The sequence below is a fragment of the Streptomyces sp. NPDC044704 genome (assembly GCF_056433525.1).
This window is the reverse complement of record NZ_JBWKGY010000007.1, coordinates 1-56768: the sequence shown is the minus strand read 5'-3', so window position 1 is coordinate 56768 and position 56768 is coordinate 1. Positions and strand designations below refer to the sequence as shown.

At 71.9% G+C, this 56768-nt stretch carries 54 protein-coding genes and 1 tRNA gene (1 of these 55 running past the window's edge); 19 read left to right on the top strand and 36 right to left on the bottom strand.

Annotated features, from left to right (window positions below):
• The 6 genes from scy to AC07B0_RS19030 form a co-directional block, all read left to right on the top strand.
• Positions 1-1590 carry the 3' end of a polarized growth protein Scy gene (scy, locus tag AC07B0_RS19055; protein ID WP_478898622.1) on the top strand. The gene continues 2946 nt to the left of window position 1, outside the view, so 1590 of the gene's 4536 nt are visible here — the last part of the coding sequence; its start codon lies off the left edge, out of view; it ends in the stop codon at positions 1588-1590.
• A gap of 195 nt (positions 1591-1785) precedes the next feature.
• Entirely contained in the window at positions 1786-2724 is a 939-nt protein-coding gene (locus AC07B0_RS19050; protein ID WP_267032604.1) for a coiled-coil domain-containing protein, read from the top strand.
• A gap of 113 nt (positions 2725-2837) precedes the next feature.
• Entirely contained in the window at positions 2838-3842 is a 1005-nt protein-coding gene (locus AC07B0_RS19045) for an ABC transporter ATP-binding protein (protein ID WP_478898621.1), read from the top strand.
• A 2-nt stretch (positions 3843-3844) separates the two neighbouring features.
• Complete coding sequence (locus AC07B0_RS19040; RefSeq protein WP_467290535.1) at positions 3845-4621, top strand: ABC transporter permease; 777 nt, start codon at positions 3845-3847, stop codon at positions 4619-4621.
• Between the two features lie 179 nt (positions 4622-4800).
• A complete protein-coding gene (locus tag AC07B0_RS19035) occupies positions 4801-5973 on the top strand; it encodes an ABC transporter ATP-binding protein (RefSeq protein ID WP_356875535.1) in 1173 nt (390 codons plus the stop codon).
• Positions 5974-6011: 38 nt separating this feature from the next.
• Positions 6012-6803 carry an ABC transporter permease gene (locus AC07B0_RS19030; RefSeq protein ID WP_478898620.1) on the top strand — a complete coding sequence of 264 codons (792 nt, stop codon included), beginning with the start codon at positions 6012-6014 and terminating at the stop codon, positions 6801-6803.
• A gap of 12 nt (positions 6804-6815) precedes the next feature.
• Here the strand turns inward: AC07B0_RS19030 and AC07B0_RS19025 are convergent, their stop codons facing one another.
• Positions 6816-7142, bottom strand: a complete 327-nt coding sequence (locus AC07B0_RS19025; RefSeq protein ID WP_467290531.1) for an ATP/GTP-binding protein — start codon at positions 7140-7142, stop codon at positions 6816-6818.
• A gap of 245 nt (positions 7143-7387) precedes the next feature.
• Between AC07B0_RS19025 and AC07B0_RS19020 the strand changes: the two genes are divergently transcribed.
• A complete protein-coding gene (locus AC07B0_RS19020; protein ID WP_356875541.1) occupies positions 7388-8431 on the top strand; it encodes an LLM class flavin-dependent oxidoreductase in 1044 nt (347 codons plus the stop codon).
• A gap of 137 nt (positions 8432-8568) precedes the next feature.
• On the opposite strand, the gene AC07B0_RS19015 is transcribed toward AC07B0_RS19020, so the two are convergent.
• Complete coding sequence (locus AC07B0_RS19015; RefSeq protein ID WP_356875543.1) at positions 8569-8961, bottom strand: SCO5389 family protein; 393 nt, start codon at positions 8959-8961, stop codon at positions 8569-8571.
• A 220-nt stretch (positions 8962-9181) separates the two neighbouring features.
• Between AC07B0_RS19015 and nucS the strand changes: the two genes are divergently transcribed.
• Positions 9182-9853 carry an endonuclease NucS gene (gene nucS, locus AC07B0_RS19010; RefSeq protein WP_356875545.1) on the top strand — a complete coding sequence of 224 codons (672 nt, stop codon included), beginning with the start codon at positions 9182-9184 and terminating at the stop codon, positions 9851-9853.
• 67 nt (positions 9854-9920) lie between these two features.
• Here the strand turns inward: nucS and AC07B0_RS19005 are convergent, their stop codons facing one another.
• The 4 genes from AC07B0_RS19005 to AC07B0_RS18990 all read right to left on the bottom strand — a co-directional run bounded on the left by AC07B0_RS19005 (position 9921) and on the right by AC07B0_RS18990 (position 15034).
• A complete protein-coding gene (locus tag AC07B0_RS19005) occupies positions 9921-12755 on the bottom strand; it encodes an ATP-binding protein (RefSeq protein WP_478898619.1) in 2835 nt (944 codons plus the stop codon).
• Between the two features lie 198 nt (positions 12756-12953).
• The gene (locus AC07B0_RS19000; protein ID WP_469376893.1) at positions 12954-13595 is read right to left on the bottom strand and encodes a LysE family translocator; all 642 of its coding nucleotides are present in this window, start codon (positions 13593-13595) and stop codon (positions 12954-12956) included.
• A gap of 109 nt (positions 13596-13704) precedes the next feature.
• Positions 13705-14028: an STAS domain-containing protein gene (locus AC07B0_RS18995; RefSeq protein WP_281209083.1), complete on the bottom strand. Its 324-nt coding sequence runs from the start codon at positions 14026-14028 to the stop codon at positions 13705-13707.
• Between the two features lie 157 nt (positions 14029-14185).
• Complete coding sequence (locus AC07B0_RS18990; RefSeq protein WP_356875550.1) at positions 14186-15034, bottom strand: 3-hydroxyacyl-CoA dehydrogenase family protein; 849 nt, start codon at positions 15032-15034, stop codon at positions 14186-14188.
• A gap of 237 nt (positions 15035-15271) precedes the next feature.
• On the opposite strand from AC07B0_RS18990, the gene AC07B0_RS18985 reads away from it, so the two are divergent.
• Complete coding sequence (locus AC07B0_RS18985; RefSeq protein ID WP_356875552.1) at positions 15272-15844, top strand: cob(I)yrinic acid a,c-diamide adenosyltransferase; 573 nt, start codon at positions 15272-15274, stop codon at positions 15842-15844.
• Here AC07B0_RS18985 and AC07B0_RS18980 read toward each other — a convergent pair.
• A complete protein-coding gene (locus AC07B0_RS18980) occupies positions 15841-16407 on the bottom strand; it encodes a hypothetical protein (RefSeq protein ID WP_478898618.1) in 567 nt (188 codons plus the stop codon). The two genes, AC07B0_RS18985 and AC07B0_RS18980, sit on opposite strands and share 4 nt — an antisense overlap.
• A 170-nt stretch (positions 16408-16577) precedes the next feature.
• Between AC07B0_RS18980 and AC07B0_RS18975 the strand changes: the two genes are divergently transcribed.
• The 3 genes from AC07B0_RS18975 to AC07B0_RS18965 all read left to right on the top strand — a co-directional run bounded on the left by AC07B0_RS18975 (position 16578) and on the right by AC07B0_RS18965 (position 20456).
• Positions 16578-17762 carry a sensor histidine kinase gene (locus tag AC07B0_RS18975; protein WP_478863290.1) on the top strand — a complete coding sequence of 395 codons (1185 nt, stop codon included), beginning with the start codon at positions 16578-16580 and terminating at the stop codon, positions 17760-17762.
• Positions 17759-18424: a response regulator transcription factor gene (locus AC07B0_RS18970; protein WP_356875558.1), complete on the top strand. Its 666-nt coding sequence runs from the start codon at positions 17759-17761 to the stop codon at positions 18422-18424. Before AC07B0_RS18975 ends, AC07B0_RS18970 begins: the two co-directional genes overlap by 4 nt.
• A 136-nt stretch (positions 18425-18560) precedes the next feature.
• Positions 18561-20456 carry a glycosyl hydrolase family 18 protein gene (locus AC07B0_RS18965; RefSeq protein WP_478898617.1) on the top strand — a complete coding sequence of 632 codons (1896 nt, stop codon included), beginning with the start codon at positions 18561-18563 and terminating at the stop codon, positions 20454-20456.
• Between the two features lie 94 nt (positions 20457-20550).
• Here AC07B0_RS18965 and AC07B0_RS18960 read toward each other — a convergent pair whose 3' ends face one another.
• From AC07B0_RS18960 to AC07B0_RS18840, 25 genes are all read right to left on the bottom strand, one after another.
• Entirely contained in the window at positions 20551-20997 is a 447-nt protein-coding gene (locus AC07B0_RS18960) for a DUF2550 domain-containing protein (RefSeq protein WP_136215121.1), read from the bottom strand.
• Between the two features lie 188 nt (positions 20998-21185).
• A complete protein-coding gene (locus AC07B0_RS18955; protein WP_281209075.1) occupies positions 21186-21557 on the bottom strand; it encodes a F0F1 ATP synthase subunit epsilon in 372 nt (123 codons plus the stop codon).
• Positions 21558-21693: 136 nt separating this feature from the next.
• A complete protein-coding gene (atpD, locus tag AC07B0_RS18950) occupies positions 21694-23136 on the bottom strand; it encodes a F0F1 ATP synthase subunit beta (protein WP_356875563.1) in 1443 nt (480 codons plus the stop codon).
• Positions 23136-24053: a F0F1 ATP synthase subunit gamma gene (locus AC07B0_RS18945; RefSeq protein ID WP_356875565.1), complete on the bottom strand. Its 918-nt coding sequence runs from the start codon at positions 24051-24053 to the stop codon at positions 23136-23138. Before AC07B0_RS18945 ends, atpD begins: the two co-directional genes overlap by 1 nt.
• 20 nt (positions 24054-24073) lie before the next feature.
• A complete protein-coding gene (gene atpA, locus AC07B0_RS18940; protein WP_356875567.1) occupies positions 24074-25669 on the bottom strand; it encodes a F0F1 ATP synthase subunit alpha in 1596 nt (531 codons plus the stop codon).
• A 129-nt stretch (positions 25670-25798) separates the two neighbouring features.
• Complete coding sequence (locus tag AC07B0_RS18935) at positions 25799-26614, bottom strand: F0F1 ATP synthase subunit delta (RefSeq protein ID WP_356875569.1); 816 nt, start codon at positions 26612-26614, stop codon at positions 25799-25801.
• A complete protein-coding gene (locus AC07B0_RS18930) occupies positions 26611-27156 on the bottom strand; it encodes a F0F1 ATP synthase subunit B (protein ID WP_356875571.1) in 546 nt (181 codons plus the stop codon). The genes AC07B0_RS18935 and AC07B0_RS18930 overlap by 4 nt, the downstream gene beginning before the upstream one ends.
• A 40-nt stretch (positions 27157-27196) precedes the next feature.
• Positions 27197-27445: an ATP synthase subunit c family protein gene (locus tag AC07B0_RS18925; protein ID WP_030008695.1), complete on the bottom strand. Its 249-nt coding sequence runs from the start codon at positions 27443-27445 to the stop codon at positions 27197-27199.
• A gap of 74 nt (positions 27446-27519) precedes the next feature.
• The gene (gene atpB, locus AC07B0_RS18920) at positions 27520-28356 is read right to left on the bottom strand and encodes a F0F1 ATP synthase subunit A (protein WP_356875738.1); all 837 of its coding nucleotides are present in this window, start codon (positions 28354-28356) and stop codon (positions 27520-27522) included.
• Between the two features lie 210 nt (positions 28357-28566).
• On the bottom strand, positions 28567-29013 hold the full coding sequence (locus AC07B0_RS18915) for a Cg1360 family ATP-synthase-associated protein (RefSeq protein ID WP_356875573.1): 447 nt from the start codon (positions 29011-29013) through the stop codon (positions 28567-28569).
• A gap of 275 nt (positions 29014-29288) precedes the next feature.
• Positions 29289-30635 carry an MraY family glycosyltransferase gene (locus AC07B0_RS18910; protein ID WP_356875740.1) on the bottom strand — a complete coding sequence of 449 codons (1347 nt, stop codon included), beginning with the start codon at positions 30633-30635 and terminating at the stop codon, positions 29289-29291.
• Between the two features lie 101 nt (positions 30636-30736).
• The gene (locus tag AC07B0_RS18905; RefSeq protein ID WP_356875575.1) at positions 30737-31969 is read right to left on the bottom strand and encodes a serine hydroxymethyltransferase; all 1233 of its coding nucleotides are present in this window, start codon (positions 31967-31969) and stop codon (positions 30737-30739) included.
• Between the two features lie 174 nt (positions 31970-32143).
• Positions 32144-32803: an arsenate reductase/protein-tyrosine-phosphatase family protein gene (locus tag AC07B0_RS18900; RefSeq protein ID WP_467290507.1), complete on the bottom strand. Its 660-nt coding sequence runs from the start codon at positions 32801-32803 to the stop codon at positions 32144-32146.
• Entirely contained in the window at positions 32800-33447 is a 648-nt protein-coding gene (locus tag AC07B0_RS18895; RefSeq protein WP_356875577.1) for an L-threonylcarbamoyladenylate synthase, read from the bottom strand. The genes AC07B0_RS18900 and AC07B0_RS18895 overlap by 4 nt, the downstream gene beginning before the upstream one ends.
• A gap of 52 nt (positions 33448-33499) precedes the next feature.
• The gene (gene prmC / locus AC07B0_RS18890) at positions 33500-34345 is read right to left on the bottom strand and encodes a peptide chain release factor N(5)-glutamine methyltransferase (RefSeq protein ID WP_356875579.1); all 846 of its coding nucleotides are present in this window, start codon (positions 34343-34345) and stop codon (positions 33500-33502) included.
• A 56-nt stretch (positions 34346-34401) separates the two neighbouring features.
• Positions 34402-35481, bottom strand: coding sequence for a peptide chain release factor 1 (gene prfA, locus AC07B0_RS18885; RefSeq protein WP_356875581.1), 1080 nt, complete (start codon positions 35479-35481; stop codon positions 34402-34404).
• 117 nt (positions 35482-35598) lie between these two features.
• Positions 35599-35817, bottom strand: a complete 219-nt coding sequence (rpmE, locus tag AC07B0_RS18880; RefSeq protein ID WP_007266580.1) for a 50S ribosomal protein L31 — start codon at positions 35815-35817, stop codon at positions 35599-35601.
• Between the two features lie 204 nt (positions 35818-36021).
• Positions 36022-37122 (bottom strand): LCP family protein, encoded by a 1101-nt coding sequence (locus AC07B0_RS18875; protein ID WP_356875583.1) that lies wholly within the window; start codon positions 37120-37122, stop codon positions 36022-36024.
• A 365-nt stretch (positions 37123-37487) separates the two neighbouring features.
• Positions 37488-39632, bottom strand: coding sequence for a transcription termination factor Rho (rho, locus tag AC07B0_RS18870; RefSeq protein ID WP_478898616.1), 2145 nt, complete (start codon positions 39630-39632; stop codon positions 37488-37490).
• A 428-nt stretch (positions 39633-40060) separates the two neighbouring features.
• Positions 40061-40999: a homoserine kinase gene (gene thrB / locus AC07B0_RS18865; RefSeq protein WP_356875587.1), complete on the bottom strand. Its 939-nt coding sequence runs from the start codon at positions 40997-40999 to the stop codon at positions 40061-40063.
• Between the two features lie 307 nt (positions 41000-41306).
• Complete coding sequence (gene thrC / locus AC07B0_RS18860; protein ID WP_469376879.1) at positions 41307-42377, bottom strand: threonine synthase; 1071 nt, start codon at positions 42375-42377, stop codon at positions 41307-41309.
• Positions 42378-42383: 6 nt separating this feature from the next.
• A complete protein-coding gene (locus AC07B0_RS18855) occupies positions 42384-43673 on the bottom strand; it encodes a homoserine dehydrogenase (protein ID WP_356875744.1) in 1290 nt (429 codons plus the stop codon).
• 160 nt (positions 43674-43833) lie between these two features.
• Complete coding sequence (lysA, locus tag AC07B0_RS18850; protein WP_469376877.1) at positions 43834-45225, bottom strand: diaminopimelate decarboxylase; 1392 nt, start codon at positions 45223-45225, stop codon at positions 43834-43836.
• 19 nt (positions 45226-45244) lie between these two features.
• Positions 45245-46180 (bottom strand): ArgS-related anticodon-binding protein NrtL, encoded by a 936-nt coding sequence (gene nrtL / locus AC07B0_RS18845; protein ID WP_478898615.1) that lies wholly within the window; start codon positions 46178-46180, stop codon positions 45245-45247.
• Positions 46181-46292: 112 nt separating this feature from the next.
• Positions 46293-46766 (bottom strand): response regulator, encoded by a 474-nt coding sequence (locus tag AC07B0_RS18840; RefSeq protein WP_356875595.1) that lies wholly within the window; start codon positions 46764-46766, stop codon positions 46293-46295.
• A 106-nt stretch (positions 46767-46872) separates the two neighbouring features.
• Here AC07B0_RS18840 and AC07B0_RS18835 point away from each other — a divergent pair.
• A tRNA-Arg gene (locus AC07B0_RS18835) sits at positions 46873-46944 on the top strand.
• Between the two features lie 210 nt (positions 46945-47154).
• On the opposite strand, the gene AC07B0_RS18830 is transcribed toward AC07B0_RS18835, so the two are convergent.
• Complete coding sequence (locus AC07B0_RS18830) at positions 47155-47424, bottom strand: hypothetical protein (protein ID WP_478898614.1); 270 nt, start codon at positions 47422-47424, stop codon at positions 47155-47157.
• Between the two features lie 427 nt (positions 47425-47851).
• Between AC07B0_RS18830 and AC07B0_RS18825 the strand changes: the two genes are divergently transcribed.
• Positions 47852-48838 carry an XdhC family protein gene (locus AC07B0_RS18825; RefSeq protein ID WP_356875630.1) on the top strand — a complete coding sequence of 329 codons (987 nt, stop codon included), beginning with the start codon at positions 47852-47854 and terminating at the stop codon, positions 48836-48838.
• A 232-nt stretch (positions 48839-49070) separates the two neighbouring features.
• A complete protein-coding gene (locus AC07B0_RS18820) occupies positions 49071-49466 on the top strand; it encodes a DUF6479 family protein (protein ID WP_356875632.1) in 396 nt (131 codons plus the stop codon).
• A gap of 133 nt (positions 49467-49599) precedes the next feature.
• Here the strand turns inward: AC07B0_RS18820 and AC07B0_RS18815 are convergent, their stop codons facing one another.
• Both AC07B0_RS18815 and ligD read right to left on the bottom strand, forming a co-directional pair.
• Positions 49600-50511, bottom strand: coding sequence for an ATP-dependent DNA ligase (locus AC07B0_RS18815; protein ID WP_356875634.1), 912 nt, complete (start codon positions 50509-50511; stop codon positions 49600-49602).
• Complete coding sequence (ligD, locus tag AC07B0_RS18810) at positions 50508-51392, bottom strand: non-homologous end-joining DNA ligase (protein WP_467290480.1); 885 nt, start codon at positions 51390-51392, stop codon at positions 50508-50510. Before ligD ends, AC07B0_RS18815 begins: the two co-directional genes overlap by 4 nt.
• A 31-nt stretch (positions 51393-51423) precedes the next feature.
• Here ligD and ku point away from each other — a divergent pair, with 31 nt between their 5' ends.
• A complete protein-coding gene (gene ku / locus AC07B0_RS18805) occupies positions 51424-52563 on the top strand; it encodes a non-homologous end joining protein Ku (protein ID WP_478898613.1) in 1140 nt (379 codons plus the stop codon).
• A gap of 246 nt (positions 52564-52809) precedes the next feature.
• Here ku and AC07B0_RS18800 read toward each other — a convergent pair whose 3' ends face one another.
• Entirely contained in the window at positions 52810-53628 is an 819-nt protein-coding gene (locus tag AC07B0_RS18800; protein WP_478898612.1) for an NERD domain-containing protein, read from the bottom strand.
• Positions 53629-53834: 206 nt separating this feature from the next.
• Between AC07B0_RS18800 and AC07B0_RS18795 the strand changes: the two genes are divergently transcribed.
• The 3 genes from AC07B0_RS18795 to AC07B0_RS18785 all read left to right on the top strand — a co-directional run bounded on the left by AC07B0_RS18795 (position 53835) and on the right by AC07B0_RS18785 (position 56570).
• On the top strand, positions 53835-54458 hold the full coding sequence (locus AC07B0_RS18795) for a hypothetical protein (protein ID WP_356875642.1): 624 nt from the start codon (positions 53835-53837) through the stop codon (positions 54456-54458).
• A 106-nt stretch (positions 54459-54564) separates the two neighbouring features.
• Entirely contained in the window at positions 54565-55299 is a 735-nt protein-coding gene (locus tag AC07B0_RS18790; RefSeq protein WP_478898611.1) for a hypothetical protein, read from the top strand.
• Between the two features lie 2 nt (positions 55300-55301).
• Positions 55302-56570: an ATP-binding protein gene (locus AC07B0_RS18785; RefSeq protein ID WP_478898610.1), complete on the top strand. Its 1269-nt coding sequence runs from the start codon at positions 55302-55304 to the stop codon at positions 56568-56570.
• Positions 56571-56768 lie beyond the last annotated feature (198 nt).

Here is a 56768-nt window from a genome sequence, read left to right as displayed (position 1 = left end):
GAGGCCGGCCGGCTGCGTACCGAGGCCGCCGAGCAGGCGGACCACCTCATCACCGGGGCGACGGCGGAGGCCGAGCGCCTCACCGAGGAGGTCCGCGCCGCCAACGAGGCCACGGTCGGCGAGGCCACCGCGAAGGCGGAGCGGCTCACCGCCCAGGCGGCCGAGACCCTGGCGGCGGCCGAGCGGGATTCGACGCGGATCCTGGTGGACGCCCGCGCCGAGGGCGACCGGCTGGTCGAGGAGACCCGCGCGGCCAACGAGGCCACCGTCGGCGAGGCCGCGGCCGAGGCCGAGCGGCTGCGCGCCGAGGCGGCGTCGGCCCTGGACGAGGCCCGCGCGGAGGGCGGCCGGATCATCGGCGAGGCCACCGCGGAGGCCGACCGCGTCACGGTCGCGGCGAACGAGACCCTGGCCGGCGCGGAGCGGGACGCCGAGCAGACGCTCGACGAGGCCCGTACCGAGGCGGGACGGCTCCGCACGGAGGCCGCCGAGCAGGCGGACCGGCTCATCACCGAGGCGGCGTCGGAGGCGGAGAAGCTCACGGAGCGGACCCGCAAGGACAACGAACGCACCGTCGGCGAGGCGCAGACCGAAGCGGAGCGGCTGCGCGCGGAGGCGGCGGAGGCGCTGTCCTCGGCGCAGGAGCACGCGACCCGTACCCGGGCGGAGGCCGAGCGGGTCAAGGCGGAGGCCGCGGCCGCGGCCGAGCGCACCCGCGCGGAGGCCCGTACGGAGTCCGAGCGGCTGCTGGACGAGGCCCGGGAGGCGGCCAACAAGCGGCGCAGCGAGGCCGCGGAGCAGGTCGACCGGCTCATCACGGAGGCCTCGGCGGAGGCGGAGAAGCTCACCTCCGACGCCGGCCGGCAGGCCCTGGCCGCCACCACGGCGGCCGAGGAGCAGGCGGACGCGATGGTCGACGCGGCGCGCAAGGAGGCGGCGCGGATCACCTCGGAGGCGACCGTCGAGGGCAACTCCACGGTGGAGAAGGCCCGTACGGACGCGAACGAGCTGCTGGTGGGGGCGCGTACGGACGCCGCCGCCATAAGGGAGCGGGCGGAGGAGCTGCGCTCCCGGGTCGAGTCCGAGGTCGAGGAACTGCACGAGCGGGCCCGCCGGGAGTCGGCGGAGCAGATGAAGTCGGCCGGCGAGCGCGTCGACAAGCTGGTGCGGGCGGCGACCGAGCAGAGCGTCGAGGCCGAGGCGAAGGCCAAGGCCATGGTGTCGGACGCGAGCAGCGAGGCCGGCAAGGTCCGGATCGCGGCGGTGCGCAAGGCGGAGGCGCTGCTCAAGGAGGCCGAGACGAAGAAGGCCGAGCTCACGCGGGAGGCCGAGAAGACCCTCGCCGAGGCGCGTGCGGAGGCGGAGCGGCTGGTCGAGGAGGGCCGCCGCGAGCTGGAGGTCCTGGTGCGCAGGCGCGAGGACATTCAGGCGGAGATCTCCCGTGTCCAGGACGTTCTTGAGGCGTTGGAATCATTCGAGGCGCCTTCGGGTGGCGGAAAGCCCCTGATCGGCGGCCAGGGCGCGGGGGGCGTGAAGGCCGGCGCAACAGCGGGTTCCACTCGTTCGGGTGGTAAGGCGTCAGAGGGCTAGTCAGAACGTATGGATGTGTGCTTCTGATGAAGGTTCAGGCGGACGAGTGACAAGCATTCTGTCGCCTTGCCACTCAAAAGGGGTGTCATTGTCCAGGGCAAACGCGGATTGACTCGATGACACGCCGCCCGGGCGCCTAGGATTCCCCTTAACACCTCACGTAGCACCTCATCGGTCTCATTCGACAGGAACCCCATGAGCGACACTTCCTCCCCCTTCGGCTTCGAGCTCGTGCGGCGTGGTTACGACCGCGGTCAGGTGGACGACCGCATTACCAAGCTGGTCTCCGACCGCGACAGCGCACTGGGACGTATCAACTCTCTGGAAAAGCGGATCGAGGAGCTGCACCTCGAGACGCAGAACGCCCAGGCCCAGGTGAGCGACGCCGAGCCGTCGTACGCCGGCCTCGGCGCCCGGGTCGAGAAGATCCTGCGGCTGGCCGAGGAGGAGGCGAAGGACCTGCGCGAGGAGGCCCGTCGCGCGGCGGAGCAGCACCGGGAGCTGGCCGAGTCGGCGGCCCAGCAGGTGCGCAACGACGCCGAGTCCTTCGCGGCGGACCGCAAGTCGAAGGCGGAGGACGAGGGCGTCCGCATCGTCGAGAAGGCCAAGGGTGACGCCTCCACCCTGCGTGCGGAGGCGCAGAAGGACGCGGCCTCCAAGCGCGAGGAGGCCGACGCGCTGTTCGAGGAGACCCGCGCCAAGGCCGCCCAGGCCGCCGCGGACTTCGAGACCAACCTGGCCAAGCGCCGCGAGCAGTCGGAGCGCGACCTGGCCTCGCGTCAGCAGAAGGCCGAAAAGCGTCTGGCGGAGATCGAGCACCGCGCGGAGCAGCTGCGCCTGGAAGCCGAGAAGCTCCGTACGGACGCCGAACGCCGGGCCCGCCAGACCGTGGAGACCGCGCAGCGCCAGGCCGAGGACATCGTCGCCGACGCCAACGCCAAGGCCGACCGGATCCGCAGCGAGTCCGAGCGCGAGCTGGCGGCGCTCACCAACCGCCGCGACTCCATCAACGCGCAGCTGACCAACGTCCGCGAGATGCTGGCGACGCTGACGGGAGCGGCCGTCGCGGCCGCGGGTTCCCCGATCGACGACGAGCCGGTGACCCGTGGTGTCCCGGCCCAGCAGAGCCGGTAGGGCGGTCCGCCGAAGGGCGCCTGGTACTCGCTGGTAGCGAAAGTATGATTCCGTGGGCCGTGCGTCACCCTTTCGAGGTGGCGCACGGCCCTTCGGCGTTCTAGCGTGTCGGCATGATCGAGCTCGAGGGCCTTACCAAACGATTCGGCGCGAAGACCGCCGTGGACCACCTCAGCTTCCAGGTCAAACCGGGGGTGGTGACCGGCTTCCTCGGCCCCAACGGGGCCGGGAAGTCCACGACCATGCGCATGATGCTCGACCTCGACAACCCGACCAGCGGGACGGTCAGGATCGACGGCAAGCACTACCGGGACCTGCCGGAGCCGCTGAAGTACATCGGAGCGCTGCTGGACGCGAAAGCCATGAACGGCGCGCGCAGCGCGTACAACAACCTTCTCTGCCTCGCCCAGTCGAACCGGATCCCGGAGAGCCGGGTGGCCGAGGTGCTGGACCTGGTCGGACTGACGGCCGTGGCCAAGAAGAAGTCGAAAGGATTTTCGCTCGGGATGGGGCAGAGGCTGGGAATCGCCTCCGCACTGCTCGGGGATCCGGAGATCCTCATGTTCGACGAACCCGTCAATGGTCTGGACCCGGAGGGAATTCTCTGGATCCGCAATCTCATGAAGGGTCTGGCCGCCGAAGGCCGGACGATCTTCGTCTCCTCTCACCTGATGAGCGAAATGGCCCTGACCGCAGACCATTTGGTGGTCATCGGGCAGGGAAAGCTGCTCGCCGACTTGTCGATGGCCGATTTCATCCAGCAGAACTCGCGGAGTTTCGTACGGCTGCGCTCTCCGCAGCAGGAACGGCTCAAGGACGTCCTGCACGAGGCCGGGATCACCGCGGTCAGCGTGCCGGCCACCGGCGCGCTGGAGATCGACGGCGTGGGGCCGGAGCGGCTCGGCGAACTGGCCGCCCAGCACCAGATCGTGCTGCACGAACTCAGCCCGCAACGGGCTTCACTGGAGGAAGCGTTCATGCGCATGACGGCGGACTCCGTCGAGTACCACGCCCACGCTCCGGGGGTGCCCGGTCCGCCGGCGCCCCAGGCCGTGGGCCCGGCGGACGCCCCCGCCTGGGGCGCCGGCTACGACGCGATGCGCAAGGACGGCGAGTGATCATGGCTTTCTCCGCAGTCCTCCGCTCCGAGTGGACCAAGATCCGTACGGTCGCCTCCACCACGTGGACCCTGGCCTCCGCGCTCGTCGTCACGGTGGGCATCAGCGCCGCGCTGTGCGCGCTGTTCAACTCCACCTTCGACGACATGCCGAAGGAACAGCAGATCACCTTCGACCCCACCCTCGCGAGCTTCGCGGGCATGACCCTCGGGCAGCTCGCGATGATCGTGTTCGGCGTCCTGGTGGTCGGCAGCGAGTACAGCTCGGGCATGATCCGCACCTCGCTGGCCGCCGTGCCGGGCCGGGCGGGCTTCCTGTTCGGCAAGCTCACCGTCGCGACGGCGCTCGCGCTGGTCGTGGGCCTGCTGACCAGCTTCCTCTCGTTCTTCCTGGGCCAGGCCATCCTGGGCGACCGCAGCATCGGCATCGGCGAGGACAACGTCCTGCGGGCGGTGATCGGCGCCGGGCTCTACATGGCGCTGATCGCGCTCTTCTCGATGGGCGTGACCACGATCCTGCGCAGCCAGATGCTGGCGCTCGGCATCCTGATGCCGTTCTTCTTCCTGGTCTCGACCATCCTCGGGGCCGTCGAGACCACCCGGAAGGTGGCCCAGTACTTCCCGGACCAGGCCGGCTCCAAGATCATGCAGGTCGTGCCGGGCGCCATGGACAGCGCCGAAACGCCGTACGGCCCGTGGGGCGGCCTCGGGATCATGCTCCTGTGGGTGCTGGCAGCGGTACTCGGCGGCTACCTGGTGCTGAAGAAGCGCGACGCGTGACGGAGGGGTGAGACGGGGCGTCCGTCGCAGGACGGACGCCCCAGGTACTACGGGTCATCCCCGGGTCGGATCTCAGGGGCAGCTCAGGGATCCGGCCCGGGTGGGAACCGACGTACGCTCGATATCCTCTTAAGGGTTATACGGACGAGAGCCTTCCGGGCCTGGCAAGGGGCAGCACGATGATCGAGGCAGTCGGCCTGACCAAGCGCTTCGGCGCGAAGACCGCCGTCGACCAGCTGTCCTTCCAGGTCAGGCCGGGTCACGTCACCGGTTTCCTGGGGCCCAACGGCTCCGGGAAGTCCACCACCATGCGCATGATCGTCGGTCTCGACCGGCCCACCTCGGGCCACGTCACGATCAACGGCATGCCCTTCCGGCAGCTGCCGAACGCCCAGCGGCACGTCGGCGCCCTCCTCGACGCCAAGGCCGTGCACGGCGGCCGCAAGGCCCGCACCCACCTGCTGTCCGTCGCCCAGCTCTCCGGGATCCCCGAGAAGCGGGTCGACGAGGTACTGGGCGTGGTCGGCCTCCAGGACGTGGCCCGGCAGCGCACCAAGGGCTTCTCCCTCGGCATGGGCCAGCGGCTCGGCATCGCGACCGCCCTCCTGGGCGACCCCCAGGTGCTGCTCTTCGACGAGCCGGTCAACGGCCTCGACCCCGAGGGCATCCTCTGGGTCCGCAACCTGATGCGGCAGCTCGCCGCGGAGGGCCGCACCGTCTTCGTCTCCTCGCACCTCATGAGCGAGATGGCGCTGACCGCCGACCACCTGATCGTGATCGGCCGGGGCCGGCTGCTGGCCGACATGAGCACCCAGGACTTCATCACGCACAACTCGGCCGGATTCGCACGGGTCCGTCCCGCCGGGGACCGGCCCGACGGCCGCGTCGTCCTCGCCGCCGCCCTCGCCAAGGCGGGCGGCCGGGTCCTCCAGGAGAACGGCGGGACCCTGCGGGTCACCGGCCTGGACCTCCCCCGCATCAGCGACCTCGCCCACGAGGCCGGGGTACGGCTGTGGGAGCTGTCCCCGCACCGGGCCTCGCTGGAGGAGGCCTACATGCGGATGACCCAGTCCTCGCTGGAGTACACCTCCACCGACGACCCCCGCGCCGAGCTGTGGGAGCCCGAACCGCTGACCGTCCCGGACTGGGAGGAGGAGGCGGCTCCCGAGGTCCCGACGGAGACCGCGGCGAGCTTCTTCGCTCCCCCGCCCCCCGCGGCGGGCGCCCGGCCCTTCCTGATGCCCGGCAGCGCCGCCGACCTCGCCCCCGCCGCACGGCGGACCGGGACGGACCCCGCCGGGAACACCGAGCAGACCGCGAGCACCGAGAGCACCTCCGAGGACCCCAGATGACCGGCCGCCCCGCACCGACCGCGACCTACACCTCGCCGATGCCCACGCCGCGGCCGCACCTGGGCCACGCGCTGGCCTCGGAGTGGACCAAGCTGACCTCCGTGCGCTCCACCCTGTGGACGCTCGGCTCGCTCGTGGCCCTGGTGGTCGGCGTCGGCCTGCTGGCCATCGTCCAGACCCGGTCCGCGGACTACATGACGATCCCGTACACGGGGCCGGCGCTCTTCGGCCTGATGGTCGGCCAGGTCGCCGTGATCGTGCTCGGCGTGCTGACGATCACCTCCGAGTACGGCACCGGACTGGTCCGCACCACCTTCACCGCCGCCCCCGAACGGCTGCGGGTGCTGACCGCGAAGTACCTCGTCTTCGGCGCCGTGTCCTTCGGCGTCACCGTCGGCTCGGTGGCCGTGGTCGGCTTCTCCGCCGCCCTCCTGCACAACGGGCAGGCCGCCGGACCCCACTACGCCGCGGAGTGGGCGGGCGCACTGGCCGGCTGTTTCTACGTCATGCTGCTGGGCGTCCTGTCGCTGGCCGTCGGGGCCCTGGTGCGGCACTCCGCGGGCGGCATCGCCGTCATGCTGGGCGTGGTCACCCTGCCGCCCGTGCTCGGCACGATACTGAGCGTCTGGCCCGCCACCGAGGCCATCGGCCGGGCCGTCACCCGCTTCAACGCACCCGTCGCGCTCGTCCAGCTCTTCGGGGTGGCGGACGACGCGACCGTGGAGGGCTCGGCGATGCCCGGCGACTGGGCGCAGCTGCTGCTGCTCGTCACGGTGACGGCGATCGCCGTGGCCGCCTCGTACGTCGTGGTGCGGCGCCGGGACGTCTGACGCCGCGTCCCGTCAGTACTTGGGGGCGTTCCGGGACCGCTGCACCTTGGAGGTGCGGCGGTCCTTCGCGTTCCAGCAGGCCTTGTGCCAGTGCCGCCGGTCGTCCACCCCGCCGTACTCGGGCCAGGCCACGAGGTGCGGGGTGCCCGAGGGGATCTCCTGGTCGCAGCCGGGGCAGCGGTAGCGCTTCCCCGCCGCGCTGGCGCCCGCGACGTGCCGGACCTTCCACTCCTCGCCCTGGTACTCCTCGGTCCGCTCCAGCCCGTACCGGTCGAGGCCGGTGTGGGGTCGTTCGTCCGGAGTCTCGCCGCCCCTGGGGCGGTTGTGGCGCGGTGACACGTATACCTCACGAAAGGGCGGGCGGCAGTGACTTTCTCCCAGACTACGCGCAGCGAGCCGGGGTACCCGCAGGGTGTCCGAGGAAGGCCGACCGGCATCGGCGGACCGACCCGACAATCTCAATAACTTTCCCGTCAGGCCGTGCCTTTGGCACGTGTCAGACGTTGTTGCCAGCAGACGTTGATGCCATCAACGAGTCGGTCCGCCTGGGGGAGGCCGCGTCAGCCGCGAGGAGGATGAAGGCGATGCGCGTAGGAGCGTTCGTACTGGGGGCCCAGTTCCCGGGTCAGGGGCAGGGGGAGGCGCTGCACCGGGCGGTGCGGACCGCCGAGGTCGCCGAGGAGGCCGGGCTGGACTCGGTCTGGCTGGCCGAGCACCATTTCGTGCCGTACGGCGTGTGCCCGTCGGCGGTGACCCTGGCGGCGCTGCTGCTGGGGCGGACCCGGCGGCTGCGGGTGGGGACGGCGGTGAGCGTGCTGCCGAGCACGCATCCGGTGGCCCTCGGGGAGCAGGCCGCCCTGCTGCACGTCACCTCGGGGGGCCGGTTCACCCTCGGGGTGGGCCGGGGCGGGCCGTGGGTGGACCTGGAGGTGTTCGGGGGCGGCCTGGAGGCGTACGAGAACGGCTTCCCGGAGGACCTCGACCTGCTGCGGCGGTGGCTGTCGGAGCCGCGCGTGGGGGCGGCCGGCGAGCGGCACGCCTTCCGCGAGGTGGCCGTCGTACCGCGTCCGGACGAGGCGCTGGACGGGGACGGGAGTGGGCCGGAAGTGATCGTCGCCTGCACCTCCCCGGCGTCGGTGCGCACGGCCGCGGAGCGCGGACTGCCGATGCTGCTGGGCATGCACTGCGGCGACGAGGACAAGGCGGCGATGGTCGCGCTGTGGCGGCGGACCGCGCTGGCGGCGGGGCACGCGCCGGAGGCGGTACGGGCCGCCGGGCACGTCTCGGCGGGGGTCGTCCAGCTCGCGGACCGGACGGCGGACGCCCGCGAGACCCTGGTGAAGGCGATGCCGGGATGGTTGCGCCAGGGCCTGGACGCGCACGTCACGGTCGACGGCCGGCAGCGCGCGATGCGGGACCCCGTCGCGTACACGGAGCTGCTCTGCGAGCTGCATCCCGTCGGCACCCCGCGGCTGGCGGCGGACCGGCTGGCCGCGACCTCGGAGCGGACCGGGATCACGCGTTTCGCCCTGCTGACGGAGGGTTCCGGCGACCTCGCCGCCACGGAGGAGAACGTACGGCGGCTCGGCGCCGAGGTACTGCCGCGGCTGGAGGCCGCCGGAGCCTGAGGCACCGGGGCACCGGTCAGAGGCACCCGTCAGAGGCACCGGTCAGGGACACCTGCCCGGGTACCGCAAGGGCCGGGTCCGGGCTGCCGCTCCGGTGTCAGTCGCACCTCCCGCGACACGGAGCGGCAGCGAAGTACCTAGCAGTCCCGCAGCTCCGGAGACTGGTTGAGCAGCTGGCCGCGGATCGAGGTGAACCGGGCGTGCCTCTCATCCGACGAGGAATCCAGCGGGAACACCGCCACACGGTGACAGTTCTGGAATGCCAGGCGCACCCCGAAGTGCCGCTGCAGCGCACCACGTATCGCGTCACTCGCCAGCGCGCGCAGCAGCTGCCCGCGCGCCTGCTCGTCCGGCGGCGGCGTCTGGTTGTCGGCGAACTCTCCGCCCTCAACCTCCAGCTGGGCCGTCAACGAGCTGATCATCTCCCATGCGTAAGGCAGGGAGGTCCGGACGCAGTCGACGAAGGCGGCTTCGTCGACCTCGCCTCGCTCGGCCTGTTCGAGTAGGGCCGGTGAGACGTCGAGCGACATGGGTTCTCCTCTCGTGACCCCGGCCGTTTGGGTTGCCGGAGTCTTACGGGCAGGGAAGGAGATCGCGACGCAGTGTGCACGTTCGACAACCTCCCGCTCACCACGGTAGGCGCCCACCGGGTACCGCACCAGGAGAATGCGCATACAACGCGCCATCGGCGAACGGGGCTTTCAGGGGCGAATCGCGTGGAGGCGCATCCGTCGAGTAGCGTTGCCGACCATGCGTCTCGTCATTGCCCGCTGCTCCGTCGACTACGCGGGCCGGCTCACCGCCCATCTGCCCTCGGCACCCCGTCTGATCCTCGTGAAGGCCGACGGCAGTGTCTCGATCCACGCGGACGACCGGGCGTACAAACCGCTCAACTGGATGTCGCCTCCGTGCACCCTCAAGGAGGGGAGCGGTGACGACGCGGGCGTCTGGACCGTCGTCAACAAGGCGGGCGAGAAGCTCATCATCACCATGGAGGAAGTCCTCCACGACTCCTCCCACGAGCTGGGCACCGACCCCGGGCTGATCAAGGACGGCGTCGAGGCGCACCTCCAGGAGCTGCTCGCCGACCGCATCGACACCCTGGGCGAGGGCTACACCCTGATCCGGCGCGAGTACATGACGGCGATCGGCCCGGTCGACATCCTGTGCCGGGACGCCTCCGGCGCGACGGTGGCCGTGGAGATCAAGCGGCGCGGGGAGATCGACGGCGTCGAACAGCTCACCCGCTACCTGGAGCTGCTGAACCGGGATCCGCACCTGGCCCCCGTCCGGGGCGTGTTCGCGGCCCAGGAGATCAAGCCGCAGGCGCGCGTGCTCGCGAACGACCGGGGCATGGACTGCGTGGTGCTCGACTACAACGCCATGCGCGGCATCGAGGACGACAAGCTCCGCCTGTTCTGACCCTTCCGACCCGTCTGCCGTTCGGCCCCCGAGCCCTGGCTCGGGGGCCGTCGGCGTTCTCGGGCGGCTACGTCGTCGTGGCCGTCGGGGAGTTGCCGGCCGCCGGGGCGCTGACGCTCGCGGGGGTCGTCGCCGGGGGCTCCGCCGTCCCGGTCGGCGGCAGCGGTTCCGTCGCGCTCTGGCTGGGTGTCGGGGTGCCCGGGTCGGGGGGCGTCGGGGTCGGGGTGGGCGTCGGCTTCGTCGGCGGCTGCGGCGGGTTCGGCTTGTTCGGGGAGGTCTCCGGGCGGCGCGGCGGGGTCGCCCGGGAGGTCGGGGCCTGGCCGGGTGCGGCGCCGCTCGGGGCGGGCTCGGGGTCGGCGGGGTCTGCGGGCGGGGGCGTCGTGCCCGGCTCGGGGGCGGGGTCGCTGCCCGTCGTGCCCGGGACCGCCGGCGGATCCGGCACCACGGGGGTCGGCGTCGAGGACACCGCGGGCTTCGCGGGCGCCTCCTCCTCCCCCGAGGTCAGGGCCAGGCCGATCACGGTGCCGAGCGCCGCCACCGTCAGCACCCCGGCCGCGGCCAGCAGCACGGTCTTGCGGCGGGACTCCGGGCCGGCGGCCGGGGCCGGCTCGGGCGCGGGGGCGGGGGCGGGCTTGGTGAGCGGCGGGAACGCGTCCTCGAAGACCGCCGACAGGGTCGTGGGGGCCGAGGGGGCGGAGCCGGGGCCGACGCTGCGGATCACGGGAGTGACCTGTGTGACGGCGTCCGTACCGGAGGGGCCGGAGGGGCGGGCAGGGCCGGAGGAGACCGGAGAGCCGGACGCCCCGGAAAGGGCCGGAAGACCGGTGGAGCCGGCGGGGCCAAAGGGGCCGGAGGTGCCGGAGGTGCCGGTGGTACCGGAGGTGCCGGACGGCCCGCGGGGCGGGGCGAGGCTCGGGAACGGCGTCAGGGCGGCGGCCGGTGCGGCGCCGGGCGCCGGTCTGGTCGCCGGCAGCGCCTTGGTTATCGCGGCGGACGGCGGGACCGGTCCGGCCGCGGGCAGCGGCCGGGTGGCCGCGCTCGGTCCGGCGGCGGGCAGGGCAGGGGGTACGGCGGAGCCCGGTCCGGCGGTGGGCAGGGCCGGGGGGACGGCGCCCGGCGCGGCCGCCGGGGGCTCCAGACGCAGCGGCGGGGAGGCCAGGGCCCCCGTCGCCTCCCGGTCGGTGACCAGGGCCAGCGCCCGGCGTCCGGCCACCGTTCCGCGCTTGTCCGCGAGCGCGCCGCGCAGCCCGATGGAGGCCTCCAGCTCGGCGCGCGCCCGGTCGAGACGTCCCTCGCACAGCGCGAGCACGCCCAGCTCGTGGTGGAAGTACGCCTGCTCGGCGACCTCCCCGGCCTTGCGGGCGGCTTCGGCGCCCGAGCGCAGCACCCGCTCCCAGGCCTCCCAGTGCAGCGACGCCGCGAAGGCCGGGGCGGCCGTCCGGGCCAGGAGTACGGCGGCCACCACGTCGGCGCCCGCCAGGGCGGCCAGCACGGCGTCGGCCTCGGCCGCGACCCGCTCCGGGGTCACCGAGGCGTGGCCGGTCCACCAGGCGTAGTGCCGGGCGGCGGTCCGGGCCTCCTCGGTGGCGGTCTCCCCGTACCCGGCCTCCTCCAGCTGCCGTGCGACCCCCTCGGCGAGCCGGTACCGGGGCCCGACCGGGGTGATCAGCCCGCAGCCGAGGAGTTCCGCGACGGCGGAGTCGGCGTGGGTGTCCCCGACCAGCGCGGGCAGGTGGGCGTGGTGCGGGAGTTCCCCGCCGAGGGCGCAGGCGATCCGCAGGGCGGCCCGGGCGGACTCGCTGACCCGGGAGGCCAGCAGTTCGGCGGGGGCGGCGGCCTCGGCCAGCGTGGGCAGCGGCACGTGGGCGGGGTCGCGGGGGCGCTCCTCGAAGACCCCCGGTTCCTCGTCGTCGTCCTCGGCGGTGGGCCGGTTCAGCTCGTCGCGCTGGCGCAGCAGCGCGGCCGCCTGGACGAAGCGCAGCGGCAGCCCTTCGGAGGCGAAGCGCAGGTCCGCGGCCCAGACGGTCTCCTCCTCCGTCAGCGCCCGTCCGGTGGCGGCCTCCAGCAGCAGGACGCAGTCGGCCTTGCCGAGCCCGCCGAGGAAGACCTCCTCCAGGTGCGAGTCGTCGGAGGGCGCCTTGGTGTCGGGGGTGGCGGCGAGCAGGTAGGCGCATTCGGGGGTGGCGCGCAGCAGCTCGTCGAGGGCGGTGCCACCGAGTTCCAGGTCGTCGAGGAGCACGATGGCGCCGATCTCCCCGACCCGGGCGAGGAGTTCCGTACGGTCGGGCCGTTCGTCGGCCGCGTCGTGGACGGCCGCGTACAGCGCGTACAGCAGTTCGCCGGGCTGGTGCTGCCCGTGGCCGCTGAGCCGGACGACGCCGTCCGGGGCGAGGCCCGCGCAGGCGTCGGCGACGGAGTCGAGGAGCGCGGTACGGCCCGAGCCGGCGGCCCCGGTGAGCCGTACGGAGCGCCCGCGGCCCAGCAGCCGGACCAGGCGCTCCCGCTCCTCGGCGCGCTCCATGAGGGGCCGGGCGGGCAGGGGCGGTCCGGGCAGTACGGGCGGCCGTGCGGCGGCGTCGCGGGCGGCGCGGGCGGCCGCGGCGCGCTTGGCGGGGCGGCCCTTCGGCGTGCCGGGGCGACGGGGCTCGATCTCGCTGCCGTCGACGGGGTTGACGGTGAGGGTGAAGGGGCCGGCGGTCAGTGTGACGACGCGTGCGGGCGCCGTGGCGGCCCGGCCGCCCGGCCCGCCCTCCGGCTGCCCTGCCGCCGGCTGTGCTGCCGGCGACTGTGCTGTCGGCGTCTGCCCTGTCGGCGACTGTGCTGCCGGCGGGCCTGCCGGCAGTGCCCGGGTCTGCCCCGTGGGCTGTTCGTCCCGATCGGACTGCCCCTGTGTACGGTCCATGACCAAGTCCCCCGATCGCGTCGCGCGCGCCGCCGCCGTCATTACGTCCGGCCTTCGCTCACGCCGCTGTCGCTACTGGTCCGGTTTCCGCCCGAACCCTAGACCGTGGCCGGTCGCGCGGGAACCGCCGGGGTGCCTTCACCACCGGACCGTTACGATTTTCCGGCCGTCGGGCGGCGGCCGGCCGCCGCCCGTGTCTCAGTCCGTCCGCCCGGTCACGGCCACGGTGACGCCGAGGCCGATCATGGTGAGTCCGCCGGTCCCGCCGACCAGGGAGAGGCGTCGCGGTGAGCCCGCGAACCAGTCCCGGGTGGTGGCCGCGACCAGCCCCCACCCGCTGTCGGAGACGATCGCGATCAGGTTGAAGACCAGGCCGAGGACCAGCATCTGCGCCGGCACGTGTCCGGCGGCGCGGTCCACGAACTGGGGCAGCACCGCGGCGAAGAACACCATCGTCTTGGGGTTGGCCACGCCGACGACGAACCCCTCCCCCAGCGTCCGCAGGCTGCCGTGCGCCGGCGGTGCGTCGCCGGTGACGGCCGCGTGCAGTGCGCCGCGCTGCCTCCAGGCCTTGACCCCGAGGTACACGAGGTAGGCGGCGCCGATCAGCTTGAGCCCCGTGAAGATCAGCACCGAGCGTTCGACCACGGCGCCGACGCCGAGGGCGACGGCCACGACGAGCACGTACGCGCCGAGCGTGTTGCCGAGGACCGTGGTCAGCGCGGCGCGCCGGCCCTGGGCCAGGGCCCGGCCGATGACGAACAGGACGCTGGGCCCGGGGATCACGATCAGCAGGAAGGACATGGCCGCGAAGGCCAGCAAGCGGTCGGTGGACACCATGCGGCCATGAAAGCGGAGCCGGCCGGAACGCGCAGCCCATTTCTCCGGCGCCGGCGGCCGGGCGCCCGCACGGAACGGGCCCCGGGGCGGGGTCACGCCCCGGGCACCGTCACACCCGGGGCAGGGACTCCGCTTCCAGCCCGCCCTCGATCGCGAGGATGCGGTGCAGCCGGGTCGCCACGAGGAGCCGCTGCATCTGGGCCGGGACCCCGCGCAGCACGAGGCGCCGCCCGGTCCGGCCGGCCCTCCGGTGCGCCCCCATGATCACGCCGAGTCCGGTCGCGTCCCAGGAGTCGAGTCCGGTCAGGTCGAGCACGAGGTCGCCGTGGCCGTCGTCGAGGGCACTGTGCAGGGCCGTACGGGCGTCCGCCGCGCTGCGCACGTCGAGGCGTCCCCCGACTGCGAGTTCGGCGTGGTCGCCCCTGATGTGCATGTGTACTCCCCGGCTGTACTGCGTACGTGTGGTCCGACTGACCCGTGGTCGGCAACTCTCACTGCAACTGACTGCCGCGCGGGCAGGGAAGTTGCCGACCGTGAGCGAACCGATACCTAATTCACCCCGGAGGGTGAAGGCATTCGAACGGTGGTGCTCAGTGCTTGTAGAAACCCTGGCCGCTCTTGCGGCCGAAGTCGCCCGCGTCCACCATGCGGCGCATCAGCTCCGGCGGCGCGAACTTCTCGTCCTGGGACTCGGTGTAGATGTTGCTGGTGGCGTGCAGCAGGATGTCGACGCCCGTGAGGTCGGCGGTCGCGAGCGGGCCCATGGCGTGTCCGAAGCCGAGCTTGCAGGCGATGTCGATGTCCTCGGCGGAGGCGACGCCCGATTCGTAGAGCTTCGCGGCCTCGACGACCAGCGCGGAGATCAGACGGGTCGTCACGAAGCCGGCGACGTCGCGGTTGACGACGATGCAGGTCTTTCCGACGGATTCGGCGAAGGCCCGGGTGGTGGCGAGGGTCTCGTCGCTCGTCTTGTAGCCGCGCACCAGCTCGCACAGCTGCATCATCGGGACGGGCGAGAAGAAGTGCGCGCCGACGACCCGCTCCGGACGCTTCGTCACGGCCGCGATCTTGGTGATCGGGATGGCGGAGGTGTTGGAGGCGAGCACCGCGTCGTCGCGGACCAGCTCGTCGAGGGCACGGAAGATGTCGTGCTTGACCTCGAGCTTCTCGAAGACGGCCTCGACGACGATGTCGGCGTCGGCGACCGCGCCGAGGTCGGTGGTCGTGGTGATCCGGCCCAGGGCGGCCTCGGCGTCCTCCGCCGTCAGCTTGCCCTTGGCGACGAACCGGTCGTACGAGGCCTTGATCCCGTCCGTTCCACGGGTCAGGGCGGCGTCGGTGACGTCACGCAGGACGACGTCCCAACCCGCCTGAGCGGAGACCTGAGCGATCCCGGAACCCATCAGTCCGGCACCGATGACGGCGAGCTTCCCAGCCACTGCACACCCCTCGTTCTCTCACTACGGCCCAGTCTCGTAGCCTCTCCGGCGGAGACTAGCGTCCGTGAGGGGCGGTGTGACCGCGAAGTAACACGCGTCACGTCTCAGATGACGGACATCACACTGGTACGGCCCAGCACCCCTGCACAGCCCCCCAGTTCAGGCGCGGTCCGCCCGGGAGCACCGCCCCTTGGCCTGCGCCGGGCCCCTGCGCCCCGGCCCGTCTACCCTGACCGCATGGTGAACCTCACGCGCATCTACACCCGTACCGGCGACAAGGGCACGACGGCCCTGGGCGACATGAGCCGTACGGCCAAGACCGACCTGCGGATCTCCGCGTACGCCGACGCGAACGAGGCCAACGCGGCCATCGGGACGGCGATCGCGCTGGGCGCGCTCCCCGAGGAGGTCGTGAAGGTCCTGGTCCGGGTGCAGAACGACCTGTTCGACGTCGGCGCGGACCTGTGCACGCCGGTCGTCGAGGAGCCGGAGTACCCGCCGCTGCGGGTGGAGCAGTTCTACGTCGACAAGCTGGAGGCGGACTGCGACCTGTTCCTGGAGCAGGTGGAGAAGCTGCGCAGCTTCATCCTCCCCGGCGGCACTCCCGGCGCGGCCCTGCTGCACCAGGCCTGCACGGTGGTCCGGCGCGCCGAGCGCTCGACGTGGGCGGCGCTGGAGGTGCACGGCGAGGTGATGAACCCCCTGACGGCCACCTACCTGAACCGTCTCTCCGACCTCCTGTTCATCCTGGCCCGCGTGGCCAACAAGGAGGTCGGGGACGTGCTCTGGGTCCCGGGCGGCGAGCGCTAGCGCTCGCTCTTCACGAGGTCGGTCCCGGCGCCCGCCGGGGCCTTCTTCGGCCAGATCGTGTAGCAGGCGGCGACCAGGCCGTGGATGAAGACGATGCGCAGGGCGGCGCCCTGGTAGCCCGTGAGCGAGCTGGTGTCGCCCGCGTCGCCGACGTACCAGACGGCGGCCTGGAGCAGGCAGAGGGCCACGGCCGCCGCGAGGACCGTACGGACCCACAGCTTCCATTCGTGGCGGGCCCGCGCCATGCCGTGGCCGGCGCCGGCCGGCTTCGGTCCGCCGGCCAGCCGGTACGCGGCGTGGCCGTCGAGCCACTTCACCGTGTAGTGGCCGTAGGCGACCGTGTAGCCGATGTACAGGGCGGCCACGCCGTGCTTCCAGTCGGGGGCGGCGCCGGTCTTCAGGTCGAGGGTGGTGACGACCAGCAGGACCAGCTCCAGCAGCGGCTCGCACAGCAGGACCGCCGCCCCCAGCCGGGGCATCTTCGCCAGGTACCGCAGGCCCAGACCGGCTGCCAGCAGGACCCAGAAGCCGACCTCACAGGCGATGATCAGCGCGACGATCACGGGGCTCTCCGTTCGTTCGTGTCCGGGATCTCCGGTGCCTTTCCAGCCTGTCGTCCGTCCGGGCCGGACGCGTCGTCTCCAGTGACGAAAGGCCGCTGCACCCTTCGATGTAGTCCGGGTTACGACCCGGTGGCGAGGCCCGCGGCCGTTCCAGCGTGTTGGATGGGACCGTGACCCCGAAGCTGCCCCGCCCCCACCGCGACGACGTCCTGATCGCGCTGGTCAGCGTGCTCGCGGGCCTGCTGCTCTGGTCCCTCGGCGTACACAGCAACAACAGCCGGCACGGCTTCCCCGAGTGGGCGGCCCTGGTCCCGCTGCTGGCCATGGGCTCGATGGAGCTGCTGCGCCGCACGAACCCCGGGGTGACCCTGACCGTCGGCACGGCCGCGCTCGTCGCGGACCAGTTCACGGTGGGGAACCTGGCCACGGTCCTCATGTACACGGACCTGATGTACGCGGCCGCCCTCTACGGGCCACCCGCCCTGGCCCGCAGGCTCCCGGTCAGCACCGGCCTGGTCACCGTCGCCCTGACCATCGGCTCCGTCGCCTGGCTGCGCACCCCGCAGGCCCTGCTGATCGGCGTGGTCGCGGGCATCGTCAGCTTCGGCCCGGCCATGACCGGCGCCACCCTGCGCAACCACCGCGACGCGGCGAACGCGGCCCGGCTGCGCGCCGAGCAGACGGCGCTGCTGGCCGAAATGGACCGGTCGCAGGCGGTGGCCGCCGAGCGCGCCCGGATGGCCCGCGAGCTGCACGACATGGTGGCCAACCACCTCTCGGCGATCGCCATCCACTCCACCGCCGCGCTGTCCATCGACTCCCCCGCGACGAGCCGCGAGGCCCTCGGGGTGATCCGCGAGAACAGCGTGCAGGGGCTGTCCGAGATGCGCCGGCTCATCGGGCTGCTGCGCGACGCGGGCGCCGGGAAGGAGGCCGTCGCGGTACCCACCCTCGACGGGCTGGAGGCGCTGCTGGCCCAGGCCCGGACGAACGGCGCCGCGAGCGGGCTGGACTTCGTCCTGCACGACGCCCGCCCGGCCGGGCAGTCGCTGCCCGCCCCGGTGGAGCTGGCGGCGTACCGGATCGTGCAGGAGTCCCTGACCAATGCCCTCAAGCACGCCGCCCCCGGCACCGTCACCCTCCGGGTGGCCTCGGCCGACGGACTGCTGTCCGTGGCGGTCGACTCCCCGTACGAGGGCCGCCACGGCCCCCGCGCCCCCGGGTCCGGGGCGGGTCTGATCGGCATGCGCGAGCGGGCCGACCTGCTCGGCGGAACGTTCACGGCGGGCCCGGCGGGGTCCGTCTGGCAGGTGCGGGCGACGCTGCCCGCCGAGGAGAGGGTCGTACCGGCATGAACCAGCGGCAGAAGATCCGGGTACTGGTCGCCGAGGACCAGAGCGCGGTGCGGGCGGGCCTCGTGCTGATCCTGCGCAGCGCGGGCGACATCGAGGTGGTGGGCGAGGCCGCCGACGGTGAGGAGGCCGTGCGCCTCGCCCGTGACATCCGTCCGGATCTGGTCCTCATGGACGTGCAGATGCCCCGCCTGGACGGGGTTTCGGCCACCCGGCAGGTGGTCGAGGAGGGGCTGGCGGACGTCCTCGTACTGACCACCTTCGATCTGGACGAGTACGTCTTCGGCGCGCTGCGGGCGGGTGCCGCCGGTTTCCTGCTGAAGGACGCCGACGCGGCGGAACTGATCGGGGCGGTCCGTACGGTGGCGCGCGGGGAGGGGCTGATCGCACCCGCGGTGACCCGGCGCCTGATCGCCGAGTTCGCGGCGCCGCGCGCACCGGAGCGCTCGGTACGGCCGGAGACGGCCGCGGCGGTGGAGTCGCTGACGCGGCGCGAGCGGGAGGTGCTCGGCGCCCTGGGCGCGGGTCTGTCGAACGCCGAGATCGCCGTACGCCTGGAGATGGCGGAGGCGACGGTGAAGACGCACGTCAGTCGGCTGCTGGGGAAGCTGGAGCTGCGCAGCCGGGTCCAAGCAGCCGTACTGGCGCAGGAGTTGGGGATCTAGACGGCTACTGGAGGTGAGGTCTGGACCTCTTGACGGTTGGTCCAGACCTTTCTAGTCTCACCGAAACACTGTGGTGAGCGTGCCATGACAATCGTCGTGAAGAGGCGTGCTCACGGGCGGCGCAGGTCCCACCCCCATGTACCGGTCGGCCCCACGACCGGTACGGACCTACGGAGGAGCACCCTTGAGCACAGCACCCCCGCAACGCACCCGTCTGTTCAGAAGGCTGGCCGCCACGGTGGCCGCCTTCGCCCTGCCCATCGCCGGCCTCGTCGGCCTGGCCGGACCCGCACAGGCGGCCACCTCCGCGACGGCGACCTACACCAAGGCCTCCGACTGGGGCTCCGGCTTCGAGGGCAAGTGGACGGTGAAGAACACCGGCACCACCACGCTGACCAGCTGGACCGTGGAGTGGGACTACCCCGCCGGCACCAGGGTCACCTCCGCCTGGGACGCGACGGTCACCAGCGCGGGCAACCACTGGACCGCCAAGAACGTCGGCTGGAACGGCACCCTCACCCCCGGCCAGAGCGTCACCTTCGGGTTCAACGGCACCGGCACCGGCGCCCCCGCCGGCTGCAAGATCAACGGCGGTTCCTGTGACGGCGGCACCCAGCCCGGCGACGCCCCGCCCTCGGCCCCCGGCACCCCCACCGCCTCCGCCGTCACCGAGACCGCGCTGACCCTTTCCTGGCCGGCGGCCACCGACGACAAGGGCGTCAAGAACTACGACGTGTACCGCAACGGCGCCAAGGTCGCCACGGTCACGGGCACCACCTACGGCGACTCCGGCCTGACCAAGGGCACCACGTACGCCTACGCGGTCACCGCCCGCGACACCGCCGACCAGACCGGACCCCCCTCCGGCGAGCTCTCCGTCACCACCCCGGGCGGCGGCGGCACGGACCCGGGCGCCGGCTCCAAGGTCAAGCTGGGCTACTTCACGAACTGGGGCGTCTACCAGCGCAACTACCACGTGAAGAACCTGGTCACCTCCGGCTCCGCCGCGAAGATCACCCACATCAACTACGCCTTCGGCAACGTCCAGGGCGGCAAGTGCACCATCGGCGACTCCTACGCGGACTACGACAAGGCGTACACCGCCGACCAGAGCGTCGACGGCAAGGCCGACACCTGGGACCAGCCGCTGCGCGGCAACTTCAACCAGCTCCGCAAGCTGAAGGCCCAGTACCCCCACATCAAGATCCTGTGGTCCTTCGGCGGCTGGACCTGGTCCGGCGGATTCGGCCAGGCCGCCGCGAACCCGGCCGCCTTCGCCCAGTCCTGCTACGACCTCGTCGAGGACCCGCGCTGGGCCGACGTCTTCGACGGCATCGACCTCGACTGGGAGTACCCGAACGCCTGCGGCCTGACCTGCGACACCAGCGGCGCCGCCTCCCTGAAGAACATGATGCAGGCCATGCGCGCCAAGTTCGGCACGAACAACCTGGTCACCGCCGCCATCTCCGCCGACGGCTCCAACGGGGGCAAGCTGGACGCCGCCGACTACGGCGGCGCGGCCCAGTACGTCGACTTCTACAACGTCATGACCTACGACTTCTTCGGCGCCTGGGCGGCGCAGGGCCCGACCGCCCCGCACTCCCCGCTCACCGCCTACCCGGGCATCCCCCAGGACGGCTTCAACTCCGAGGCCGCGATCACCAAGCTCAAGGGCAAGGGCATCGCCGGATCCAAGCTCAACCTCGGCATCGGCTTCTACGGCCGCGGCTGGACCGGCGTCACCCAGGCGACCCCCGGCGGCACCGCCACCGGCCCGGCGCCGGGCACGTACGAGCAGGGCATCGAGGACTACAAGGTCCTCAAGGCCAGCTGCCCCAGCACCGGCACCATCGCCGGCACGGCCTACGCCAAGTGCGGCAGCAACTGGTGGAGCTACGACACCCCCGCCACGGTGGCCTCGAAGATGACCTGGGCCAAGCAGCAGGGCCTCAAGGGAGCCTTCTTCTGGGAGTTCAGCGGCGACACCACGAACGGTGAACTCGCCAACGCCATCCACACCGGCCTCCAGTGACCCCCGGCTGCCGGACCCGGTGAAAGACGAAGCCGGGGAGACGGGTCCGCCCCCGTCTCCCCGGCTTCTCCGCGTGTACCGGGAGCCGCGGCCCTCAGGCCACGTTCACCCGCTGCCCCGGAGGCGCCGCCTCCAGCCAGGCCAGGAAACCAGTCAGCGCGTCCTCGCTCATCGCGAGCTCCAGGCGGGTCCCCCGGTGGGAACAGCCGAGCACGACGGCGTCGGACAGCAGGGCCAGCTCCTCCTCGCCCTCGGGGGCACGCCGGGCGAGCACCTCGATGGAGGAGCGCTCCAGGAGCCGGCGCGGCCGCGGGGAGTACGAGAACACCCTGAACCACTCGATCCGGTCACCGCTGTAGCGGGCGACCCCGTACACCCAGCCCTTGCCGGAGACGTCGGGCTCGTCCGCCACGCCCCAGCGCAGGCTGCAGTCGAAGGTCCCGCCGGACCGCTGGATCAGTCTGCGGCGCAGGCCGAACACAAACAGCCCGATCACCACCAGGGCTACGACCAGGCCGCTCACAAGCAGAGCGAGGAGCATCTTCACCGACCTCCTCGCTCATCGAAACACCGCACACGACCGTGCCCATCACCGGACAAGTCCGAGGACGGACGTACATCGCCTCAGCCGCGACCCGGTCTGGAAAATTCCAGAACGGACCGCGGCTGAGGTCTGCCGGCCCCCGGAGGTCGCCCTCCGGGGGCCGGCGGTGGAACTCCGACGGGCTGTCAGCCCGTTACGGCGCGCAGCCGGACATCGGCGCGACGTTCGGCGGCCGCGTCGGCCTCCGACTTCGCGCGCTCCAGTGCCCGCTCCGCCCGCTGGACGTCGATCTCGTCCGCGAGCTCGGCGATCTCGGCCAGCAGGGACAGCTTGTTGTCCGCGAACGAGATGAATCCGCCGTGCACCGCGGCGACGACAGTGCCGCCCTCGCTGGTACGGATGGTCACCGGGCCCGATTCCAGCACACCGAGAAGCGGCTGGTGACCGGGCATGACGCCGATGTCGCCGGACGTGGTGCGGGCGACAACAAGGGTGGCCTCGCCGGACCAGACATTGCGGTCCGCCGCGACCAGCTCGACGTGCAGCTCAGCAGCCAAGGTGGCTCCTCGGGTCACCACCCGGCGGGTCAGCCGGGTGTTGGGTCAAATTCTAATGGGCGTGGGGAGAGGGACGGGACGTACCCCGCCCCTCTCCTTCGTTCTTCGAAGACTGCGTTCCGCAGAACGCGGCCGACTAGGAGACGCCCAGCTCCTTGGCGTTGGCCTTCAGGTCCTCGATGCCACCGCACAGGAAGAACGCCTGCTCGGGGAAGTGGTCGTAGTCACCGTCGCAGATCGCGTTGAACGCGGTGATCGACTCGTCGAGCGGAACGTCCGAACCGTCCACACCGGTGAACTGCTTCGCCACGTGGGTGTTCTGCGACAGGAAGCGCTCGACGCGACGGGCACGGTGGACAACGAGCTTGTCCTCCTCGCCCAGCTCGTCGATACCGAGGATCGCGATGATGTCCTGGAGGTCCTTGTACTTCTGAAGGATCCCCTTGACGCGCATCGCCGTGGCGTAGTGGTCCGCCGCGATGTACCGCGGGTCGAGGATGCGGGACGTCGAGTCCAGCGGGTCCACGGCCGGGTAGATGCCCTTCTCGGAGATCGGACGGGAAAGAACCGTCGTCGCGTCGAGGTGGGCGAAGGTGGTCGCCGGCGCCGGGTCGGTCAGGTCGTCCGCGGGGACGTAGATCGCCTGCATCGAGGTGATCGAGTGACCACGGGTCGAGGTGATGCGCTCCTGGAGGAGACCCATCTCGTCGGCCAGGTTCGGCTGGTAACCCACCGCGGAGGGCATGCGGCCGAGCAGGGTCGACACCTCGGAACCCGCCTGGGTGTACCGGAAGATGTTGTCGATGAAGAACAGAACGTCCTGCTTCTGCACATCGCGGAAGTACTCCGCCATGGTCAGACCGGCCAGGGCGACGCGCAGACGGGTGCCCGGGGGCTCGTCCATCTGGCCGAAGACGAGCGCCGTCTTGTCGATGACGCCGGAGTCGGCCATTTCCTCGATGAGGTCGTTGCCCTCACGGGTACGCTCACCGACGCCCGCGAAGACCGACACACCGTCGTGGTTGTTGGCGACGCGGTAGATCATTTCCTGGATCAGAACGGTCTTGCCGACACCGGCACCACCGAACAGACCGATCTTTCCACCCTTGACGTACGGGGTGAGAAGGTCGATGACCTTGACGCCGGTCTCGAACATCTCGGTCTTCGACTCGAGCTCGTCGAAGCGGGGCGCCTTGCGGTGGATCGGCCAGCGCTCGGTGACGTTGGCGTTCTCCTCCGGGTAGTTCAGCACCTCACCGAGGGTGTTGAACACCTTGCCCTTGGTGAAGTCACCGACGGGGACGGTGATGCCCTCGCCCGTGTCGGTCACCGGGGCCTGGCGGACCAGGCCGTCGGTCGGCTGCATCGAGATGGTACGGACGACGCCGTCACCCAGGTGCTGCGCGACCTCGAGGGTCAGGGTCTTGAGCTTGCCGTCCTCGGCCGGGTCTGCGACCTGGACCTTGAGGGCGTTGTAGATGTCGGGCATGGCGTCGACGGGGAACTCCACGTCGACGACCGGGCCGATGACCCGGGCGACGCGGCCCGTGGCGGCGGCCGTCTCAACAGTGGTCGTCATTACTTGTCACTCCCCGCGGTCGCGTCAGCCATGGCGCTCGCGCCACCGACGATCTCGCTGATTTCCTGGGTGATTTCGGCCTGGCGGGCCGCGTTGGCAAGCCGGGAGAGGCTCTTGATGAGGTCTCCGGCGTTGTCGGTCGCCGACTTCATCGCGCGGCGGCGGGCGGCGTGCTCGGAAGCGGCCGACTGCAGCAGTGCGTTGTAGATGCGGCTCTCGACGTAGCGCGGCAGCAGGGCGTCGAGGACGTCCTCCGCCGACGGCTCGAAGTCGAACAGCGGAAGGATCTCGCCCTTCGCGCCGGACTCTTCTTCGCCCTTGTCGAGGCTGAGCGGCAGCATCCGGCCGTCGACCGCGTTCTGCGTCATCATCGACACGAATTCCGTGTAGACGATGTGCAGCTCGTCGACGCCGCCCTCGGCCGTGTCCTTCTCGATGGCTTCGATCAGCGGCCCCGCGACGCGCTTGGCGTCGGCGTACGCCGGGCTGTCGGTGAAGCCGGTCCACGAATCCGCGACCTTGCGCTCACGGAAACCGAAGTAGGCCAGACCCTTGCGGCCGACGATGTACGTGTCGACCTCCTTGCCCTCGCCGCGGAGCCGCTCGGTGAGCCGCTCCGCCTGCTTGATGGCGTTCGAGGAGTAGCCGCCGGCCAGACCGCGGTCGCTCGTGACGAGCAGGACCGCGGCGCGCACCGGCGCCTCGACCTCGGTGGTCAGGGCGTGCTTGGTGTTCGAACCGGTCGCCACCGCGGTCACCGCACGGGTGAGCTCGGTCGCGTACGGCATCGATGCCGCCACCTTGCGCTGCGCCTTGACGATGCGCGAGGCGGCGATCATTTCCATCGCCTTGGTGATCTTCTTGGTCGCCGTGACGGCACGGATGCGACGCTTGTAGACCCGGAGCTGCGCTCCCATGAGTCAGGTCCCTTCCGTCGTCACTTGGAGACGTTGACGGCCGGCGCGTCCTCGCCCAGGAGCTTGCCGTCCGAGGTCTCGAACTGCTGCTTGAAGCCGGCGATGGCGTCGGCGATCGACGTCAGGGTGTCGTCCGACATCTTGCCGCCGTCGGCGATGGAGGTGAGGAGGTCCTTGCGCTCACGGCGCAGGTGCTCCAGCAGCTCCGACTCGAAGCGACGGATGTCGCCCACCGGAACGTCGTCCATCTTGCCGGTGGTGCCGGCCCAGACGGAGACGACCTGCTCCTCGACGGGCATCGGCTGGTACTGGCCCTGCTTCAGCAGCTCGACCAGACGCTTGCCGCGCTCCAGCGAGGCCTTCGACGCGGCGTCCAGGTCGGAACCGAAGGCGGCGAACGCCTCCAGCTCACGGTACTGGGCGAGGTCCAGGCGCAGACGGCCGGAAACCTGCTTCATGGCCTTGTGCTGGGCGGAGCCACCGACGCGGGAGACCGAGATACCGACGTTCAGCGCCGGGCGCTGGCCCGCGTTGAACAGGTCGGACTCCAGGAAGCACTGGCCGTCGGTGATGGAGATGACGTTGGTCGGGATGAACGCCGACACGTCGTTCGCCTTGGTCTCGACGATCGGCAGACCGGTCATCGAGCCGGCACCCATGTCGTCGGAGAGCTTCGCGCAGCGCTCCAGCAGACGGGAGTGCAGGTAGAAGACGTCACCCGGGTAGGCCTCACGGCCCGGCGGGCGGCGCAGCAGCAGCGACACGGCGCGGTAGGCATCGGCCTGCTTCGACAGGTCGTCGAAGATGATCAGGACGTGCTTGCCGGCGTACATCCAGTGCTGGCCGATGGCGGAACCGGTGTACGGCGCCAGGTACTTGAAGCCGGCCGGGTCGGACGCCGGGGCGGCGACGATCGTCGTGTACTCGAGCGCGCCGGCGTCTTCCAGGGCGCCGCGAACGGACGCGATGGTCGAGCCCTTCTGGCCGATGGCGACGTAGATGCAGCGGACCTGCTTGTTCACGTCGCCCGAGCGCCAGTTGTCGCGCTGGTTGATGATCGTGTCGACGGCCAGGGCGGTCTTGCCGGTCTGGCGGTCGCCGATGATCAGCTGTCGCTGGCCACGGCCGACGGGGACCATCGCGTCGATGGCCTTGTAGCCGGTCTGCATGGGCTCGTGGACCGACTTGCGGACCATGACGCCCGGGGCCTGCAGCTCGAGGGCGCGACGGCCTTCGGTCGCGATCTCGCCGAGACCGTCGATCGGGTTGCCGAGCGGGTCGACGACGCGGCCGAGGTAGCCCTCGCCGACGCCGACGGAGAGCACCTCGCCGGTGCGCTGCACCGGCTGGCCCTCCTCGATTCCGCTGAACTCGCCGAGGACGACGGCGCCGATCTCGCGCTCGTCGAGGTTGAGGGCGAGACCGAGGGTGCCGTCCTCGAACTTCAGCAGCTCGTTCGCCATGGCGGAGGGCAGGCCCTCCACCTTCGCGATGCCGTCGCCGGCAACGCTGACCGTTCCGACCTCCTCGCGCGAGGCCGCGTCCGGCTGGTACGACTGGACAAAGTTCTCCAGTGCGTCCCGGATCTCCTCCGGCCGGATCGTGAGCTCCGCCATCTGGGTTCCCTGCTCTCCTTGTTGGGCCTGAAGCTTCTTAGGGGTCTGGGGGCGACCCCCAGGAATCTTCTGCAAGTTCTGCACGGCCCAACCGGGCCGCTAGGAATGCTTTGTTCTATTGGTGGCTGGTCAGCCGGCCATGCGGCGGGACGCCTCTGCGAGGCGGTCCGCGATGGTGCCGTCGATGACCTCGTCGCCGACCCGCACCGTGATCCCGCCGAGGACCGAGGGGTCCACGTCGAGGTTCAGGTGCATCTGGCGGCCGTACAGCTTGGCCAGCACCGCGCCGAGACGCTGCTTCTGCACGTCGCTGAGCGGAACCGCGCTGGTCACGGTGGCGACCATGCGGCTGCGGCGCTCGGCGGCGAGCGTGGAAAGGGACTCGAGTCCCGCTTCCAGGCTACGTCCACGCGGGTGCGTGACAAGACGGACGACCAGCCGCTCGGTGACGGCGTTCGCCTTGCCGCCGAGCAGGCTGCGCAGCAGCTCGCTCTTGGCGGCGGCGGTGGCCGCACGATCGGTCAGTGCGGCGCGCAGCTCGGTGTTCGAGGCGACGATCCGGCCGAACCGGAAGACCTCGTCCTCGACGTTGTCGAGCGCGCCGGCCTGCTGGGCCGCCGTGAGGTCGGCGGTGGCCGCCAGAGCCTCCAGGGCGTCCACCAGGTCACGGGACTGCGACCAGCGCGACCGTGCCATGCCGGACACCAGGTCGAGGGTTTCCCCGCCCACCTGGCCGGACAGCAGACGGCCGACCAGCTCGGCCTTGGCCTCGCCGGACTGCGCCGGGTCCGTGATGACCCGACGCAGCGAGACCTCACGGTCGAGCAGCGCGGTGACGGCTGCCAGCTCACCGGCGAGCTTCGTCGCGTCGACGGACGTGTTGTCCGTCAGCGCGTCGAGACGCTCGCGTGCGGAGGCCAGCGCCTCGCGGCTCGCTCCGTTCATCGGGCGGCCTCGGCCTTCTCCTCGAGCTCGCTGAGGAAGCGGTCGATGGTGCGGCTCTGCCGGGCGTGGTCCTCGAGGGACTCGCCGACGAGCTTTCCGGCCAGGTCGGTGGCGAGCTTGCCCACGTCCTGGCGCAGCGCCTGAGAGGCGGCCTTGCGGTCCGCGGCGATCTGGGCGTGACCGGCAGCGATGATCTCCTCACGCTGCCGCTGGCCCTCTGCGCGCAGTTCTTCCTTGAGCGCAGTGCCCTGCTCCAGCGCGTCCTGGCGCAGGCGCGCGGCCTCGTGCCGGGCCTCGGCGAGCTGGGCCTTGTACTGCTCCAGCACGCTCTGGGCCTCGGTCTGGGCTGCTTCAGCCTTCTCGATGCCACCCTCGATGGCCTCGCGACGCTCGTCCAGAACCTTGTTGATGTTCGGGAGGAGCTTCTTCGCGAGGAAACCGAAGACGATGACAAAGGCGATCAGGCCGATGACGAGCTCGGGGATCGGCGGGATGAGGGGGTTTTCCGCCTCAGTGGCCGCGAGCTGAACCAGAGGGTTCACATCAGTGCCTTCCGTCTAAAGGGTCTGTTCGCTACCGGGATCAGGAGGTCGGGTAGACGAACGGCATGACCAGACCGATGAGGGCGAGCGCCTCACAGAAGGCGAAGCCGAGGATCTGGTTGGCGCGGATCAGGCCGGCGGCCTCGGGCTGGCGGGCCAGGGCCTGGGTGCCGTTACCGAAGATGATGCCGACGCCGACGCCGGGGCCGATGGCCGCGAGGCCGTAACCGATGGAGCCGAGGTTGCCCTTGATTTCGACGCCAGCAGCGAGGGTCTGGAGAGCGGACATGCCGGTTCTTCCTTCTCTTTCATGGACCGGTGGGGGTTGGCCACCGGACGACTGGTGGTTTGGGGGTGGGGCGGTCAGTGGTGCTCGGCGACGGCGCCCTGGAGGAAGCTGCAGGCCAGCAGCACGAAGACGTAGGCCTGGACAGCCTGGATGAAGAGCTCGAACGCGGTCATCACGATGACCATCACGAAGGACACGCCGGCGTAGGCGATGCCGATGCCGTTCAGCAGGTACCAGCTGGCGATCGTGAAGAGGAGAAGCAGCGTGTGACCGGCGAACATGTTCGCGAAGAGACGGACCGCGTGCGTGAAGGGGCGGACGATCACGTTCGAGAAGAACTCGATCAGCATGACCAGCGGCAGGATCCCGCCGAGCGACTTGTCGTAGCCCGTGAGGTTCTTCAGACCGCCGACGAACCCGTGGCGCTTGAAGGTGACCGACATCCACATGACGTAGATGACCAGGGCCAGGGCCGCCGGGTACGCGATGACGGAGGTCACCGGGAACTGGGCGAGCGGGATGATCGACCAGAGGTTCAGGATCCAGACGAAGAAGAACGTCGCGACCATGAAGGGGACGTACTTCTCGCCTTCCTTCTTGCCCATCGTCTCGTAGACGATGCCGCGGCGCACGAAGTCGTAGCCGGCTTCGGCGACCATCTGGAGCTTCCCCGGAACCAGCTTCGGCTTGGCGAAGGCAGCCCAGAAGAATCCGACGATGATGACGGTTCCGAGCAGGGCCAGGAGCATCGTCTTGTTGAAGTAGACGGCTCCGTCCATGTCGCCGAAGATCGGCTCGAACAGGAACGAGTGCAGGCCAGGAGCCGGGAAACCACAGCCGTCGAAGATGTGGCAATCGGTCTCGAAGGCGAGCACCTGCGTCGGGTCAGCACTCACCGCGGGCTCCTTCAGCGTGGCGCATAGGTACGGCAACCTCGTTGTGTCGGCGCGGCGCACAGCCGCGGTTCGGCACGGGACTGGTCTTACGGATGTGGGGGCGGCTTGTAGGCAGTGAGCCTCGCGATTGAGCAGGCGTCAGCTCAGATGCCCGCGCCCGCGATGCCGCAGTTGGCACCGGACGATAGCAGCTTCTCGAACGCGCACTTATTCCGCCCCTACCGTTCACGAAGAGGACCCCGTGTTTTCGGGCTTCTCACCCTTGTCACGCTTCGCGGACTCGGGTTCGACGTAAAGGATCTTGGCCTTCATGTGCGCGCGCGTCTGCGCAGCGATCCAAGCAAGGGTCGCCGCGACGATGGTGATCGCGAATGCCCTGGGATTGAACAGCGTCGTGTTCTTGAACACGGCGACGAAGACGAAGAGCAGCAGGATCTGGGTCGTGTAGAGCGCCAGACCCATCATCTGGAACAGATGCGGCAGTGATCGGGCCGTCCGCTGCAGGATGACGAATCCGATACCCATGAACAGGATCACGACGACCGTGGCCGCGACCGCCCCGATGGCCCCCTTACCGCCCGCGACCACGCCGCTGACGACTGCGGCCACGAGGCCGACGGCAGCAGTGGGTACGACGGTTTGCAGAAGGGATCGGGCGTCATCGGACAGCATGGCGCATGGCTCCGCGTGATGGTGGGGGTAACGGGACTCGTACGGGACGAGCGTAAGCCCGGCCCGAGTGAGAGCCTCGGGCCAATGGACCGTCGCACTACGGTCCTTCGGCTCTGTCGCCGGGTTTAGTGAACGGTATCACAAACTATTTGATGAGAGCTTTACCTGTCCGGTGTGCTGACTGTCACACATGAGAGTGACCATGCGCGTGTGTGCAGGACAGGCGGGTGGCTTGTCTGCTAAAGGGCTTCCATGTCGGACATGCTCCAGCGCCGTCAGCGCGCGGATCCGGCCTTACGCCGGTCGGGAAGGCGCGAACGGGGGCCTACGGCGGTCGCCCCGTTGACGCCGGACACACCCACCGCGACGGGCCGCGGAGCCTCCGGCTCCGCGCCCTCGTCCTCGCGCACGGCCGCCTCCGCCGCCGCCTCCGCGGCCCGCGCCGCGTGCCGGTAGCGCGGCGGGACCAGCCCCTCCGCCCAGCGCGGGGCCCGCGGGGTGAACCGCGGCAGGAGGAGCAGTACGAGGCCCAGGGCGCTCAGCGCCGAGATGGCGAGCACGATCCACATCGAGGTGGAGTGCACCGAGTAGGCCACCGCGCCGAAGGCGATCAGGCCCGACCAGAAGTACATGATCAGTACGGCGCGGCTGTGGGAATGCCCGAGTTCCAGCAGCCGGTGGTGCAGGTGCCCGCGGTCGGCCGCGAAGGGGGACTGGCCGTTCCAGGTGCGCCGCACGATGGCCAGGACCAGGTCCGCCATCGGGATCGCGATGATCGTGAGCGGCAGCACCAGCGGCATGAACACCGGGAGCATCGCGTGCGTCGCGTTGCGCTCGCCGCCCGCGAAGAGGGCCATCGCGTCCGGGTCCACCTGGCCCGTCATCGAGATGGCCGCGGCGGCCAGCACCAGGCCGATCAGCATCGAGCCGGAGTCCCCCATGAAGATCCGGGCGGGATGCATGTTGTGCGGCAGGAAACCGATGCACATGCCCATCAGGATCGCCGCGAACAGCGTCGCCGGGGCGGCCGCCTCGATGCCGTAGCCGAACCAGATGCGGTACCCGTAGAGGAAGAACGCGGTGGCGGCGATGCAGACCATGCCCGCGGCCAGTCCGTCGAGGCCGTCCACGAAGTTCACCGCGTTGATGGTGATCACGACGAGGGCGACGGTCAGCAAGTTGCCCTGCCACTGGGTGAGCGCGACCGTGCCGATGCCCGGAACGGGGATCCACAGGATCGTCAGACCCTGGATGACCATCACGCCCGCGGCGATCATCTGCGCGCCCAGCTTGATCAGGGCGTCGATCTCGAACTTGTCGTCCAGGACGCCGACCAGCCAGATCAGCGCGGCCCCGGAGAGCAGCGCCCGCGGTTCGTTCGACAGCTCGAAGACCCCGTTGAGGTTCCGCAGGTGGTCGGCGACCAGCAGGCCCGCGCACAGACCGCCGAACATGGCGATCCCGCCCAGGCGGGGCGTGGGCTCGCGGTGCACGTCACGGGCGCGGATCTCCGGCATGGCCCCGGCCGCGATCGCGAACTTCCGCACGGGCCCGGTCAGCAGGTAGGTCACCGCGACCGTGACGCAAAGCGTCAGCAGATATTCACGCACGGGCTGCCCCAGATGTATCGCCGGCCATCTCAGCCCCACACATTAGCCTCGATGTCACCGATGAAGAGGACGCGCGCATACCCCTTGGCGGTTGCGGTACACCCTGCTTGCCCCTATTGCACCCCGTACGGGGGAAATCCCCCGGTCAGGTCGGCGACCTCCGTACGGGTCCCCGCGGCCTCCCCGCGCAGCGCGGCCGCGAACAGGTCCGCGATCCGGGTCATCTCGGACTCCCCCATGCCCTGCGTGGTGACCGCCGCGGTGCCGAGGCGGATGCCGCGCTGGTCCCCGTACGGCAGGGCGCAGGTGTCCAGCACGATCCCGGCGGCGGCGAGGCGGCCGCGCGCCGTCGGTCCGTCGATGCCGAGCGATGCCGGGTCGGCGCTGATCAGGTGGGTGTCCGTACCGCCGGTCGTCACCGCGAAACCGCGGTCCTCCAGGGCCCGGGCGAGGGTCCGCGCGTTGGCGACGACCCGGTGCGCGTAGCCGGCGAAGGCGGGCCCCGCCGCCTCCCCGAACGCCACCGCCTTGGCGGCGATGGTGTGCATCTGGGCGCCGCCCTGGGTGAAGGGGAACACCGCCCGGTCGACGCGCTCGGCGAACTCAGCGCCGCACAGGATCATCCCGCCCCGGGGCCCGCGGAGCACCTTGTGCGTGGTCGCGCAGACGAGGTCGGCGTACGGGACGGGGCTCGGCGCCGCCCCGCCGGCGACCAGCCCGATCGGATGCGCGGCGTCCGCGATGAGGAAGGCCCCCACCTCGTCGGCGATCTCGCGGAAGGCCGAGTACTCGGGGTGACGGGGGTAGCAGATCGAGCCGCAGACGATGGCCTTGGGCCGGTGGGTGCGGGCGAGCTCCTGCACCTGCTCGTAGTCGATGAGCCCGGTCTCCGCGTCCACCCCGTACCCGACGAAGTCGAACCAGCGCCCGGAGAAGTTCGCGGGCGAGCCGTGGGTGAGGTGGCCGCCGTACGGCAGGCCCATCGCGAGGACGGTGTCGCCGGGCCGCAGCAGCGCGGCGTAGGCGGCCAGGACGGCGGAGGATCCGGAGTGGGGCTGCACGTTCGCGTGCTCGACCCCGAACAGCGCCTTGGCCCGGTCCACCGCGACCCGTTCCGCCAGATCGGCGTACTCGCAGCCGCCGTGGTGCCGGGCGCCCGGGTAGCCCTCGGCGTACTTGTTGGCGAGCGCGGAGCCGAGGGCGGCGAGCACGGCGGTGGAGGTGAAGTTCTCGGCGGCGCTCAGCTGGAGCGTCACGGCCTGGCGCCGGGCCTCCCCCGCCAGTACGTCGGCCATCTGCGGGTCCTGCTGCCTGAGCAGGTCCGTCGGCTGCGTGATGACGCTCATGGCACGACTCCAGGGGGTACCGGGGTACAAGCCACTGTAGGCCCGCCCCGCCCGACGCGCCCCTCGCGCACGCGGCGCGGAGCCGTGACACCCGTCAGGGCCGTGACCACCGGGTCCGGCGCCGGGTCGAACCCCGGCCCCGATGCGCCCCGCGCACCACTCGGCCGGGCGCGCTCAGCGCGAAGCGGTGACGCCCGTCAGGGCCGTGACCACCGGGTCCAGCGCCTGGTTGATCTCGTCGCCGATCGAGCGGAAGAAGGTGATCGGCGCACCGTACGGGTCGTAGACCTCGTCCGCGTCGGGGGACGGCGCCAGCAGCCAGCCGCGCAGCGCGGCGGCCGCCCGTACCAGGGCCCGGGCCCGCTCCGCCATGCCGTCGTCGAGCGGCGGCAGGGTGGCCGGGTCTATCGCCCGCACCAGCCGGGTGAACTCCTTCAGCGTGAAGGTCCGCAGTCCCGCCGAGTGGCCCATCGAGATGACCTGCGCCCGGTGGTCGCGGGTGGCGGTCAGCACCAGGTCGGCGCGTATGACGTGCTCGTCCAGCAGCTCGCGCCCGGTGAAACCGGACGCGTCGGCCCCGAAGTCCGCGAGGACCGCTGCGGCGTTCGCCTCCATCGGCGCGCCCTCGTGGCCCCACGTGCCGGCGCTCTCCACGATCAGGTCCCCGGCCGGGATGCCGCCCAGCCGGTGCGACAGGGCGTGCCGCGTCAGCCGCTCGGTGATCGGCGAGCGGCACACGTTGCCCGTGCTGACGTGGAGTATGCGGAAGGATCCTCCCCCGGCCGCCGCCGGAGAAAGATGGCCCCTGGCTATGCCACGCCCCTCAGGGCTCACGGGGCCACCTCGAGGTCGGGTACGACCTCCCGCAGCTGCTCGGCGGTCAGCGCCCCCTCGCGCAGCAGGACGGGTACCTTCCCGGTGACGTCGACGATCGACGACGGCAGCGTGCTCGGCGTCGGACCGCCGTCCAGGTACACGGACACCGAGTCGCCGAGCATCTCGCGGGCCGCGTCGCAGTCCTCCGGCGCCGGGTGCCCGGACAGGTTCGCCGAGGACACCGCCATCGGGCCGACCTCGGTCAGCAGCTCGATCGCGACGGGGTGCAGGGGCATGCGCACGGCGACGGTGCCGCGGGTCTCGCCGAGGTCCCACGCCAGCGACGGCTGGTGCTTGGCGACGAGGGTCAGGCCGCCCGGCCAGAACGCGTCGACGAGCTCCCACGCCTGCTCGGAGAAGTCGGTGACCAGACCGTGCAGGGTGTTCGGGGACCCGATGAGGACGGGAGTGGGCATGTTGCGGCCCCGGCCCTTGGCGGCGAGCAGGTCGCCGACGGCCTCGGCACTGAAGGCGTCCGCGCCGATCCCGTACAGGGTGTCGGTGGGCAGCACGACGAGCTCGCCGCGGCGCACGGCGGATGCGGCTTCGCGCAGGCCCGTCTTGCGGTCCGTCGCGTCGTTGCAGTCGTATCGCCGGGCCATCAGCGGGCCTCCTCGTGCAGCGGGGTGGTGTCGGGGGCGGGGGTCGCGCGGGTCACGGCAGGGCCTTGCGGGCGGTCGCGAAGCGCGGACGGTTGTTGAGGTCGGGGTGGTCGGCGGAGTCGGCCCATCCGCGCTCGTCGGCGAAGATCCACGGCACCTGGCCGCCCTGGGTGTCGGCGTGCTCGATCACGACGATGCCGCCCGGGCGCAGCAGCCGGTGGGCGGTGCGCTCGATGCCGCGGATGGTGTCGAGGCCGTCCTCCCCGGAGAAGAGCGCCATCTCGGGATCGTGGTCCCTGGCCTCCGGGGCGACGTACTCCCACTCGGTGAGCGGGATGTACGGCGGGTTGGAGATGACCAGGTCGACCTGTCCGTCCAGCTCGGGCAGCGCGCTGAGCGCGTCGCCCTGGTGGACGGTGACCCGGGAGCCCTCGGCGTTCTTGCGGGTCCACCGCAGCGCTTCCTCGGACAGCTCCACCGCGTGCACGCGCGAGCGCGGCACCTCCTGGGCCATGGCCAGCGCGATCGCGCCGGAGCCGGTGCACAGGTCCACGATCAGCGGCTCGACGACGTCCATCGCCCGGACGGCCTGTATGGCCCAGTCCACGACCGACTCGGTCTCGGGCCGGGGCACGAACACCCCGGGTCCGACCTGGAGCTCCAGGTAGCGGAAGAAGGCGCGGCCGGTGATGTGCTGGAGCGGCTCGCGCGCCTCGCGGCGGGCGACGGCCTCCCAGTAGCGGGCGTCGAAGTCCGCGTCCTTGACGTGGTGCAGTTCCCCCCGCTTGACGCCGTGCACGAAGGCCGCGAGCTCCTCCGCGTCGAAGCGCGGTGAGGGCACGCCGGCGGCGGCCAGCCGCTGGGTAGCCTGGGCCACCTCGGCAAGCAGCAAGTTCACGCTGTTCCTCCGGGCTGCTGTCGTACGGGGGGGGTGGTGCGGGGATCAGGCAGCAATCAGTGTGCGGCGGCGAGCTTGGCCGCGGAATCCGTGTCGACGCAGGCCTGGATGACCGCGTCGAGGTCGCCGTCGAGCACCTGGTCCAAGTTGTACGCCTTGAAACCGGTCCGGTGGTCCGAGATCCGGTTTTCCGGGTAGTTGTACGTACGGATCTTCTCGGACCGGTCCACGCTGCGCACCTGGCTGCGGCGCACGTCGGAGGCCTCCTGCTCGGCGGCTTCCTGCGCGGCGGCCAGCAGGCGCGACCGCAGGATGCGCATGGCCTGCTCCTTGTTCTGGAGCTGGCTCTTCTCGTTCTGGCAGGAGGCGACCACGCCGGTCGGCAGGTGGGTGATGCGCACCGCGGAGTCGGTGGTGTTGACGGACTGGCCGCCGGGGCCCGAGGAGCGGTACACGTCGATGCGCAGGTCGTTCATGTTGATCTCGACCTCGACCTCCTCGGCCTCCGGGGTGACGAGCACGCCGGCGGCGGAGGTGTGGATGCGGCCCTGGGACTCGGTGGCCGGAACGCGCTGGACGCGGTGCACGCCGCCCTCGTACTTCAGGCGGGCCCACACGCCCTGGCCGGGCTCGGTGGCGCCGTTGCCGCCCTTGGTGCGGACGGAGACCTGGACGTCCTTGTAGCCGCCGAGCTCGGACTCGGTGGCGTCGATGATCTCGGTCTTCCAGCCCACGCGCTCGGCGTAGCGCAGGTACATGCGCAGCAGGTCGCCGGCGAAGAGGGCGGACTCGTCGCCGCCGGCTCCGGCCTTGACCTCCAGGAGCACGTCCTTGTCGTCGCTGGGGTCGCGCGGAACGAGCAGCAGGCGGAGCTTCTCGGTGAGCTCTTCGCGCTGTGCGGTCAGTTCCTTGACCTCGGCGTGGAAGTCGGGGTCGTCGGCCGCGAACTCCTTGGCCGTCTCGATGTCCTCGGCCGACTGCTTCCAGGCACGGAAGGTCGCGACGATCGGGGTCAGCTCCGCGTAGCGCTTGTTCAGCTTGCGCGCGTTGGCCTGATCGGAGTGGACCGAAGGGTCGGCGAGCTTCTTCTCAAGATCGGCATGCTCGCCGATCAGTTCCTCGACCGCCTCGAACATCGGGTGCTCCTGTGGTGAAAGTCAAAAAGGGCTGGGTGGGCGACACGACGACAAAGGCGCCGGTCCGGCCGCCCCCGCGTGGTCAGGGGGCGGCCGGTGACCGGCGCCTGGGTCGCGCTACTTCTTGGCCGCACCCTTGCCGAAGCGGGCCTCGAAGCGGGCCACGCGGCCACCGGTGTCGAGGATCTTCTGCTTGCCCGTGTAGAACGGGTGGCACTCGGAGCAGACCTCGGCACGGATGGTGCCCTCGGTCAGGGTGCTACGGGTGGTGAACGACGCGCCACAGGTGCAGCTGACCTGGGTCTCGACGTACTCGGGGTGAACATCGCGCTTCAAGGTGTCTCCTAGATTCGGGAGGGCGCCGGGTCGCAGGAGCCGAATTGCGCACTGCGTGAACCGGGGCCGACAGACCAGTCTGCCAGGACCGGGCCGCCTGTCAAAATTCTGAGGACGCTCCCCTCAACGGCGGGGGGCCGGGGTCTATTCCTCCCGGCCGGGGCCGCGCGCTCCCCGCCCGGCCGCCGCCCGCTCCCCGCCCCGCTACTGCACGATCCCGGCGGCGGGGCTCTTGTCCCCGACGGACGTCGCCGTGGCCTCGGCGGGTACCGGCTGGTCGGCCAGCAGGGCGTCCCAGACCATCTTGGACTCCTTCGTCAGGGGCACGACGCGGTTCTCGTCCCGCGGGTCCGTGACCACCGGCAGGGTGATCATGTGCATGTCCTGGGAGTCGATGCCCTGGAGTCCCTGGGCGAAGCCCATGAGGGACTTCACGTCGCCGAGCGCCTTGTCGGTGGTGATCGCCTTGGTGGCGGAGTCGGCGAGGTCGAGGAGCCGCTTGGGGTTGTCGAAGATCCCGATGCCCTTGACCTGCTTGATCAGTGCCTTGATGAAGGCCTGCTGGAGCTGTATTCGGCCCAGGTCGGTGCCGTCGCCGACGCTCTTGCGGGTACGGACGAGGCCGAGGGCCTGTTCCCCGTTGAGCTTGTTCGTGCCGGCCGCGAGGTCGAGGTGGCTGTCGGCGTCCTTGATGGGCTTGGTCGTCGTCACCTCGACACCGCCGAGGTTGTCGATGATCTTCTTGAAACCGGTGAAGTCGACCTCGATGTAGTGGTCCATGCGGATCCCCGACATCTTCTCGACGGTCTTGACCGCGCAGGCGGCCCCGCCGATGGTGAACGCCTCGTTGAACTGGGCGCGCTGCCTGCCCGGGTCGGTCTTCCCCTTGCCGGTGGCGCAGGCGGGACGCGGGCCCATCGTGTCGCGCGGTATCGATATGACGCTGGCCTTCTGGTGGCCCTCGTAGAGGTGGACGATCATCGCGGTGTCGGAGCGGGCCGAGCCGCCGTCGTCCCGGCCGTACTCGCCGTTGGCGCCGCCGCGGGAGTCGGAGCCGAGGACGAGGATGTCCATGGAGCCGTTGTCCACGTTGGCCGGGCGGTCCTTGCCGAGGGCCTGGTCGATGTCGACGGTCTTCAGGTTGCCGTTGAGCTTGAAGTAGAAGTACCCGAGGCCCGTGCCGCCGAGCAGGACCACGCCGGCGGCGGTCCACGCGGCCACGGTGAGGCCCTTGCGGCGCTGCGGCGGCTTACGTCGGCGCCGGCTCGCGGCCCGGCGGCCGCCGGCCCTGCTGTCCTCGCTCATGCTCTCCTCAGTCCTGGCTCAGGCCCGCCCGTACGGAACGTCTGCCCGCTGTCCTCTCACTCAGACGGCGGAGCGGCTCCCAGGGTTCCACGGCCCGTACGGGGCCTTTCCCCCGCCTCTCCCCGCCGGAGCTCCCGAGCCTTCCCGGGGGCCTCTCGCGGCCCCTCGGGCGGGCGGGCCGTGGCGCCGCCCTTACCTGGGGTTTCCCGGGGATGCGGGCACGCCGCCGGGTGCGCCCGGCCGGGGGCACGCATGTGGTGAAGGTCGCACGGAGTGACGTACGGGACGCCGTACGAACGCGGGACCGCCCCCGCCGCGGCTGCGGTGGGGGCGGTCCCGGTGGTGCGGTGCCGAGGCGGCGGCGGTCAGTCGTCGTTCTTGCCCGCCGGCGTGGTCTTGGCGATCTGCATCAGGAACTCGGCGTTCGACTTCGTCTGCTTCATCTTGTCGAGCAGCAGCTCGATCGCCTGCTGCGAGTCGAGCGCGTGCAGCACCCGGCGCAGCTTCCAGACGATGGCGAGCTCCTCCGCGTTGAGGAGGATCTCCTCCTTGCGGGTGCCCGACGGGTCGACGTCGACGGCCGGGAAGATGCGCTTGTCGGCGAGCTTGCGGTCGAGCTTGAGCTCCATGTTGCCGGTGCCCTTGAACTCCTCGAAGATCACCTCGTCCATGCGCGAGCCGGTGTCGACCAGCGCGGTGGCCAGGATGGTCAGCGAGCCGCCGTCCTCGATGTTGCGCGCGGCACCGAAGAAGCGCTTCGGCGGGTACAGCGCGGTCGAGTCGACACCACCGGACAGGATGCGGCCGGAGGCGGGGGCGGCGAGGTTGTACGCGCGGCCCAGACGGGTGATGGAGTCCAGCAGGACGACCACGTCGTGACCCAGCTCGACGAGGCGCTTGGCGCGCTCGATGGCCAGCTCGGCGACGGTGGTGTGGTCCTCGGCCGGGCGGTCGAAGGTCGAGGAGATGACCTCGCCCTTGACCGACCGCTGCATGTCGGTGACCTCTTCCGGACGCTCGTCGACCAGGACGACCATCAGGTGGCACTCGGGGTTGTTGGTGGTGATCGCGTTGGCGATTGCCTGCATGATCATGGTCTTGCCGGTCTTCGGCGGGGCCACGATCAGGCCTCGCTGACCCTTGCCGATCGGCGACACGAGGTCGATGATGCGGGTGGTCAGCACGCCCGGGTCGGTCTCCAGACGGAGCCGGTCCTGCGGGTACAGCGGGGTCAGCTTCTGGAACTCCGGGCGGCCGCGGCCGGATTCGGGCGCCATGCCGTTGACCGAGTCCAGGCGCACGAGGGCGTTGAACTTCTCGCGGCGCTCGCCGTCCTTGGGCTGGCGCACGGCACCGGTGGTGTGGTCACCCTTGCGCAGACCGGCCTTGCGGACCTGGGCGAGGGAGACGTACACGTCGTTGGGGCCGGGCAGGTAGCCCGAGGTCCGGATGAACGCGTAGTTGTCGAGGATGTCGAGGATGCCCGCGACGGGGATCAGCACGTCGTCGTCGGCGACCTGCGGCTCGTTCGGCGCGAACTCGTCGCGGCCGCGACGGCCACGGCGGTCGCGGTAGCGTCCGCGACGGCCGCGACGGCCGTCCTCACCGTCGAAGTCGTCCTGGGGGCCGTTGTCCTGACGGTCCTGACGGCCCTGCTGGCCCTGGCCGCGGCCGCCCTGCTGCTGACGGTCGGCGCGGTCCTGACGGCCGCCGCCCTGACCACCCTGGCCCTGGCTCTGACCCTGACCCTGGTTCTGACCCTGGCCCTGGCCCTGCTCGTCGGCCTTGGCGCCGCGCTCGCGACGGCCCTGCTGACGGTCGCCGCGGTCGGCACGGTCACCGCGGTCGCCGCGCTCGGCACGGTCACCGCGGTCGGCACGGTCGCGGCGGTCACGGCGGGTACGGCCCTCCGTGGCCTCCGGGGACTGGCCCTGGGCGGCGACGGTGGTGGCCTCGGCCGGGGCGGCCTCGGTCTTCTGTTCGACCTGCACGGCGGCGGGGGCCGCGGACTCCGGGCTGCCGGAGGGGGCGGTGGCGCGACGGCGGCGGCGCTCGCCGGCCGGTGCGTCCTCTCCCCGCTCGGCTTCGCCGGCGCGGGAGGGGCCTCCTGCGGGCTGGCCCGGGATGTCGATCTGCGCCTGTACGGCGGGCTTGTCGGCGGGCTTGTCGGCCGCCTTCTCGGCGGGCGCCTGTGCGGCGGCCTCGCCCGTGCGGGCCTTGCTGGTGGCGCGGCGCTTCGGCTTGGCCTCGGCGGCGTCGGCGGCGGGGGCCGCGGCCTTGGGGGCGCTGCCGCCGCCCTGGGCCTCCTTGATGACCTCGATCAGCTGGCTCTTGCGCATCCGCGCGGTGCCCCTGATTCCGAGGCCCGACGCGACCTGCTGGAGCTCGGCCAGGACCATGCCCTCGAGGCCGGTGCCGGAGCGGCGACGCTTGGGCGCGGCGCCCGCGGCGGGGGCACTGGTGTCGACGTTGGTGTCGGCAGCGCCCATCAGATCGGTGGTGTCGCTCACGAAGGGTCCTTCCCTGGAGCGGACGTCGGCCTGTCTGGCTCGGCGACCGGTTGTGCTGTCCGACAACGGACCACGACTTGATGGGTCATGGACCGCGGCCGGGGCGGTGGTCCGCCGATAGAGATACGGCGGAGAGAAACGTGCGTGGGTGGTTCCGGCGAGAAGCCCCCGAGCTGGAAGCGTGGGAATGTCACGCCGATTCCGGAGCGTGCTCGAAACTGCTGGCAGCGATCAAAGCAGTCGGGGAGGCTCCCGGAAGAAAGGTGGTCCCGGATGGGGACACTGAGCACCGAGCCATGGCGGCTTCGGATGCGCACTTGAGACTAACACTACCGGATCCAACAGATATTCCCCCTCTCAATCACCGGCAATCGGCCCTTCCGGCAGCGGGCGGCCTGCCCTGGCCGCCCGCCCGGTGGGCCGTGTCGCTAGGACACGGACTGGCCGCCCTGGGTGCCCAGCGGAAGGACGCTCGCGCCCGCGGAGTCGAGTGCGAGCCGGTTGGCCGCCCACCCCTCGCCGGCGAGCCGCGCGACCTTGTCGGCCGCGTCGTTGTCGACCAGCGCGAGGACCGTGGGGCCCGCGCCGGAGATGACCGCGGGGATGCCGTCCGCCCGCAGCCGGTTCACGAGTGCCACGCTCTCCGGCATCGCCGGGGAGCGGTACTCCTGGTGCAGCCGGTCCTCGGTGGCGGGCAGCAGGAACTCGGGACGCCTGGTCAGGGCCTCCACGAGCAGGCCGGCCCGGCCCGCGTTCACGGCCGCGTCCACGTGCGGGACGGTGCGCGGCAGGAGTCCTCGCGCGGTCTCGGTCAGGACCGGCTTGGACGGGACGAAGACCACCGGAACGATGGAATCCGCAGGGTCCATACGGATCGCCCTGGCGCTGCCGCCGTCCATCCAGGCGAGGGTGAAACCGCCGAGGAGACAGGCGGCGACGTTGTCGGGGTGTCCCTCGATCTCCGTGGCGAGCTCCAGCAGCGCGGCGTCGTCGAGCTTCGCCTCGCCGCCTATGGTCACGGCGCGGGCCGCGACGATGCCGGCGCAGATCGCGGCGGAGGAGGAACCGAGGCCGCGGCCGTGCGGGATGCGGTTCGCGCAGACGACCTCCAGGCCGCGCGGCTGGCCGCCCAGCAGGTCGAAGGCGGTGCGCATGGAGCGTACGAGGAGGTGGCTCTCGTCCCGCGGGAGGGTGTCGGCGCCCTCACCCGCGATGTCGATGTTCAGGCCGGAGTCGGCGACACGGACGACCACGTCGTCGTAGAGCCCCAGGGCCAGGCCGAGGGCATCGAAGCCGGGGCCGAGGTTGGCACTGCTGGCGGGGACGCGCACTCGTACGGCGGCGGCGCGGAACGCTGGACCTGCCATCGGTCGATGACACTCCTTGTGACTGTGCGAGATCTGGTGACGGTGCGGGATCTTCGCTGCGAATGTACTGGAGAACCTACGACACCCGAAGGCCCTCGGGGCAGCACCGCGGTCATATGCGCGGTGGCGGATGTAAGTACAGCGTATCGAAGGAAGGTTCTCTCGCGACATAGGGCGCACAGGAGGCGCACGATGCGTGTCGCGTTCTTCCGCTGAATTCCGTTGACTTTTGGTGCCGTACGGGCCGAGTTGCCGGATTCCGGAGGCTTCCGGAATCCGGCAACTCGGGGTCGAGCCGGAGCTCGGGTCAGATCAGGCCGAGACGGCCGGCCGCGGCCTCGGCGTCCACCGGAATGGTGACCGGCTGCGGAGCGCCGGCGACCGCCCAGTCGGGGTCCTTCAGGCCGTTGCCGGTGACGGTGCACACGACCTTCTGGCCCGGGTCGACGAGACCGGCCTCGGCGGCCTTCAGCAGGCCGGCCACGGACGCGGCCGAGGCGGGCTCGACGAAGACGCCCTCCTGCGCGGCCAACAGCCGGTAGGCGGCCAGGATCTGGCGGTCCGTCACCTCGTCGATGAAGCCACCCGACTCGTCCCGCGCTGCGAGCGCGTAGTCCCAGGAGGCCGGGTTGCCGATCCGGATCGCGGTGGCGATGGTGTGCGGCTCCTTGACGATCTCGCCGCGCACGATGGGCGCGGAACCCGAGGCCTGGAAACCCCACACGCGGGGCGTACGGGAGGCCAGGCCGTCGGCCTTGTACTCCTTGAAGCCCTTCCAGTACGCGGTGATGTTGCCGGCGTTGCCGACGGGCAGCACGTGGATGTCGGGGGCGTCGCCGAGCGCGTCCACGATCTCGAACGCGGCCGTCTTCTGGCCCTCGATGCGCACCGGGTTGACGGAATTGACCAGCGCCACCGGGTAGTTGTCGGACAGCGCGCGGGCCAGGTCCAGGCAGTCGTCGAAGTTGCCGTCGACCTGCAGGATCTTGGCGCCGTGCACGAGGGCCTGGCCCATCTTGCCCAGCGCGATCTTGCCGCGGGGAACGAGCACCGCGCAGACCATCCCGGCGCGCACCGCGTAGGCGGCGGCCGAGGCGGAGGTGTTGCCCGTGGAGGCGCAGATGACGGCCTTGGCGCCGTCCTCCTTGGCCTTGGTGATCGCCATCGTCATGCCGCGGTCCTTGAAGGACCCCGTGGGGTTCGCGCCCTCTACCTTGAGGTGGACCTCACAGCCGGTGCGCTCGGAGAGCACCTGGGCGGGGACGAGCGGGGTCCCTCCCTCGCGGAGCGTGACCACGGGGGTCGTGGCCGTCACCGGCAGACGGTCCCGGTACTCCTCGATGATGCCGCGCCACTGGTGGGTGCGATTGCTGCTCATGGGTCCTTACTCCCCTTCAACGCGCATGATGCTGGCGACACCGCGGACGGTGTCCAGCTTCCGCAGAGCCTCGACGGTCCCGGAAAGGGCGGCGTCGGGCGCACGGTGAGTGACGACGACGAGGGAGGCCTCGCCGTCCTTGCCCTGCTGGCGGACCGTGTCGATCGACACGCCGTGCTCCGCGAAGGTCGTCGCCACCTGGGCGAGGACGCCCGGCTTGTCCGCCACATCGAGGCTGATGTGGTAGCGGGTGACGACGTCGCCCATGGTGCTGACCGGCAGCTGGGTATAAGCGGACTCGCCGGGCCCCGTTGCCTCGGCGAGCTTGTTGCGGCAGACCGCGACGAGGTCGCCGAGGACCGCGGACGCGGTCGGCGAACCACCCGCGCCGGGACCGTAGAACATGAGCCGGCCGGCGGCCTCCGCCTCCACGAAGACGGCGTTGTACGCCTCGCGGACGGAGGACAGCGGATGGGTCAGCGGGATCATCGCCGGGTGCACGCGGGCCGTCACGGACTGGCCGTCGGCGGCGCGCTCCAGGATGGCGAGGAGCTTGATGGTGCAGCCCATGCGCTTGGCGGAGGCGAAGTCCGCGGCGCTGACCTCGGTCATTCCCTCGCGGTACACGTCGTCGAGGCGCACCCGGGTGTGGAAGGCGATGCCGGCCAGGATCGCGGCCTTGGCGGCGGCGTCGTAGCCCTCGACGTCGGCGGTCGGGTCGGCCTCGGCGTACCCGAGGGCGGTGGCCTCGTCCAGGGCCTCCTGGTAGCCGGCGCCGGTCGAGTCCATCTTGTCGAGGATGAAGTTCGTCGTGCCGTTGACGATGCCCATCACCCGGTTGATCTTGTCGCCGGCGAGCGATTCGCGCATCGGGCGGACCAGCGGGATGGCGCCGGCGACGGCCGCCTCGTAGTAGAGGTCCAGTCCGTGCGCCTCGGCGGCGGCGTGCAGCGCGGCGCCGTCCTGGGCGAGCAGCGCCTTGTTCGCGGACACGACGGACGCGCCGTTCTCGAAGGCGGTGGTGATCAGGGTGCGGGCCGGCTCGATCCCGCCGATGACCTCGATGACCACGTCGATGTCGCCCCGTTTGAGGAGGGCGGTCGCATCGGTGGTGACGAGCGCGGGGTCGATGCCCTCACGGACCTTGGAGGGGCGGCGCACGGCGACACCCGCGAGCTCGACCGGCGCGCCGATCCTGGCTGTGAGGTCGTCGGCGTGCGTCGTCATGATGCGCGCCACCTCTGAGCCGACCACTCCACAGCCCAGCAGCGCCACCTTCAGCGGACGCGTACGCATCATTCGACCTACGCCTTTCGATCTTTCTTCGCTCCCCGGCGCGCGGTTTGCGCGTCAGGTGTGAACCAGTCTCACTCAATGGACATCAGTTTCCATCCTCGGTCCATTGAGTGAGACACCCATTTTCAGGGTTTGCGGGCCTCTCCCGGAAACATGCGGATCATCCGAGGTCGAGCCGCAGGAGATCTTCCTCCGTCTCGCGCCGGACGATCACCCGCGCCTGTCCGTCGCGCACGGCGACGACGGGCGGGCGGAGCGCGTGGTTGTAGTTGCTGGCCATGGACCGGCAGTAGGCGCCGGTGGCCGGCACCGCGAGGAGGTCGCCGGGCGCCAGGTCGGCCGGCAGGAACGCGTCCTTGACCACGATGTCACCGCTCTCGCAGTGCTTGCCGACGACACGGACGAGCATGGGCTCGGCGTCGGAGACGCGGGAGACGAGGTTGACGGAGTACTCGGCGTCGTAGAGCGCGGTGCGGATGTTGTCGGACATGCCGCCGTCGACGCTGACGTACGTCCGCAGTCCTTCGAGCGGCTTGATCGTGCCGACCTCGTACAGGGTGAAGGCGGTCGGGCCGACGATGGCGCGGCCCGGCTCGACGGAGATCCGCGGTGCCCGCAGTCCGGCGCTCTCGCATTCGCGGGCGACGATCTCGGTGAGGGCCTTGGCGATCTCGTGGGGCTCGCGCGGGTCGTCGGAGGAGGTGTAGGCGATGCCGAGGCCGCCGCCGAGGTCGATCTCGGGGAGCTCGACGCCGTGCTCGTCGCGTACGGCGGCCAGGAGCCGGATCACCCGCTTGGCGGACACCTCGAAGCCGGCCATGTCGAAGATCTGCGAGCCGATGTGGGAGTGCACGCCGAGCAGGTCGAGGCTGTCGTGACCGAGGGCACGGCGCACCGCCTCGGCGGCGCTGCCGTCGGCGACGGCGATGCCGAACTTCTGGTCCTCGTGGGCGGTCGCGATGAACTCGTGGGTGTGCGCCTCGACGCCGACCGTGACGCGGATCTGCACGGGCTGGCGTACGCCCAGGTCGCGGGCGACGTGCGCGACGCGGGCGATCTCCTGGAAGGAGTCGAGGACGATGCGCCCGACGCCCGCCTCGACGGCCCGCCGGATCTCGGCCTCGGACTTGTTGTTGCCGTGGTAGGCGATCCGGTCGGCGGGCATGCCGCCGGCCAGCGCCGTGGACAGCTCGCCGCCCGAGCAGACGTCGAGGTTCAGCCCTTCTTCCTTCAGCCACTTCACGACGGCCTTGGACAGGAACGCCTTGCCCGCGTAGAAGACGTCCGCGTCCTTGCCGAAGGCGTGCGCCCAGGCCCGGCAGCGCTCGCGGAAGTCCTCCTCGTCGAGGAAGTAGGCGGGGGTGCCGAACTCCTCGGCGAGACGGGTCACTTCGATGCCGCCGACGCACGCGACGCCCTCGTCGTTCCGCGTGACGGTGCGGGCCCAGACCTTCTCGTCCAGCACGTTCAGGTCGGCGGGCGGCGGCGAGTAGTGGCCCTCGGGCAGGACGTCGGCGTGGCGGGGCCCGGCGGGGTGCGCGGAACGGCTCATCGGAATCTCTCTTCGGGGGTCACAGGAAGTCGGGGGCGTCGATGCCGAGCAGGGCGAGGCCACCGGCCAGCACCGTCCCGGCGGCTTCGGCGAGGGCCAGCCGGGCGCGGTGGGCGGCCGAGGGTTTCTCGTCGCCCCGGGGCAGGACGTGGTGCTGGAAGTCGAGCAGCGCGTCGGCGACGGTGACGAGGTGCCGGGCGAGCCGTTCGGGCGCCCGGTGGTGCGCGGCGGCTTCCAGGACCAGGGGGTACTCGTCGAGCGCGGCCAGCAGCGCGGGGGCGTCGGTGTCGCCCGCCTCCGCCGCGAATCCGAGGTGCTCGGCGTTCCGGTGGAGCGCGCGGGCGCGCGCGTGGGCGTACCGGATCCGGAACAGCTCGCTCGACTCGTCCTGGACGAGGAGTCCGGCGGTGAACGAGGGGGTCTCGCGCGCGGGAACGCTGAGCATGGCCCAGGCGGCGGCGTCGGCCCCGTAGGCCGCGACCACGTCTCCGTCGCGGCGGGCCACGGGAGCGACGGCGGCGCCGGCCTGCGGGTCGTGGGGGTCGGCCGCCTGGCTCCGGCGGATCCGGGCGACGGCCTCGCGGACGACGCGCTCGCGCGGCTCGCCGTCGGGGGCGTGGCCGTACCGGGTGCCGCGCGCGCGGATGTCCCGTACGAGGGCCTCGGCGGAGCGGGAGGCGAGGGTGAAGTTCAGGAAACCGGCGCCGGTGACCTCGACGTTCGCGATGCCGGGTTCGGCGGCGAGCCGGCCGGCGAGGATCCGGGCGACGTCTGCGGGGGCCGCTCCGGCGCCCTTGGCGACCTGGAACGCGACGGGGGACGCGTACTCCCCCACTCCGCCGGGCCGCGTCCGTTCGACGACCGCGCGGGCGGGCACGGGGCCGGCCAGTTCCCCGTCCTCGACGGCACGGCGTACGGCACGTACGACGGCACGAGAGAGGTCGGCGGGGATCACGCCACCCAGCCTAGGGGAGAAGCCCGGTCGCCATGCATCGGGTTTCGCCATGTGAACAGGGGGCCGGCCGGGGGCCTGTGAAGAGGGGTTGCCGACGGTGGGGTCAGCGGGGTCAGCCCCTCCCCCCTCTCCCTGCGGGCGTGCCCTTCCGCTCGCGGCGGTCCCGGCGCTCGACGAGCCTGCGGACGACGCGCACCAGCTCGGCGGGCTCGAAGGGTTTGGCGATGAACGCGTCGACCCCGGCGGCGATCCCGGCCTCCACCTCGTACTGCGTGCAGGCGCTCACGATGGCGACGGGCAGGTGCCGGGTCCGCGGATCGGCCCGCAGCTGCGCGGCCGCCCCGAACCCGTCCAGCCGGGGCATGACCACATCAAGGGTGATCGCGTCGGGGTTCACGCGGTGGACGACGTCCAGGCACTCGGCACCATCGTTCGCGGTCACGACCTCGAAGCCCTCCAGCTCGAGATTGACCTTGATCAGCTGCCGGATGACCTTGTTGTCGTCGACAACAAGCACCCGGCCCGAGGCGCCTGGCACAACTCGAGAGTAGGTCCGCCCCGGCCCCCGCGTCCGGGTTTTCGCCACTTCCACCCCCTCCGGGCGACGGACCTCCCTCTCCCGCCCAAATCGGTTCCTGATCACCCCGCGGGAGCTGGTAGTGTTCAACCCGTCGCCGCAAAGCGAACGACACGCCCCCGTAGCTCAGGGGATAGAGCAACGGCCTCCGGAGCCGTGTGCGCAGGTTCGAATCCTGCCGGGGGCACTTCGCAAGGAGTGCCCAAAGACCCCGCCATCAGCGGCAACGCTGAGACGGGGTCTTCGCGTATGTGCGGCCAACTGCCCTGCTGTGGCGGGGGATCCGGCGGAGCCGGGGGTGGGGGCACCTTGGGGGTGGCCGCCGTGCGCTGGAACTCGTCGTCCGCTGGGGGTCGGAGAGGCTCGTCGTCCGAACCTCCGCCCGCCGCGGGGCCGGTCAGTAGCGGAGGTACAGGGCCCACTGCACCGTGGGGGCTCCGAAGATGAACGGTTCGCAGGTGTAGGGGAGGCTCTGGGATGCTCCGGCCGCCTGGCACTGCGCCAGGGTCCAGTAGGTGCCGTGGTGGTGCTTCTCCGACGGGACCGCGTTCGTTTCGCGGGCCGACGCCTCCGCTGATCGCGCGGGCTCGGCCGCATGGGCCGCCACGGCCGTACCTCCCAGGGCGAGCGCACTCCCCAGGGTCAGACCGGTCAGTGCGTGGCGCATGCGCATGTTGTTCCCCTCTCTCGGCCGTGGCGCTGCCGGCCCCGCGGCCTTCCGTGAAGCGTCCTCGGCGATCAGTCAACGAACCGGAAGCGCTCGATGTCCAGACGAGGACGGCCTGTGCCGCCGAAAGCGCGGGGGCCGGCCCGTGAGGGGGTGACAGGGGGCCGCGCCGTCGGGTAAAGGGCGCCCGCCGCCGCCGTGAGCGGGTCCCGGCGGTGTCCCGGCGACGGGACACGGGGGCGACGGAACGCCGGCCGGTGGCCGGTGCGGGCCTTCCGGTGGTCCGTACGAGGGGGCGGGGTGCGGTCTGTGGGATTTGGGGGGTGGGGGCGGGCCGGGGGCGTGCATAGGGTGGGCGGTGAGGCCGCTTTGTGCCGCTGACCAGGTGCTTTGCGGGATACGGCGCGTAGAGGATGGGGCGACGAGCATGCGTGAGCTGGCGGAGACGGCACTGCGGTGGGTGGCCGAGGGACGGGCCGGGTTCCTGGCGCGGCCCGTGACGGAGCAGGGGTTCGGGCCCCGGGATCCCTCCGGGGCGGTGCTCGTGGACGCGCGCGGTGAGTGCGTCGGGGCCCTGTACCGGGGGGTGTTCGACGCCGAACTCGTCGCCGAGGCCGCGGCGATGGCCCCGGGGCGGAGCGCGCGGGTGTGCGAGGTGTCGGTCGGCGCGGGCGAGGCCGTCGAGGCCCGGCTGACCTGTGGCGGGCAGGCCGAGGTACTGCTCCAGCCGCTGGCGGAGATCCCGGCGCAGTGGTGGGAGCTGCTCGGGACGGGTGCCGGGGTGGCCCTCGTGACGCGGCTGGACGAGACGGCCGACAGTGCGGTGAGCCGGGTCGTGCGGGCGGGCGGCACCCCGGCCGACGACGCCGAGCGGCGGGCCGGTGAGCTGCTGGGGACCCGGCGGCCCGGGCGGGACGCGCTGTACGGGGGGCCGGGGTCCGGGCTGGTGCTCGTCGAGGCGTACCCGTCCGCTCCGCACGTGGTGATCGGGGGTGGCGGGGAGCTCGCCGACGTCATCGGACGGCAGGCCGCGCTGCTGGGCTGGGAGTCGGTCGTGGTGCACACGGCGGCCGAGGCCGGGAAGGTGCTCGCCGACCACCGGGACGCGGCCTGTCTGGTGCTGCTCAGCCACGAGCCCGACTTCGACGTGCCGACCCTGCGGACGGCCCTCTCGCTCGGGATCCCGTACGTCGGTGCGCTCGGCTCGCGGCGGACCACGGCCCGGCGCCGGGAGGGGCTGCTCGCCGCGGGGGTCGGCGAGGACCGGCTGGCGCTGGTACACGGGCCGATCGGGCTGGACCTCGGCGCCAAGACCCCGGCGGAGACGGCCCTCGCGATCTGCGCCGAGATCCTCGGGGTGCTCGGGGGGCGGGGCGCTCGGGGGCTGCGGGATTCCGACGGTCCCTTGAGGTGACCGGCACGGGGGTACCGGCCCGCTCCGACGGCGGGCCGGTACCCCCGTCTCATCCGTTCGGAGTACACGCGCCGGGTCCGGTGCGCGGGCGGCCGAGGGGTGGCTCCGGCGGCCGGTGAAGGGCCGGGGAGGGGCCGGTGAGGGGGCCGTCGGTCCGGGGGCGGGGAGACGGACGGGGAGATTCGTCGCAGCGAGAGCGTGCATTCGGTGCGAAAGCGGGAAAATAGGATGTATGGACATGATCCTGAGCGTCGACTCGACCCTGACCGACATCGCCTGGTTCCTGGTCGTCGGCATCGTCGTGGCCGGCTTCCTGCTCGGCGGGTTCATCCTCGGCCGGCGCGTGCGGGAGCACGAGCCGCCACCGCCGACCGCCGAGAGCCAGCCGCACCTGCCCGACGGCGGTGCCGTCTACGAGGTCCGCGAGGAGCGGGAGTCCGTGGAGATCCCGGAGGGCGGCCTGAGGCCCCACGAGATGCAGGGCTACGGCAACTTCGGCTCCACCACCCACAGCCACCAGGACGAGGCCCGCGCCGAGCGGGAGTCCGGCTACGAGCACGTGGAAGGCCCTGACCCCCACGTCCAGCCCGGAGCCCCGCCCGACGCGGGACGCGGCGCTCACGCCTGACGCCCACGCCCGCCCACACCCGCCCCTCCCCGACCCCCCGCCCTGCCCCACGGCCTCCGGCCCGCGCCTCCCGCGCGGGCCGGAGGTCTGCCGGCGGTCTCCCGGCGCGGCCCGGCCGTGTCACGACGACTCCTCAAAGGTCCGTCCGCAGCCGAAGCACCTCCGGCGGCGGGTGGCGGGCCGAGCTGTGGCGGACCTCCGCCGCGAGCGGCGGGTCGAGGGGACGGAACGGCACTTCGCCGAACCCGATCGCGGTGACCGTGCCCCCGCCGGGGGCGGTCTCCGTACGGGCGGCCACCGCGTTGGCCAGCTCGGCGCGCAGCGCGGCCGCCAGCGGGCTCGACACCAGCGGCGGCTCGTCCTCCTCCCCCGGCAGGACCAGCACCAGCGCCACGGGGCGGCGCGGGGTGCCGGTGTAGCCGACGGCCGCCGCGTCCCGGACGTCGGTGTGGCGGAGCTTGCGCCAGCCGCGCCGGCCGGCCGGGTAGGCCTGGTCGAGCCGTTTGACGACCAGGCCCTCGATGCCGCTGGCCGGCAGGGTCTCGTACCAGGTCTCGGCCAGCTCCGGGTCGGTCGTCATCGGCACCGGCTGAAGGGGCGGTCCGAGCGGCAGCAGGAGGTCGACGAGCAGGGCGCGGCGGCGTTCGTAGGGTCGGGCGCGGACGTCCAGCCCGGCCAGTTCCAGTACGTCGAAGGCGGCGTACGAGGCGGGCAGGGTCTGTGCGAGGACGGCGGCCCGGGCGGCCGTCGCGGCCGCGGCACGCCGCTGCACGAGCGCGAAGTCGGTGCGGCCCGCGTGCCAGACCACCACCTCCCCGTCCAGGACGGTCCCGGCGGGCAATTGCCGGGCGGCCGCCGCGAGATCGGGGAAGGCCGCGGTGACGATCCGGCCGGAGCGGGCCTGGAGCACGACGTCCTGCGCCGTCCGCACGACGACCAGGCGGTGTCCGTCGAACTTCGGCTCGTACGCGAGGCCCGCCCCGCGCGGCAGGGTCCGTACGGAGGAGGCGAGCGCGACCCGTACGGGCCCGGTACCCGCGCTCACGGCAGCCTCCCGGCCAGGCCGGGATCGAGCAGCGGGGCGAGGAGATCGCCGTCCCGGGCGAGCCGGGGCGGGATGTCGTCGGCGAGGAACACCAGGTCGGAGGCGGTCCGGCAGGCGCCGACCTCTTCCCAGGAGACGGGCGCGGAGACGGTGGGCAGCTGCCGGGCGCGGAGCGTGTAGGGGGCGGCGGTGGTCTTGGCGGCGGCGTTCTGGCTGTGGTCGACGAAGACCTTGCCGGGGCGCAGCGCCTTGGCCATCCGGTGGACGACCAGGTCGGGGAGTTCGCGTTCGGCCTCCTGGGCGAGGGTCTTGGCGTACGCGGACACCTGCTCGGAGGGGGTGGGCTCCAGGGGAACGGCCAGGTGGAGGCCCTTGGAGCCGGAGGTCTTGGCGTAGGAGCGCAGTCCGTCGGCGGCGAGGCGCTCGCGCAGCCAGAGGGCGGCGGCGCAGCATTCGACGACGGTGGCGGGCGGGCCGGGGTCGAGGTCGAAGACGATCCGGTCGGCGACGGCGGGGCGGTCGGCAGTCCACTGGGGGGTGTGGAACTCGACGACGAGGTTGGCCGCCCACATGAGGGTGGGCAGGTCGTCGACGATCACCTGTTCGGCGGATTCGTCCTCGGAGCGGGGGACGCGGGCGGTCCTCACCCAGTCGGGCGTGCCGGGCGGCGGGTTCTTCGTGAAGAAGAGCTGGCCGTCCGGGCCGTCGGGATAGCGCAGGAAGGAGACCGGCCGGTTCCGGACGTGCGCGAGGAGGGAGCCCGCGACGGTGGCGTAGTAGTGCAGCACCTCGCCCTTGGTGTAGCCGGAACCCGGGTACAGGACCTTGTCCAGGTTGCTGAGCGCGATGCGACGCCCCTCCACCATGGTGATCGGCGTCATACGATGAGATTGCCACGAATCAGGAGGAACCGTGCGATCCATTTGGAACGGGGCGATCTCCTTCGGCTTGGTCAGCATTCCGATCAAGCTGGTCAACGCCACCGAGAGCCACTCGATCTCCTTCCGTCAGATCCACCTCGCCGACGGCGGGCGGATCCGCTACCGCAAGGTGTGCGAGCTGGACGGCGAGGAGGTGTCGGGCGCCGAGATCGGCAAGGGGTACGAGGAGGCGGACGGGTCCGTCATCCCGATCACCGACGAGGATCTGGCGCAGCTGCCGATCGCCACCGCGAGGACGATCGAGATCATGTCGTTCGTACCGTCGGAGGAGATCGATCCGCTCCAGCTGGACGCCGCGTACTACCTCGCGGCGAACGGGCCGACGGCCGCGAAGCCGTACACGCTGCTGCGGGAGGCGCTGAAGCGGAGCCGGAAGGTGGCGATCGCGAAGTACGCGCTGCGGGGGCGGGAGCGGCTCGGGATGCTGCGGGTCGTCGACGACGTGATCGCGATGCACGGGCTGTTGTGGCCGGACGAGATCCGGGCGCCGGAGGGGGTGGCTCCGGAGGCGGACGTCTCCGTGCGGGAGGCCGAACTCGACCTGGCGGACGCGCTGATGGCGACGCTCGGGGAGGTGGAGATGGCCTCGCTGCACGACGACTACCGGGAGGCCGTGGAGGCGATGATCACGGCGAAGGCGGGTGGGGCGTTCGAGCCGTCCGAGGCGGTGGTGGAACCGGCCGGGGGCCAGGTGATCGACCTGATGGCCGCGCTGGAGAAGAGCGTACGGGCGGCCAAGGAGTCCCGGGGGGAGGGCAGCCCGCAGGCCGGGCCGGCCGAGGGGGCGCGGGCGCAGGCTCCGGCCGAGGTGACGCCGATCCGGCGGAAGGCGGCTGCGGGCAGGGCTGCCGCGGCCGCGCCGAAGGCGGTGGGCGGGAAGAAGTCGACGTCGACGGCGAAGAAGACGGCGTCGGCGAGCGGGGCGGGCGCGGCGAAGAAGACCACCGGCACGGCCGCGTCGAGGTCGGCGGGCGGGGCGAAGGCTGCGAAGACCACGAAGACCGCCAAGTCGACGGCGAAGAAGGCGGCTTCGGGGACGACGGGGAAGAAAACGGCGGCGGCTGCGAAGAAGACCACCCCGGCCGCACCCCGCAAACGCGCTTCCGCCTGACGGCGGCTGGCGGGGGCGCCCGGGACACCGCCCGGGCGGAGGGCGGGCAGCACCCCGAGGGCAGCGGCCCTGGCACGGCCGACACCCGGCGCGGGCGGCGCAGGGCGGCACCCCGCGCGGGAGCGGCAGTTCGCGCAGGGGCGGATGGCGGGGGGCGCCCGGGCGGCGGCCCGGAGGTTGGGGGCAGCCCGGGCGGGGGGCAGCCCGCGCGGGAGCGGCAGCTTGCGCAGGGGGCGGGTGGGGGGGTCAGGGGGTGGGGGCTGGGGGGTGTAGGTGCCAGGTGGTGCGGGTGCGGGCTGTGGTGAAGAGGGCTTCGACGTCCGGGAGTTTGAGGGTGACGGGCGCCGCGGCGAGGTCGGCGGCGGCCGTCGGGGGCTGGAGGACGCGGATGTCGCGCAGGCTCGGGGCCACCTCCACGCGCGAGGCGTCCGCCACCGCCAGGACCGGGACGACCGGTGCGGACAGGGCGCGGGCGGCGCGGGCCGCCGCGCGGCGGATCCAGCGGGGGTCGGGGCGGGGTTCGGCGCGGCCCACGGTGAGGAGCAGGTCGCCGGCCTGGACGCGCTGGCGGCGCCCCGGGACGGACCGGATCGCGAAGACCCCCGGCGGGCCGATGAGCAGGTGGTCCAGCAGGCCCAGCCCCGGCAGCGGTACGTCGTGCACGGCCCGCCAGTCCGCGGCTTCCAGCGCCTCCAGCTCCACGCCGGTCCGTTGCCGCGCCTGGAGGTCCTGGCGCATGCGGTGCCGGGCCCTGGTGCCCGGCGAACCGTGGGCCAGCTCGCCCAGCAGGGTCTCCCCCGGACGGTTCGGGGCCAGGTCGTCGTCCGGCGCGAGGAAGAGGCGGCGCAGTTCGGCGGGGGTGGGGACCGGCGGCGGCCCGAGCGTCCAGTCGCCGGTCAGGTACGGGCGCAAGGCGGCCAGTACGGCCTCGCGCTGGTCGTCCGCCAGCAGGCTGATCCGGTTGGGCTGCCGGTCGTACCAGGCCACCGCCCGGCCGTCCGGTCCGTTGACGTACAGCCGGCCGCGGCCGGGCCGGCCGCTCGGCAGCACTCTGAGTCCGCGCATCGCCGTCACCCCCGCCGTCCATGGGAGCAGGCGGTGGGCCGCGGGGCAATCCCCCGGCCGCGTGCGGGGCGATCCCTCGGCTGTGTAACGACTCCGTCGGGTCCCTGCTGCCTCGCTGTTACAAGAACACGGCTGTACCGCAACGGCCGGCGCCTACTTTTATCCCACCTGAACACGCCCGCCGCCGACCTGCCCGAAGGAATTCCGTGAACACCGCCCGCCGCCGCACCCTCGCCCGCGCCGCCGTCGTGGCCGCGTGCGCCGCCGGTCTGCCGGTCCTGACCGGCGCCGCCGCGTCCGCCGACGCCTTCGCCGACGCGGTCCCGGCCGCTTCCGCGACGCAGCGGACGCTGGTCAGGAGCGTCGCCCTGGCCGACGGCCGGTCGACCGCGAGGGTGTACCGCGTCGGGCAGGACGCGTACCAGGCCGACATCCTGCGTTCCGGGGTCGCGGTGGCCACGCTGACCAGCCGTGACGGCTTCACCGGCTTCGGCAACACCGGCGAGCTGCACGCCGCGCTGCGGCCCGACGGCCGGCTCACGTCCTGGGTCGGTGACGCGGGTCCGGGCGACGGCGCGCACGCGGTGGACGGGGACGGGCACAAGACCGGGACGCGCAGCGGGCAGGTCGTCCCCGTGTCGGTGCGGCACCCGGCGGGCGGTTCCGCGAACGACGGCGCCGCGGGGACCGCCGAGGCGCTGCGGCTCAGCACCCTGGCCGACGGGCCCGGCGAGGGGATGCTGCTGCTCGCCGCGGGCGGCGGGATCGCGGCGATCGGCGCGGGCGGGCTGGGGTTCGCCATGCTGCGGCGCGGCCGCACCGACGGCTGACCCCGGGTCCGGCACTCGGACCGACCGGCAAAACGGGCGTACCTCCGCATAAGGTTGCCGGTACGACCGTCGATGCCGTGTACCGCGAGAGGAGGGGCCAGCCGCCGTGCCCGTGTTCTCCTTCCGTGCGCTCCTGGTGGCCCCGGTGCTGTCGGCGCTGGCGCTGACGGCGGGGTGCGGCGACACCGGCGGGCTGGTGTCTGCCGGGCCGACCCCGACGGCGAGCGGGCCCGTACACCTGTGGCCGGAGCGCAGGGGTGCCGACGTACCGCCCGCCGATCCGGGGGGCGCGCCGCCGGAGTACGTACCGGGACTGCCGCGGGTTCCCGGCCAGAACGTGCACACCGTCGATCCCGTGGCCCTGGTCCAGGCGGAGCTGCGGGCGCATCCGAACGCCGACGTCGGCCCCGACGGCATGTACCCGGAGACCGCCGCGGCGATCCTGGCCTGCGGGACGGAGGGGGCGGAGCCGGGGAAGTGCCCGGTGCTGGCGCCGTACTACCGGGACCTCACCGGGAACGGCAAGGACGAGCTCGTGATCGGCATCGAGTTCCCCGACAAGATGATGTCCGTACGGGTGTACACGGCAGATCCGGACGGCCGGCTCAACCGGATCATGGCGACCACGCAGACCGTCGTCGCCGTGGAACTGGCCGGGCGGGACGTCGTCCTGCGGGTGCCGAGCGGCAACCCCGGCTACGAGCTGATCACCGCCTGGTCGTGGGACGAGAAGCAGCGCTCGATGCTGCCGACGCGGGAGCAGATCGTCCGGATCCCGGCGAACCCGCAGGGCTCGGCGCGGCCGGGGGCGGGGGCGGGGGCGGGGGCGGGGGCCTGGTGAGGATGCGGCTGCCCGCGTGGACGGCGACGCTGACCTGGAAGTCGGCGTGCTTCATCGTGGTGATGTGCTGCTCGCTGGCGGCGGTGCTGGGCGTGCTGGTGCACGTCGAGGTGACCCGGCAGACCGTGGCGACGGCCCGGGACAAGGCCCTGGGCAGGCTGGCCGAAGCCGCGCTGGCGTACGAGGCCGGCGAGGCCCTGCCGCCGGAGTCGGGGCTGGACCCGGCCGGGCTGCCGCCGGAGCTGCGGGCCCTCGCGGTGAGCGGGCGGCGGGGCACGCTGGTGGCCGACCAGCAGGGTCGGCCGGTGATGTGGGCCGCCGCGCCGGCCGACGGGCGGGCGCTGGCCACGGCCGTCGACTACGGCCAGAGCGCGCGGACCATCACCGGGCTGGACAACGCGATCATCGGCTCGTCGGCGCTGGCGCTCGGCGGAACGCTGCTGGTGGGGGCGTTCGCGGTGACGCGGGTGACGCGGCGGCTGCACCAGACGGCGACGGTCGCGCGGCGGATCAGCCACGGCGACCTGGACGCGCGGGTCGGGGACCCGCGTACGAAGGATCCGGCGCGGCACCAGGACGAGGTGTCGACGGTGGCCGGGGCCCTGGACACGATGGCCGGCACGCTGCAGGACAAGCTGCTGAGCGAACAGCGGTTCACGGCGGACGTCGCGCACGAGCTGCGCACGCCGCTCACCGGGTTGCAGGCGGCGTCGGAACTCCTGCCGGAGGGGCGGCCGACGGAGCTGGTGCGGGAGCGCGTACGGACGATGCGGCAGCTGACGGAGGACCTGCTGGAGATCTCGCGGCTGGACTCGCGGAGCGAGGTGGTCGAGACGGATCTGCACCAGCTGGAGCGGCTGGTGCGCAGGGTGGTGCGGGGTGCTGGCGCGGCGGGGGCGGGGGCGGCTGCCGGGGGCGCGACGGAGGTGGTGGTCCTTCGGGACGCGCACGTGGAAACGGACCGGCGGCGGCTGGAGCGGGTGCTGGGGAATCTGGTCGCGAACGCGCACAAGCACGGGCGGGGGCCGGTGGTGGTGACCGTGGACGGGCCGGTGGTGACCGTACGGGACCACGGGGACGGGTACCCGGACTACCTGCTGGAGCGGGGGCCGCAGCGGTTCCGCAGCGGCGGCAAGGGGCACGGGCTGGGGCTGACGATCGCGGCCGGTCAGGCGGAGGTGATCGGGGCACGGCTGGAGTTCCGCCGGGCGGAGGGGGGCGGGGCGTTGGCGGTGCTCACCTTGCCGGGGGCGGTGGGGGTGGGGGGCTGACCTTGCCCTGGCCGGGCGGGGGTGCGGGGTGTCGGCACCGGCGGGGGGCGGGGTTCAGGTGGGGCGGCGGGGGCTGCGGTGGGGCGGCGGGGGCTGCGGTGGGGCCGGGGGCGGGGGGGGGGGGGGGGGGGGGGGGGGGGGGGGGGGGGGGTTTTGGGGGGGGCGCGGCGGGGGGGGGGGGGCGGGGCCCCCCCCCCC

Bases quoted from the DNA above. Each gene is read 5' to 3' on its own strand.
- AC07B0_RS19050 (WP_267032604.1), top strand. From the start codon at position 1,786: ATGAGCGACACTTCCTCCCCCTTCGGCTTCGAGCTCGTGCGGCGTGGT.
- AC07B0_RS19045 (WP_478898621.1), top strand. From the start codon at position 2,838: ATGATCGAGCTCGAGGGCCTTACCAAACGATTCGGCGCGAAGACCGCC.
- AC07B0_RS19040 (WP_467290535.1), top strand. From the start codon at position 3,845: ATGGCTTTCTCCGCAGTCCTCCGCTCCGAGTGGACCAAGATCCGTACG.
- AC07B0_RS19035 (WP_356875535.1), top strand. From the start codon at position 4,801: ATGATCGAGGCAGTCGGCCTGACCAAGCGCTTCGGCGCGAAGACCGCC.
- AC07B0_RS19030 (WP_478898620.1), top strand. From the start codon at position 6,012: ATGCCCACGCCGCGGCCGCACCTGGGCCACGCGCTGGCCTCGGAGTGG.
- AC07B0_RS19020 (WP_356875541.1), top strand. From the start codon at position 7,388: ATGCGCGTAGGAGCGTTCGTACTGGGGGCCCAGTTCCCGGGTCAGGGG.
- AC07B0_RS19015 (WP_356875543.1), bottom strand. From the start codon at position 8,961: ATGTCGCTCGACGTCTCACCGGCCCTACTCGAACAGGCCGAGCGAGGC.
- nucS (WP_356875545.1), top strand. From the start codon at position 9,182: ATGCGTCTCGTCATTGCCCGCTGCTCCGTCGACTACGCGGGCCGGCTC.
- AC07B0_RS19005 (WP_478898619.1), bottom strand. From the start codon at position 12,755: ATGGACCGTACACAGGGGCAGTCCGATCGGGACGAACAGCCCACGGGG.
- AC07B0_RS19000 (WP_469376893.1), bottom strand. From the start codon at position 13,595: ATGGTGTCCACCGACCGCTTGCTGGCCTTCGCGGCCATGTCCTTCCTG.
- AC07B0_RS18995 (WP_281209083.1), bottom strand. From the start codon at position 14,028: ATGCACATCAGGGGCGACCACGCCGAACTCGCAGTCGGGGGACGCCTC.
- AC07B0_RS18985 (WP_356875552.1), top strand. From the start codon at position 15,272: ATGGTGAACCTCACGCGCATCTACACCCGTACCGGCGACAAGGGCACG.
- AC07B0_RS18970 (WP_356875558.1), top strand. From the start codon at position 17,759: ATGAACCAGCGGCAGAAGATCCGGGTACTGGTCGCCGAGGACCAGAGC.
- AC07B0_RS18965 (WP_478898617.1), top strand. From the start codon at position 18,561: ATGTACCGGTCGGCCCCACGACCGGTACGGACCTACGGAGGAGCACCC.
- AC07B0_RS18960 (WP_136215121.1), bottom strand. From the start codon at position 20,997: ATGCTCCTCGCTCTGCTTGTGAGCGGCCTGGTCGTAGCCCTGGTGGTG.
- atpD (WP_356875563.1), bottom strand. From the start codon at position 23,136: ATGACGACCACTGTTGAGACGGCCGCCGCCACGGGCCGCGTCGCCCGG.
- AC07B0_RS18945 (WP_356875565.1), bottom strand. From the start codon at position 24,053: ATGGGAGCGCAGCTCCGGGTCTACAAGCGTCGCATCCGTGCCGTCACG.
- atpA (WP_356875567.1), bottom strand. From the start codon at position 25,669: ATGGCGGAGCTCACGATCCGGCCGGAGGAGATCCGGGACGCACTGGAG.
- AC07B0_RS18935 (WP_356875569.1), bottom strand. From the start codon at position 26,614: ATGAACGGAGCGAGCCGCGAGGCGCTGGCCTCCGCACGCGAGCGTCTC.
- AC07B0_RS18925 (WP_030008695.1), bottom strand. From the start codon at position 27,445: ATGTCCGCTCTCCAGACCCTCGCTGCTGGCGTCGAAATCAAGGGCAAC.
- AC07B0_RS18915 (WP_356875573.1), bottom strand. From the start codon at position 29,013: ATGCTGTCCGATGACGCCCGATCCCTTCTGCAAACCGTCGTACCCACT.
- AC07B0_RS18905 (WP_356875575.1), bottom strand. From the start codon at position 31,969: ATGAGCGTCATCACGCAGCCGACGGACCTGCTCAGGCAGCAGGACCCG.
- AC07B0_RS18895 (WP_356875577.1), bottom strand. From the start codon at position 33,447: ATGGCCCGGCGATACGACTGCAACGACGCGACGGACCGCAAGACGGGC.
- prfA (WP_356875581.1), bottom strand. From the start codon at position 35,481: ATGTTCGAGGCGGTCGAGGAACTGATCGGCGAGCATGCCGATCTTGAG.
- AC07B0_RS18875 (WP_356875583.1), bottom strand. From the start codon at position 37,122: ATGAGCGAGGACAGCAGGGCCGGCGGCCGCCGGGCCGCGAGCCGGCGC.
- thrB (WP_356875587.1), bottom strand. From the start codon at position 40,999: ATGGCAGGTCCAGCGTTCCGCGCCGCCGCCGTACGAGTGCGCGTCCCC.
- thrC (WP_469376879.1), bottom strand. From the start codon at position 42,377: ATGAGCAGCAATCGCACCCACCAGTGGCGCGGCATCATCGAGGAGTAC.
- AC07B0_RS18855 (WP_356875744.1), bottom strand. From the start codon at position 43,673: ATGCGTACGCGTCCGCTGAAGGTGGCGCTGCTGGGCTGTGGAGTGGTC.
- lysA (WP_469376877.1), bottom strand. From the start codon at position 45,225: ATGAGCCGTTCCGCGCACCCCGCCGGGCCCCGCCACGCCGACGTCCTG.
- AC07B0_RS18830 (WP_478898614.1), bottom strand. From the start codon at position 47,424: ATGCGCCACGCACTGACCGGTCTGACCCTGGGGAGTGCGCTCGCCCTG.
- AC07B0_RS18825 (WP_356875630.1), top strand. From the start codon at position 47,852: ATGCGTGAGCTGGCGGAGACGGCACTGCGGTGGGTGGCCGAGGGACGG.
- AC07B0_RS18820 (WP_356875632.1), top strand. From the start codon at position 49,071: ATGGACATGATCCTGAGCGTCGACTCGACCCTGACCGACATCGCCTGG.
- ligD (WP_467290480.1), bottom strand. From the start codon at position 51,392: ATGACGCCGATCACCATGGTGGAGGGGCGTCGCATCGCGCTCAGCAAC.
- AC07B0_RS18800 (WP_478898612.1), bottom strand. From the start codon at position 53,628: ATGCGCGGACTCAGAGTGCTGCCGAGCGGCCGGCCCGGCCGCGGCCGG.
- AC07B0_RS18785 (WP_478898610.1), top strand. From the start codon at position 55,302: ATGCGGCTGCCCGCGTGGACGGCGACGCTGACCTGGAAGTCGGCGTGC.